This window comes from Actinoalloteichus fjordicus (assembly GCF_001941625.1).
Taxonomy (GTDB): Bacteria; Actinomycetota; Actinomycetes; order Mycobacteriales; family Pseudonocardiaceae; genus Actinoalloteichus_A; species Actinoalloteichus_A fjordicus.
The window spans coordinates 3,917,794-3,975,464 of record NZ_CP016076.1 but is presented as its reverse complement, the minus strand read 5'-3'; the positions used below and the strand labels follow the sequence as shown (position 1 = coordinate 3,975,464).

Sequence of the window (57,671 nt, the reverse complement as noted above, 5' to 3'; positions counted from 1 at the left end):
TGCTCCGGCATCGCCTCGCCGAAGAGGCCGGTGAAGTACAGCCCGAAGAGCGAGCCGATGAACACCACGGAGGCCGTCACGGGATGCAGCAGCAGCCGGGCTGCCCTGGAATGGGACAGCGACACCAGCCATTCCCTCGGCCCCGGCGGGCGTCCCTCGCCTGCGGCGGGCAGGGCGCGCAGCGCGAGCGTGATCGGTCCGCCCAGCACCAGCAGCACCGGAGCCAGCATGTTCAGCGTCATGTGCGTGGCCATGTGGATGCTGAAGGCGCCGGGGGCGAACCGACCGAGCCCGGACGACGTCGCGACCAGGACGACCAGACAGCCGCCGATCCAGGCCACGGTGCGCCCGACCGGCCAGCGGTCGCCTCGGCGTCGCAGCCTGCGCGCCCCGAACAGGTAGAGCACCAGCGCGGCCAGCGCCCCGACGCCGACCACCAGGTTGAGCCGCCAGCCCAGCACCATGCTCGCGAGGTCGGGTGCGGCGGTCAGCTCGTAGCCGATCAGCGTCTCCATGATCGACGCGGGATCGGAGAAGAACGCGGGCAACACGAGTCGGCTCAGCGCGGCGGACACCCCGGCGGCCAGTCCCAGCACGACCACCTCGATCAGGAGCAGCCGGGCCACCGGTCGTCGGTCGTCGGCCAAGGAGGGCCGAAGCCACCGCCGTCGCAGGACGACCACGATCGCGGCGAGTCCGACCAGGACGAGGGCCTTGACGATGATCAGCAGTCCGTAGCCGGTGCTGAGCAGGCCGGCAGGCCGGGCCCCGATCAGGCCGCTGATCACTCCCGAGCCGCCGAGGATGACGAGGCAGCCGAGGGAGAGGCGGTGGTAACGCCGGATCGCCAGGTCCTGACGGGCTCCGCCGCGACGCACATGCAGCAGCAACGCGACCAGCGTGCCCAGCCAGAGTGCCGCCGCCACCGCGTGCCACAGCATCGCGTTGGTCGCCACGTCGTGCCAGACACCCACGGCGGCATGCCCGACGACGACCGGTGCGAGCACGCCGAACGCGGCGACCACGAGCAGCAGCACGCTCGGGCGCCAGGACAGCGTCCAGCGCGCACCCACGGCCACGAAGACCGCGCAGAACAGCACGAACACCCACGCCTTCGGCTCCTCGAGCGCGTCGACGAGGCCCCACAGGACGGCAGGCTCCGCCATCCTGGCCACCGGTCGACCGGCGACGTCAGCCGCGCTGAACGGGACGAGCAACACCGCCGCCCCCGCCCAGCAGACCGCCGCACGACCCGCCGTCCGCAGCGCGGCATAGCCGTCGGCGGTCACGGTGCCCGTCGGCGCGGACGGCGTGCAGAAGGCGGCGAACACCAACGAACCGAGGCAGACCGCGCCCGCGAGCCGGGCCGACAGCCGTAGCAGCGTCGCGCCCAGCGAGGTGATCAGGCCGGGGTCCTCGTCACCGAGCGGCGCGTGCACGTCACCGGCGAGAGCCACGGTCACCGCGACGACGGCCACGGCGATCACCACCGAAAGCGTCAGGCCGCCACGGATCAGGCGGCGGGTTCCCAGATCTGGTCTGTCACGTCTCTGCACGCTCCAGAGGTCGGCCCGTCCGCCCGGATGGTTCCCTGCCCTGCCGAGGGATTGCACCGGGCAGGCAGGCAGCCGTCGCCCCCCGCGGCCGAGGGCCAGGTCAGCCGCCTGCCCGTGCCGGGGAGAACGGCTCGGCCGACCAGGCGGCGGAGACCCTTCTCACGCCCGGCGTCGTCGACGCGGCCTCCGCTTCAGTCGTCCACAGTCGGCGGGAACTTCGATCCGCACCGGCCCGACCGATTCAAGGACGTCTCGCGACCGCTGTCGCGAGGTGCGGCGACGGCAGAGGAGGAGACGACCGTGGTGACTCGGCGAAGGCTGATCGCCGTGGCGGCGGCGGCGGTGCTGGCGGCCTCGGCGGGCTGTGCGAACACGGTTTCGGAGACCCCGCCTGTGGGTGCTGCGGCGCAGCAGAGCCCGGCGGGCTACCCCGTGGTGATCGAGAACTGCGGCGAGGAGTACACCTTCCCCGCACCGCCCGAACGCACCGTCGTGATGAACGGCGGCTCGGTCGCCGAGGTCTCCTCGATGCTGGCGCTGGGGCTGGGCGATCGGATCGTGGCCAACGCGCAGGACTACGGGGCCTCGGAGGTCGACGGTCGGCAGCAGGAGATCGAGGCGCTGTCGACCGGCGGCCTCGCACTGAACGAGTCGGGCGACATCCCGCGCGAGGCGATGCTCGCCCTGCGGCCGGACTTCGTGCTCGCCACCTACGACGGTGGCTTCTCCGCCGACCTGGGGCATGCGACCAGGGACGAACTGCGGCGGCTCGGCGCGAACAGCTATGTCCCGGCCCGAAGCTGCGGCCCGACGGGCACGGTCGACGGCGAACCGGTCATTGAGGACGGCTACGAGCTGATCACCGACCTCGGCACGATCTTCGACGTCCCGGAGCGGGCCGAGGAGGTCATCGCGCAGTCGCGCGCGGCGATCGCGGAGATCGAGGCCCAGGTGGCGGGGGCGGCGGAGAAGAACGTCCTCGTCTTGTTCGTCGGCATGAGCATGGGCTCGGGCGGACTCGGCGACGTCGGAGCCACCGGAATCTGGAACGACGTCCTGGCTCGGGCGGGCGCGGTGAACGCCTTCGGCGACGCCTCCGAGGGCATGTTCGCCGACGTGAGCCGGGAACATGCCGCTCAGGCCGCCGTCGACGGCGTGGTCATCGTGAGCTACCGGCACCCCGACCCGGAGTCGGAGGCACGCAGGCTGTTCGACGAGTTCCCCCAGTGGGCGGCCGCGCGCGACGAGGACTTCGTGGTGCTGTCGGACTCGATCTACCTGGGTCCGAGCAACGCCGAGGCCGTCGAGGCGATCGCGCGCATGGCGCATCCCGAAAGGTTCTGAGATGGCCGAGCGCCGAGGCACGGCGCCGTTCGGTCGGGTTCCGCTGGTTCCACTGGCCGCGGGCCTGCTGATCGTCCTCGCCGTCACGATGCTCGTGGCGATCGGCATCGGTTCCGTCCACATCGGACTTGCGGACACCTGGCGCGTGATCGTCGACCGCCTCACGGGTCGACCGCCCGCCGACGTCGTCGACGACCAGATCCTGTGGGGCTACCGGGTGCCGAGGGTCTTGTTGGCCGCGCTGTGCGGGGCGGGCCTGTCGGTGGCGGGCGTCGTCCTGCAGGCCGTCGTCGCCAACCCGTTGGCCGATCCCTACCTCCTGGGCATCTCCTCGGGTGCCTCAGTGGGCGCGGTCCTGGTGATGACGATCGGGACCGGCGTGTTCGCCGGACTCGCGGGCCTCGGCGTCACCGGCGCCGCCTTCCTCGGCGCGCTGCTCGCGGTGGTCCTGGTCTTCGCGCTCGGCCAGCGCGGCGGCAGGCTGGTGCCGACCCGACTGGTGCTCTCGGGCGTCGCGGTCGGCTACCTGCTGGCCGCCGTCACCAGTTTCGTCCAGTTGCAGGCGAATCCGAACGAGCTGCGCCGGGTGATGTTCTGGATGCTGGGCAGCGTCGCGGGCGCGCAGTGGGAGCAGCTGCCCCTCACCGCCGCCATCGTCCTGGCGAGCACCGGGCTGCTCGTCCTCTACGGCAGGCGACTCAACGCGCTGGTCACCGGCGAGGAGTCGGCCACCGCGCTGGGCGTGGACGTGTGGCGACTGCGCATCGGCCTGCTGATCACCGCATCGCTGATCACCGCCTCGCTGATCTCGGTCGCAGGCGGCATCGGCTTCGTCGGCCTGATGATCCCGCACCTGGTGCGGCTGGCCTTCGGCGTCGATCACCGACGCCTCCTGCCGCTGTCGGCCTTGATCGGCGCGTCCTATCTGGTGCTGGTCGACCTGCTCTCCCGCGTCGTCGATCCGCCCAACGAACTGCCGCTGGGCATCGTCACCGCCGTCTTCGGCGCGCCGTTCTTCGTCTGGCTGATTCGGCGTGGCCGAGGATGGGATGCCGCATGAGACTGCAGCTGACCGGGGTGGACCTCTCCATCGGCGACGATCGGATCGTCCACCAGGCCGGTTTCGACGTGGTTTCGGGCTCCTTCGTCGGGCTGGTGGGCCCGAACGGCAGCGGCAAGACGACCCTGCTGCGCTCGGTCTACCGCTCGCTGCGGCCCGACGCGGGCGTCGTCCGCGTCGGCGACGACGACGTCTGGCGGCTGGCTCCGCGCCAGGCGGCCCGCCGTACGGCTGCGGTGCTGCAGAGCGACTCCTCCCCGGCCGGGCTGACCGTCGCCGAGGTCGTCGCGCTCGGGCGGACTCCGCATCACGGCCTCCTCGAACGTCCTGGCTCCCGGGATCGGGAGGTCGTCCTGGACGCCATGACCAGGACGGCGACGGCCGACTTCGCCGATCGGGCGTTCGGGACGCTGTCCGGCGGCGAGCGTCAACGCGTGCTGGTCGCCAGGGCGCTCGTCCAGGAGCCTCGGCTGCTGATCCTCGACGAGCCGACCAACCACCTGGACATCCGCGCCCGCTTCGAACTGCTGGCCCTGGTGCGCACGACGGGGGTCACCACCCTGGCGGTGCTGCACGAGCTGGAGATGGCGGCGCGGACCTGTGACGAGCTGGTGGTCCTCGACCGGGGTCGGATCGTGGCGGTCGGCCCCGTCCTCGACGTGCTCACCCCCGCCATGCTCCGCTCGGTCTTCGGCGTCAACGCCGAGGCGCAGCGCCATTCCGACGGGGTGGTGCGCATTCACTATGCCGCCCAGCCGCTCGCGGGTGCCCGAGACGCTGCGGAGCAGGCGGCAGACCCGTCCGCCCGCCGAGCCGGTCCGCCCGGCTGATTCGTCGCAGGCGTGCCCGGCCGGTCGCGGCGTGCCGAGCCGACCCGGTGAGGACAGGCGGGGGAGGGCGGCGGTCTCGTCCAGTCCCGGCGTGCCGGGCGGGATGCCGGGGACCAGAAGACGGCAGGGGGCACCGTTTCTCTCGTCCGACGTGTGCGACGGGTGTCGTCAGCCGGTCTCGTGGGCCTGCCCACGGGCCTGGAGCAGGTCGTCCCTGGCCCGTGCCACCCGCGAGCGGATGGTGCCGACCTCGCAGTCGCAGACCTTCGCGGCCTCCGCATAGGACAGCCCCAGTATCTGGGTGAGCACGATCGCGGAACGCCGGGACTCGTCGAGCGAGTCCAGGAGCACGTTGAGTTCCACGATGTCCTCGAAGCCTGCCGAGCGCCTGCGCCGACGTGCGGCATCGCTTTCGGCGGCCTGCTGCCAGTCGACCTCGTGGGAGACCCGTGGGCGGGCGGCGCGTGACCTGATCCGGTCCACCACCACGCGGCGGGCGATCGAGATCAGCCAGGTGCGGGAGGAGGATCGCGCGGCGAAGCTCGGCAGCGAGGTGAACGCCCGCAGGTAGGTCTCCTGGGTCAGGTCGTCGGCGCTGCCGGGACCGTCGAGGTGGGCGAGGAACCGCCAGACGTCGGCCTGTGTCGCGCGGACCCATGCCTCCAGGGCTGCTCGGTCGCCTCGACCGGCGGAGAGTGCGAGCGCGGTGATCTGTTCTTCGCTCAGTCGATCACCCTTGCGAGTCACGGGCCTCACAGTAGCCGAGGTGCGCGCGAGCGGGTTCACCTGAGCCGACGACAATCAGCGCCATGAACTGTGCGAAGTACCGGGAGGCTCTGTCGGCACACCTCGACGGCGAGGCCGACGTCCTGCCGGAGTCGGAGGTCGCCGGGCACGTCCACAGTTGTTCCTCCTGCCAGGCCTGGGAGCGCGCCGTGACGGAGATGCGTCGCTCGATGCACGTCCGAGCCGCGCCCGCCGTCCCCGATCTCACCGCCCGGATCATGACGATCGCGCCGCCTGCGGCCCCTCGGCTGCCGGTGCGTCGCATCCTCCTCGGCCTCGTCGCGATCGCCCAGATCGTGCTCGGGGCCGTCCAGCTGATCGGCGGCGGCGACCACGGGCACGTCGCACACGAGTCGGGTCTCATGGCGGGACACCTGATCAACGAGAGTGCCGCGTGGAATCTCGCGCTCGGGATCGGCCTGCTCTGGGCTGCGGTGCGGACGCGGGCGGCGGCCGGTCAGCTGCCGATGCTCGGCGGGTTCGCCGTGGTGCTGGCGCTGGTCTCGATCGGCGACCTCATGGCGGGTCTGGCCACCCCGGAGCGGGTGCTCTCGCACGGCCTGGTGTTCGTCGGGGTCATCCTGTTGATCGTCGTCTACCGAGGACACCGTGGGGCGGGACTGCCGGGCCCGGCGGGCACCGGAGACTCGGACGCGGGGGGCCTGCCGGTCTCGCTGCCGGACGCGGTCGGCCTGGTGCGCGGTGTGGACGGGCCGTCGCGAGCCCAGGCCCGCGCAGGCTTGGCGGCCGAACTCGACCGCGCCGCGTGACCCGCGTGCGGCAGCGCGGACTGATCGGCGGAGTCAGATCGGGATCGTAGAGTCCGGGCCATGAACCCGATCGTCGTGCTGGACGCGCCGTCCAACCTCGGTCTGCGCATGCCTGCTCCCGGTGTCCTGCCCGGCTGTTACAAGCTCGCGGGCGTGCTCCGCGATCACGGGCTGCTCGGGCGGATCGGCGCGGGCGACGCGGGCTACGTGGTCCCGCCGAGGTATGACGTCTCGGACTGGTCGCCGGGCGACGGACTCTTCAACGGCGCCGCGATCGCCGAGTACACCGCACGCCTGGCCGAGCGCATCGCACGGCAGCTGGATCGAGGAGAGTTCCCGTTCGTGCTCGGCGGCGACTGCAGCATCCTGTTGGCGCCGATGCTCGCCCTGCGCCGTCGCGGCCGGTACGGGCTCGCGTACTTCGACGGCAGCGCGGACTTCCTCCGACTGGCGCAGGCGGGCCGGTCCGGCGCGGCGGCGGGCGAGACGCTCGCCCTGGCCACCGGCCGGGGCCGGGCCGACGTCACCGACATCGACGGGCTCGGACCCTACGTCCGGGACGGCGACGTCGTCGTGCTCGGCAACCGGGACGACGACGAGGACGTGCCGAACCTGGCCGAGGCCGGGATCGCCTGCTGGACGGCACCGCAGATCCAGGCAGCGGGGCCCGCTGCGGTGGCCGCGCGAACCCTGGAGCGGTTCGACGGTCTGGACGGATTCTGGGTGCACCTCGACGTCGACGTGCTCGACATCGAGGTGCTTCCCGCGGTGGACGCTCCCGACCCCGGCGGCCTGCAGTACGGCGAACTGCTCGACCTGCTGCGCCCGATGCTCGCCGACGAGCGCTGCGTGGGCCTCCACGTGACGATCTACGACCCGGACCTCGACCAGGACGGCCGCTACGGCGCCGAACTCACGGACGCGATCGTCATGGCCTTCGCGGACAGACCGGTCTAGGGGGACCGGGGCGGCGCGCGGTCGCGCGATGCTCAGGGTGGTGAGCACGGACCCTCGATGCCGACCAGCCGGGACGTTCCGCAGTTCCGGCTCCTGATCGAGTCGGTGACTCAGTGGCAGGGGAGCGGGTGTGTGGCGGAGACTCTCACCCGGCGGCGCCCCGCCGCAGGAGTTCGACGCCGCCGCCCTCCCGGCGTGCACCGACGCCGAGTAACAGCGCGTTCGAGGCGGTGTTGCGCTCGTCGACCTCGCAGGTCACCTCGTGATGTCCTCGGCGGTGCAGCACCCCGAACGCCTCGGCGAGCAGGTGACGTGCCACCCCGCGCCGGCGGTGGTCGGCGGCGGTGCCGATCAGGCCCAGTCGAGGTCTCGGCTGCCGGTTCCATACCCGGGTCAGGCCGAGATAGGCGTCGGTGACGCGATCCACCGCGATCAGGTACAGCGCCGGGTCGAACTCGGGATCGGCGAAGGTGTCCGAGGCGAAGCTCACCGGGTCGTTCCGCCAGCCGCCCGCGCCGGGAACCTCCCCGCGCAGCTCGTCGTCGAGCACTCGCCACCGGTCGGGGTCGGCCGCCATGACCGACCGGAGCTCGACATCGCCGAGCCCGACGCCCAGCCCGGTCACCGCCGGATCGGTCGGCACCGCGTACCGGTGCTCGCTGCGGTGCACCACGAAACCGCGCTCGGTCAGTGCGGTGAGCGCGGCGGCGTCGGCCTCGTCCACCTCCACGTACAGATCGGTGTCCAGCGCGCGGAGCGCGGTCTCGACCAGCGGGCCGTACTCGTCGGTCGCCGCGCCGAGGAAGAACAGGTGTCGGCGCCCGTCCGGTCTGCGCAGCGCCCGCAGTCCGCCCCCTCGGCCGTCGTCAGTCAGGACTGCCCAGCCGTTGTCGACATCACCCTGCACCATCACGGGAAGTGACCCTATGGGTCGCCTCGGTGGTGTGGGCAACCGATTTCCCGCGAACCGGCCCCGGGCCGGGGCGGCACGAGGTGCCTGCCGGGCATTCCTTCGACGCTCTCCCTGGGGCGGATTGTCGGGCGGGCGCAATCGTGACCGCGCGCACTCCGGACGACGCCGCCCCGTGCGGTGGACGTCGCGTGGCTCGACAGAATCACCGACTGGGATCGGGTTCCGGCCGGTAAGACTCGCCTCGAGCGCAAACCGTACTCGTCGGTTCCGGCCCTGTCGACCAGGTTATCGCCAGCCGATCGGTTATCGCGGCAGGTGATGTCGCGACGGAGCCACCGGTCCGCCGAACGTGACTTTAATACGCGTCTCGGGATTCTTTCGTCCATCGTGAAACTGCGATTCCCGGCTGGTGGGACAGCCGGTGAGGTGCGGTATACGTCGCGGCAGGCGGAGTCGTCGTTGATCGTCCCGAGGCCTCGTCTTCGCAGTTCGTGGGTGGTAGTCCCCGGTGGTAGTCCCGGTGGTGCCTGCGCCGCGCAGCCGTCCCTTCGGTTGCGAACCCGGTCTTATGCCCGATTTTTCGGTCGCTCGCCAACTTGTTGCGCGTGCGCGCTGTCTGTGACTCATCGACTTCTTTGTGCGCCGATCCTGTTTTCGGGCAACTGTCGCTGCCTCGAATTGTTAGGCCGAATGCACCCTTGTCGAATGAGTGCCGGTTGATAACCTGAAGCCGACTCGACCGCCGACCGTTTGAATCGCCATTGCGCCCTGCCACCGGACACCGTCTCACGCGGTGCACTCCGGCCGCACTCCGTATGCGATCAGCGGCGATCTCGGCCAGGTCGGGGAATGGCGCGTCTTGGGGGGCGCGCCCGTCGTCTTGGGGGCGTGCGGATGAATGCTGCTGTTCTACTGCTGAGCCGTCGTGGGTTCCACGGCGGGAACTGCCAGGCGGTCGGCACGAGGCGGGGCGCCGCTGCCCGGGGGACGGCCGCAGGCCCGCCCCTGCGGCCGAGCACCTCGACAGCCGCCGACGGCGAGGCACGCGGCCCGGGGGAGGACGTCGGTGCCCGCCACGGGCGATCCGCGGCAGGCGCGCACCGCGGGCCGGACGCGGCCTGCGGACAGGACGAGGCTCCTCGGTCCGACGAGGTCGGCGACCCGACGGCTCGCCTCGTCGACGAACGGACGACGGGCGGGGTCTGCTGATGCCGAAGCGGACCGATCTCCGACACGTACTGGTGATCGGCTCTGGGCCGATCGTCATCGGTCAGGCCTGTGAGTTCGACTATTCCGGTACTCAGGCGTGTCGGGTGTTGCGGGAGGAGGGCCTGCGGGTCAGCCTGGTGAACTCGAATCCGGCGACGATCATGACTGATCCGGAGTTCGCGGATGCGACGTATATCGAGCCGATCACGCCGGAGTTCGTGGAGAAGGTGATCGCTGCGGAGCGGCCGGACGCGATCCTGGCCACGCTGGGCGGGCAGACCGCGTTGAACACCGCTCTCGCGCTGCACGAACGCGGGGTGCTGGCGAAGTACGACGTCGAGCTGATCGGCGCTGACATCGAGGCCATTCAGCGCGGCGAAGACCGACAGGTCTTCAAGTGCCTGGTGCGCGGCATCGGCGCGGAGGTCCCGCGCAGCGCGGTGTGCCGCACCATGGCCGAGGTCCGCGCCACCGTCGCCGAGCTGGGCCTGCCGGTGGTGATCCGGCCGTCGTTCACCATGGGCGGCCTGGGCTCCGGCCTGGCCCGCACCCCCGAGGAGCTGGAGCGGCTGGCCGAGGGCGGACTCGCGGAGTCCCCGGTCACCGAGGTGCTGATCGAGGAGAGCGTGCTCGGCTGGAAGGAGTACGAGCTGGAGCTGATGCGGGACCGCAAGGACAACGTCGTCGTGGTGTGCTCCATCGAGAACATCGACCCGATGGGCGTGCACACCGGCGACTCGGTGACCGTCGCGCCCGCGATGACCCTGACCGACCGCGAGTACCAGCACATGCGCGACGTCGGCATCGCGGTGATCCGCGAGGTGGGCGTGGACACCGGCGGCTGCAACATCCAGTTCGCCGTGAACCCGGCGACCGGGCGGATGGTCGTCATCGAGATGAACCCGCGCGTCTCGCGCTCCTCGGCGCTGGCGTCGAAGGCGACCGGCTTCCCCATCGCCAAGATCGCCGCGCGACTCGCGATCGGCTACACCCTGGACGAGATCCGCAACGACATCACCGGCGAGACCCCGGCCAGCTTCGAGCCGACCCTGGACTACGTCGCGGTGAAGGTGCCCCGGTTCGCCTTCGAGAAGTTCCCCGGCGCCGATCCCACCCTGACCACGACCATGAAGTCGGTCGGCGAGGCGATGGCCATCGGCCGCAGCTTCATCGAGGCGCTGGGCAAGGCGTTGCGCTCCATGGAGACCAGGGCCGCGGGCTTCTGGACCGTGCCCGACGACCCGGCCGTCGACCCGGACACCGCGCTGAAGTCCGTCCTGGACGCCCTGCGCACCGGCCACGACGGGCGCCTGTACACGGTGGACCGGGCGCTGCGTCTGGGCGCGACGATCCAGCAGGTGCATGCGGCGTCCGGCATCGACCCGTGGTTCGTCGAGCAGATCGCCTGCCTGGTCGACCTCGGCCGGGAGATCCGGGACGCGCCGATGCTGGACGAACCCCTGCTGCGCGCGGCGAAGCGGGCGGGCCTGTCCGATCGACAGATCGCGGTGCTGCGCCCCGAATCGGCTGGCGAGGACGGCGTGCGCGCCCTGCGGCACGCGCTGGGCGTGCGGCCGGTCTTCAAGACCGTCGACACCTGCGCGGCCGAGTTCGCCGCCACGACGCCGTACCACTACTCGGCCTACGAGTTCGACCCCGACGCGGAGACCGAGGTCGCCGAGCAGCGGGATCGACCCAAGGTCGTCATCCTGGGCTCCGGACCGAACCGGATCGGGCAGGGGATCGAGTTCGACTACTCGTGCGTGCACGCGGCGACGGCGCTGCGCGAGGCTCCCGACTTCGGGCACGGGTACGAGACGGTGATGGTCAACTGCAATCCGGAGACCGTGTCCACCGACTACGACACCGCCGACCGGCTGTACTTCGAACCGCTGACCTTCGAAGACGTGCTGGAGGTGTGCCACGCCGAGCAGCGCTCCGGCACCGTCGTCGGCGTGATCGTGCAGCTCGGCGGGCAGACGCCGCTGGGCCTGGCGCAGCGGCTCGCGGACGCGGGGGTGCCGATCGTGGGGACTCCGCCGCACGCCATCCACCTCGCCGAGGACCGGGGCGCCTTCGGTCGGGTGCTCGCCGACGCGGGTCTTCCCGCGCCGAGGTACGGCACCGCCACGTCGTTCGCCCAGGCCAAGGCCGTCGCCGACGAGATCGGCTACCCGGTGCTGGTGCGCCCCTCCTACGTGCTGGGCGGTCGCGGCATGGAGATCGTCTACGACGACCAGGCGCTGGCGGGCTACATCGTCCGCGCCACCGAGGTCAGTCCGGAGCACCCGGTGCTGGTCGACCGGTTCCTGGACGACGCGATCGAGATCGACGTGGACGCCCTGTTCGACGGCGAGGAGATCTTCGTCGGCGGCGTGATGGAGCACATCGAGGAGGCAGGCGTGCACTCCGGCGACTCGGCGTGCGTGCTGCCCCCGATCACCCTGAGCGGGGCCGACGTCGACGCCGTGCGGTTTTCCACCCGCGCCATCGCCGCAGGCATCGGGGTGCGCGGCCTGCTCAACGTCCAGTACGCGCTCAAGGACGGCGTGCTCTACGTGCTGGAGGCCAACCCGAGGGCGTCGCGCACCGTGCCGTTCGTGTCCAAGGCGACCGCCGTCCCGCTGGCCAGGGCGGCGGCGCGGATCATGCTCGGCGCGAGCATCGTCGACCTGCGCTCGGAGGGCGTCCTCCCCGCCGTCGGCGACGGGACACGACCGTCACCGCAGGCCCTCGTCGCGGTCAAGGAGGCGGTGCTCCCGTTCCCTCGGTTCCGCACCGCCGACGGCGGGGGCGTCGACTCGCTGCTGGGGCCGGAGATGAAGTCCACCGGCGAGGTCATGGGCACCGACGTGTCCTTCGGTCTGGCCTACGCCAAGGCGCAGCTGGCTGCGGGAGTGGCGCTGCCGTCGTCGGGTCCGGCCTACGTCTCGTTGACCCGTCGGCAGGTGGCGGCGGCCCTTCCCGCGCTGGCCACGCTGCGGCGGCACGGTGTCGAGCTGGTGGCCGACCACGCGACCGCCGAGCTGTTGGCCGCCGAGGACGTGCCGGTGCGGGCGCTCCCGGCCGGGCTGTCCGATGACGACCTGGCCAGGCTGCTGGTGGACGAGGTCGAGCTGGTGGTGACGCTGGACCGGACCCCGTCGGCGCGCGTGGCGAGGTCGACCGCCGCCGCCCGTTCGACGGCCGTGGTGACGACCGTGCCCGGCCTGTCGGCGCTCGCGGCGGCGTTGACCGCGTCGTCTGCGGAGCCGCCGGAGTCGTTCTCCGGCTTCACGATCGTGCCCTTGCAGAGGATGCACGTCGGCCGAGTCCGCCCTGCCGCTCCCGGCGTCGCGGGCGGACGCCTGGAGTACGAACTCGCGACGCTCGAACGACAGCGGCAGTGGTCAGCCCCGGTGCCGAGCACCTGATCTCGACGGGGCGGCAGGTTTCTCCGTTTCTTCCGATATTCCGACGTGAACTCGCATTGGAGGATCGCGTTGATCACGGATCGTGTCTATGACCTGGTGCGGGACGACGTCTTCTTACGTGTCACCGGGCTGGGGGATCTCACCCGCTTCTACCTGAAACTGGAGGGCCTCAACGCAGCAGGATCGATCAAACTGAAGACCGCCCGCAGCATTCTCACCGGCGCGGAACTGTCCGGTGTGGACATGTCACAGGTCCGGATCATCGAGTCGACGTCGGGGAACCTCGGGGTGGCGCTCGCGGTGATCTGCGCGGCGAAGGGCTACCGCCTCACCTGCGTCACGGACGCGAACGCCAACGCCTCGGCCGCCGCGATCATGCGGACCCTGGGGGCCGAGGTGGTCGTCATCCGGGAGCGCGACGAGAACGGCGGCTTCCTGGGCAGCCGGATCTCCTACATCAGGCGACGGCTTCAAAAGGAGCCGGACCTGTTCTGGGTCAACCAGTACGCCAATCCCGACAACTCGCTCGCCCACGAGCAGAGCACCGCCCCGGCCGTGCTCGACGAGTTCCACAAGGTGGACCGGCTGTACGTCGGCGTCGGCACCGGCGGGACGCTCATGGGGATCACGGACTACTTCCGGACGCACAGCCCGCAGACCCGGATCGTCGCCGTCGACTCGGTGGGCTCGGTGAACTTCAGCTCCGAGCCGGGGCCCCGCCACATTCCGGGCCTGGGCACGAGCAGGCGGCCGGAGCTGCTGGCGCCGGACGCACCGGACGAGGTGGTGCTGGTGCACGAGGACGACACGGTGCGCGAGTGCCGCTGGCTGGCCAGGACGACCGGCCTGCTCGCGGGCGGCTCGACCGGCACGGTCCTCGCCGCGATCCGCCGCCAGGCCGCCGACATCGACCCGGACGAGACGGTCGTGGCGATAGCCCCCGACCTCGGCGAGCGATACCTGAACTCCGTCTACGACGACGACTGGGTGATCGAGCACGGCCTGGGCCGGGCACTGGCCCCCGAACGGCCGCTCGAGGAGGGACAGCGTGATGTTCTCGTTTGAGGTGGTGCCCGGCAGGGTCGTCAAGGAGGTCCTGGACGCCTCGCTCCCGCGCGTGGTCGACCTGGTCCAGGACGCCTACCTGCGGCACGACGCCGGGCGAACGATCAACCCGGACAGCTACTTCCTGCGGTTCCCGGCGAAGCCGGACGCCAGGATCATCGCGTTGCCCGCCTTCGCCGACCTGGCCGCCGCCCCCGTCGCGGGCATCAAGTGGATCGCCAGCTTCCCGTCGAACGTGCGGCGGGACGTGCCGCGTGCCTCGGCGGTGCTGATCCTCAACGACTACGAGACCGGCTACCCGACGGCGCTGCTGGAGGCGGCGTCGATCAGCGCCGCGCGGACGGCGGCGTCGGCGGCGGTGGCGGCGCGGGCGCTCGCGGCACACCTGCCGGGCAACGGAGAGGTCTCGATCATCGGGGCCGGGGTGATCGCGCGGACGATCCTGCGCTACCTGACGGCGGTCGGCCACCGAGTGGACCGGCTGCGGGTGTTCGATCTGCACCCGGAGTCGGCCGACAACCTCGTGCGGCTGGCGAGGGACGAGCTGGGACTGATCGCGGAGCGGGTGGCCACGGCCGCGGAGGTGCTGACGGCGCAGACCGTGGTGACCGCGACGACGGCCGGGGCCCCGCACCTCGCGCGCCCCTTGGAGCCGGGGCAGATCGCGCTGAACATCTCGCTGCGTGACTTCGCCCCGTCGGTGGTCCTCGGCGCGCAGAACTACCTCGACGACGTCGAGCACTGCATGAAGGCCGACACCTCGCCGCACCTGGCCGAGCAGGAGACGGGCAACCGCGACTTCGTCACGGGCACGATCGCCGACCTGGTGCTCGGCCGGGCGCTGCCCGATCCGGGCCGGGGCGTGCTGGTGTCGCCGTTCGGCCTGGGCGTCCTGGACCTCGCGGTCGGGCAGCACGTGCTCTCGGTCGCCCGTGAACAGGGGCTGGCGCTCGAGGTGCCGGACTTCTTCGGCGAGACGCAGCGGTGGTGACGGCCATGCGCATCGCGGTCATCGGGGCAGGCCCGCGCGGCCTGTCGGTGCTGGAACGGGTCGTCAGCCACACCAGGCTGCCCGGTCCGGCGACGGAGCTGCTGCTCATCGAGCCGGGCGAGCCGGGGGTGGGCGTGCACGACGTCAAGCAGCCGGACTACCTGCTGCTCAACACCATCGCCGCCCAGCTCACGATCTTCTCCGACGAGCACATGACGCCGGGCGCACCGGTCACCACCGGGCCGAGCCTGCACGAATGGTGCCTGACCCGGCACGGGCCGGTGCGGTTCGACGACTACCTGCCGCGCAGGCTGCTCGGCGAGTACCTCCAGTGGGCGGTGCGCGACCTGCTGGCGCGGGTGCCGCCCCGGCTGACGGTGCGGCACCTCCCGGCGGTCGCCCGCGACGTGCGGCAGGCGGGGTCCGGCGCGGTGGTGACGTTGGCGGACGGCACCACGCACGAGGTGGACCTGGCCGTCGTGACCACCGGGCACGGCCTGGCCGCCGCCGAGCCCGCTGCGGGCGGTGCCCTCGTGGCGACGCCCTACCCGCTGCCCGCGCGGGTCGAGGGCATCGCCGAGGGCGCGACGGTCGCGCTGCGGGGCTCCGGCCTGACGGCCATGGACGTGATCGCCGGGCTCACGGTGGGGCGAGGCGGTGTCTTCGGCCAGGACGGCTACACCCCCTCGGGCCGGGAGCCGCACATCGTGCTGGCCAACCGGACGGGCCTCCTGCCGTGCGCCCGGCCGCGCGCGAGTCGGGGGCGCCTCCCGGCACCCGCAACGCACCTCACCCCGGCCGCGATCACGAGACTGCGGGAGCGGGTGCCCGGCGGCCTGCTGGACTTCCGCCGCGACGTGGAACCGCTGATCCGGCGCGAGGCCCTCGCCCGGCTGGCGGCGCCGGGCCCGCCGACCTACGCGGAGATCGCGGCGGTCGACCGGGCGTTGTCGCCGGTGCCCGGCACCTGGGCGACCTATGCGGAGTACCGCGACGCGACGCTGGCGCTGGCCCGCGCCGACCTGGCCGAGGCGGAGCGGGGCCTCGGCGTCAGCCCGGTCAAGGAGGCACTGGAGGTGCTCCGCGACCACCGGGAGAGCCTCCGGGTCGTCGTCGACCCGCCGGGCCTGACCGAGGAGTCGCACCGGTACTTCCTGGACGAGTACGTGCCCCTGGTCAACCGCGTGGTGATCGGCCCGCAGAAGGAACGCCTCCACGAACTGCTGGCGTTGACGGCGGCCGGCATCGTCACCCTGGGGCCCGGGCCGGGGGCCGTGGTTGCGCGGGCGGGCGACCGGTGGGCGCTGACGTCCACCGGGCTGGGCGAACCGCGCCGCGTCGAGGTCGACGCCGTCGTGCGGGCCAACCTGACCTGGCCTGCGCCCGACGACGAGAAGGACCCCGTCGGTTCGGCGCTGCGGACGTGGGTCGCGGCGGGCGACGACCGATCGCGGCGTCTGACCCTGGACCGGGACGGATACGTGATCCGGCGGGACGGCGAGCCGTGCACCGCGATCGCCGTGTTCGGGCCGCCCGCAGAAGGCGCCAGCTACTACAACCACTACGTGCCGTCTCCCGGCAGGTGGTCTCGGGCCCTCACCGATCTCGACCGCGTGCTGGTCCCGGTGCTCAGCGCGAAGGAGGCGGCGATGCGCGCGGCTCCCTGACGCCCGTGGCCACGCGGCCGATCGGGACGACCACCAGCACCGCCCTCCGCATACGAACAAGAAGGTGACGACGCGATCATGCTGATTCTCTCGCTCAAAGAGGGGCACGACGGAGGAATCACGGCCATCGAGGACGGCAGACTGCTGTTCGCCCTGGAGGCCGAGAAGGACAACTACCCGCGCTACGACCGGCTGACCGGGGAGGTCATGGCGCGCGCGGCCGGACTGCTCGACCGGGTGCCCGACGTCGTGGCCCTGGGTGGCTGGGTCAAGGGCTTCCACTCCGTGGAGCCGCCGTCCAGGACCGGCTACTTCGGCGTCGGCGACGGGTCGACCTCGGACGAGGAGGGCACCTTCTTCGGGAAGAAGGTGCGCTACTTCTCCTCCACCCACGAGCGATCGCACATCTACACCTCGCTGGGCATGGCCCCGCGAGCCACCGGGCAGGCCTACTACTCGCTGGTGTGGGAGGGGAACATCGGCGACTTCTACCGCATCGACGAGCAGGGCAGGCCGACGCACCTCAAGCACGTGCTCGCCGACCCCGGCAACAAGTACGCCTACCTGTTCGCCCTGGCCGACCCGAGCTTTCCCGTGGGCACCGGTCTGTTCCGCTACAACGACGCGGGCAAGCAGATGGCGTTGACCGCCTTCGCCGAGCAGGGCCCGACGACCGCCGAAGAGAAGGAGACCATCGACTTCATCCTGCGACAGCAGCAGATCATCCTGAATCTGTCCAAGGACGAGATGTCCTGGTCGCACGTCTACGACAAGGGCGTCGAGTCGCAGGAGTACCGCAACATCGCGGCCAAGCACTCGCAGGCGATCTTCGACATGTTCTACGACTACGCCTCGGAGCACATGAAGGAGGGCCTGCCGCTGCTGATCTCCGGCGGCTGCGGCCTGAACTGCGACTGGAACGCCCAGTGGCGGGAGAGCGGCCTGTTCGAGTCGGTGTTCGTTCCGCCGTGCCCGAACGACAGCGGCTCCGCGCTGGGCACCGGCATCGACGCCCAGTGGTACTACACCGGTGACGCGACCATCGAGTGGTCGGTCTACTCGGGTGAGGAGTTCGTCGAGGACGTCCAGCCGGACCTGGCGAAGTACGAGGTGCGCCCCCTGGTGCCCGCCGAGGTCGCCCGCTACGTCGAACAGGGCAACATCATCGGCTGGGCCGCGGGCCGGTACGAGATGGGCCCGCGTGCGCTGGGCAACCGGTCGATCCTCGCGGCGCCGTTCACCGAGGAGACGACGGCGCGGCTCAACGCGATCAAGCGTCGGGAGGGGTATCGCCCCATCGCCCCCATCGCGCTGGAGTCCGACGCGCACCGGTGGTTCGCGGGCTCGGTCGTCGACCCGTACATGCTCTTCTTCAACCGGGTGACCAGCGATCGGCTCAAGGCCGTCACGCACGTGGACGGCAGCGCCCGCACGCAGACGGTCACCCGAGAGCGCAACGGTCGCATCGTCGACGTGTTGGAGGCGTTCCGCGACATCACCGGTTTCAGCGTCCTGTGCAACACCTCGCTGAACAACAACGGACGCGGATTCATCAATCGCACCAGCGACCTGCTCGCCTACGGCGAGAAGCACGGCTTGGACGGCTACGTCGTCAACGACGTGTTCGTGACGCCGCGCAGGGCGTGAAGGCATCCGTTCGGATCTCGGATCGACGGTGGACTTCGACAGATCACGGCTGTTCGGCGATCGCTTGTCGGCCGCGCCGCGTCCGGTCTGCGGACGCGGCGCGCGATGCGTGCCGTCTGACACTTCGCAAGGGGAGAAGCACCCGACATGACCACGTCCACGCACTCCGTCACCCAGGCACCGCTGTCCTTCGGTCAGGAACAACTGTGGTTCCTCGACCAGCTCACCCCGGGCCTGACGACCTACAACATCCTGCTCGCGGCCCGGCTGCGCGGACCGCTGGACGTGCCGGTGCTGCAGAGATGCCTGAGCATCGTGGTCGAGCGGCACGAGGCGTTACGGGTCACCATCCGCTCCTCGGAGGGCACGCCGTACCAGGTCCTCACCGCGCCGTCGGAGGTGGCGCTGGAGGTCGAGGCGCATCCCGGCCTGGCCGACGACGGGCGTGAGCGGGCGATCGAGGCCGCGCTGGAGGAGATGTCCACCACGCCGTTCGATCTGGAGAACGGACCGCTGTACCGCTACCGCGTCCTCGCGTTCGCCGAGGACGACCACGTGCTGCTGCAGAACGTGCATCACATCATCACCGACGGCTGGTCGTCCGGAATCGTCAACGCCGAGCTGGCCGAGGCGTATCGGGCGCTCACCGAGGGGCGCGAGCCCGCGTTCGACGGGCCGGGCTCGCGGTTCACCGAGTCCGCGCGGGCACAGCGCGAACACATGCACGGCGAGACGCTGGACGAGGAGCTGGCGTTCTGGGCGGAGCGGCTGGGGGACCTCCCGACCCTGGAGTTCCCCACCGACCGGCCACGCCCGCCCGCACCGACCAGGCGGGCGCACTCGATCACCCGGCACCTGCCGGACGAACTGCTGATCGCGGCCCGCAGGCTGGCCGAGGAGCACGGCGTCTCGCTCTACATGGTGCTGGTCTCCGCGCTGAACGTGGTGCTCAGCCGCTACACGGGCCAGGAGGACGTCCCCGTCGGCGTGCCGATGCTGGGCCGGGTCGACCCCGAGGAGGAGACGGTCGTCGGCCTGTTCGTCAACATGGTGGTGCTGCGCTCCGACCTGTCGGGCGACCCGACCTTCGCCGAGCTGCTCGCTCGCACCATGGAGGCGAACTTCGACCTCTACGAGCATCAGGAGGTGCCGTTCCACCTGGTGGTGGACCGGGTGCAGCCGGTAAGGGTGCCCGGCCGCAACCCGCTGTTCCAGGTCTCCATGCAGCTGCTCGGCGACGCGAACTCCGGCGGTGCGCTGGACCTGCCCGGCATCGAGGCCGAGCCGATCTCGCTGGCCTCGACCGGCTCCCGGTTCGACATGGCGATCGACTTCGTGGAGTCCGGCGACTCGCTGCGCGCGGTCGTGGAGTATTCCACCGACCTGTTCGACCAGTGGCGGATCGAGGCGCTGCTCGACCACATCGGGTCGGTCGTGACGGCGGCGTCCGGCGACTCGTCGCAGCCGCTGTCCAGGCTGCCCGTGGTGACCCCGGCGGAGCGGGTCGAGCTGATGGAGTGGGGGCGCGGCGAGGCGGCCGAGTACTCCGAGCTGCCGCTGCACGTGGCCTTCGCCGAGGTCGCGCGGGCCACGCCGGACGCGGTGGCGGTGGTGTGCCGAGGCGCGGAGCTGACCTACGGGGAGCTGGACCGGCGCGGCGACCTGCTCGCCCGGCATCTGCGGACGCTGGGCGTGACGCACGGCCAGGTGGTGGCGATCGTCATCGACCGCGACCTGGACGCCTACGTGGCGATGCTCGGCGTGCTGAAGGCGGGCGGCGCGTTCGCCATGATGGACCCGAAGGTGCCTGCAGGCCGCCTCGACTTCATGATCCGCGACACCGCCGCGCCGGTCGTGATCAGCCGCGCCGCCCTCGCCGACCGGCTGCCCGAGGCCGACGGGTGGGCGACGGTCCTGATCGACGCCGACTGGGCGGCCGTCGAGCACACCCCGGCCGACGAGCCGCTGCCGGACGCCACCACTCGGGAGTCGCTGGCCTACGTGCTCTACACCTCCGGCTCCACCGGCACCCCCAAGGGCGTCATGATCGCCCACCGGGCGGTGTCCTTCTTCTGCGAGGCCTACCGGCGAACGTTCGACCTCGGCCCGCAGGACCGGCTGCTCCAGCTGCCTGCACTGAACTTCGACATGTCGCAGGGCGAGATCTGGACGGCGTTCCTCGTCGGGGCGCGGATCGTCGCCGTCTCGCCCGACGACGCCCAGTCGCCGGAGGCGTTGACGGCGCTCCTGCGTGACCAGCGGGTCACCTACGCGGGCCTGCCGCCCGCGATGCAGTCGGTGATGGAACCCGAGCCGTATCCGGACCTGAAGTACGTCATGGGCGGTGCGGAGGTGCTGCCGCCGGAACTGGTCAACAAGTGGAACCTGCCCGGCCGCAAGTACCTCAACCTGTACGGCCCCACCGAGTGCGCGATCGGCCAGACGGAGTACCACGTCGAGCAGATCGAGTGGACGACGCCGCCGCCGATCGGCCGCCCGCAGCTCAACCGGCAGGTCTACGTCGTCGACCGGTTCGACAACCTCGTGCCCAAGGGCGTGAACGGCGAACTGCTCATCGGCGGCGCCGAGGGCGGTCTCTCGCGTGGCTACCTCAACCAGCCTGCGATGACCGCCGAGAAGTTCGTCACCGACCCCTTCGACCCCGACAGCACGGTCTACCGCAGCGGGGACCTGGTGCGGTGGAGCGAGCACGGCCAGATCGAGTTCCTCGGCCGCATCGACAACCAGGTGAAGCTGCGCGGCCTGCGCGTCGAGCTCGGCGAGATCGAGACCGCGTTGCAGGGCCATCCCGGCGTGCTGCGCGCCGTGGTGCTCATGCGCCCGGACCGACGCGGCGAGAACCGGCTGGTCGGCTACCACACGTCGGTGGCCGAGCCGCCGTCGTCCTCGGCACTGCGCGACCACCTCGCGGAGTCGCTGCCGGACTACATGGTGCCCACCGCCTGGGTGGCGCTGGACCGCTTCCCGATGAACAACGACGGGTGGAAGATCAATCGCAACGCGCTGCCGGACCCGGTCGACGAGGACGGCGACCGCGAACTGGCCGAGCCGCAGACCGACACCGAGATCGAGGTGGCGAAGCGGTTCGCCGAAGTGCTGGGCGTCGAGCGCATCGGCCGCAACGACAGCATCTTCGACATCGGCGGCAACTCGTTGCAGGCCCTGCGCCTGGTGAGCCGGATCAACAAGACCTTCAAGATCCGGATCACCGTGCGGTTGCTGTACGGCAACGCCACCGTCGGCGCGATCTCGCAGACCATCGACGACCTGGTGCGGGCGCGGACGAATGGCTGACCTGGAACGGCTCGTGCCGCTGCGCACCGGGGGCGAGAAGCCGCCGGTGTTCTGCGTGCACGCGGTGTCGGGCTCGGCATACGCCTACGCGGGCCTCGCCCGGCTGCTCGACGACGACCGGCCCGTGCACGGCTTCGAAGCTCCGGGGTTCGACAACGACCGCACTCCGGTGCGGTCGTTGTCCGCGCTCGCCGACGAGTACACCGACGTCCTCCGCGAATTCCACCCCGGCGGGCCGTACCTGCTGCTCGGCTGGTCCCTCGGCGGCCTGGTGGCGTTCGAGATGGCGAAACGGCTCACCGCCGCAGGCGACGTCGTGGACCAGCTGGTGCTGGTGGACGCGGGCATCCCGGAGGTGACGGACCTCCCGCCAGAGCAGGAGATCCTGCGCCGGTTCGTCCTGGACATGGCGGGCACGTCCGCCGAGTCGCCGCCGGGCCTGGACGAGCTGGCCGCGACCTGGGCCGCCGACGTCGACCCCGACACGGCGTTCGAGCAGGTCGAGGACGCGGGCATCCTCCCGGAGGAACTCGACGCCTATCTGCTCGGCGAGCAGTACGCGGTGTTCCGCGCGCATCTGGCGGGGTTCTACTCGATCGAGGTCACCGGCAGCCATGCCGGGCCCTCGATACACGTCCTGGCGGAGCACTCGCCCGCCGAGGACATGCGGTGGGGCAGGTTCCTGCCGGACCTCGTCGAGCACACCGTCCCCGGCAGCACCCACCACTCCATCTGGACCGGCGACAGCCTTCTCGAGCTGAGCAGGCTCGTTCGCAAGCGCCTCGGCGACTAGGAGACCAGCACCGTGTCCATCATCGACCCCGACCAGGCCGAGACGCCGCCTACCCGGCAGAAGAGCCTCTGGCGCAACCCGGACTTCATGAAGTTCTGGGTGGGCGAGACGGTCTCCCTGCTCGGCACCCAGGTGACCATCCTCGCCCTGCCGCTGACCGCGATCTACTCGCTCGACGCCACCGACAGCCAGGTCGGCTACCTGCGGTTCGTGCAGCTCGCGCCCTACCTTGTGTTGGCGCTGCTGCTCGGCATCTGGGTCGACCGGGTGCGCAGGCGACGGGTGATGCTGTGGTCGAACCTGGCCAGGATGGTGCTGATCGCCCTCGTCCCGTTACTCTGGGTGACTGATCTGCTGTCCGTGCCGGTACTGCTGGTGATCGCCTGTCTCATCGGCGTGGCGTCGGTCTTGTTCGACCTGAGCTGGATGTCGTACGTGCCGACGCTGGTGAAGAGTCCGGAGCACTACGTCGAGGCCAGCTCCAAGATGGGCATCAGCTCGTCCACGGCAGACGTCGCCGGGCCCGGCATCGCAGGCGTGGTCGTGGCGTGGCTGACCCCGCCGATCGCGCTGCTCGCGCAGACCGGCACCTACCTGCTGTCGATCGTCTCGCTGATGCTCATCGGCGCCAAGGAGCCCAAGCCCGTGGCGGTGCCGGAGCGGCGCGCGTCCCGCGAGCTGAAGGACGGCCTGGTCTGGGTGTTCGGCAAGCCGCTGCTGCGGTGGCTCGCCCTCATCGGGTTCTGCTGCAACTTCTCGATGATCACCACGTGGACGATGTTCCTGCTCTACGGCACGCGCACGATCGGCCTCGACTCCACCACGCTCGGCCTGATCTTCGGCACGGCCTCGGTCGGCGGTCTGATCGGGGCGGTCGTGTCGCGACGGGTCGTCGCGCGCTTCCCGATCGGGCCGACGTACTTCGTGGCACAGAGCGGCCTGCTGCTCGGGCCGCTGCTGATCGTGCTGGCCGCCGGGCCCCGACCGGTGATGATCGCGATGTTCATCGCCTCGTTCTTCACCACCTACCTCGGGCTGGGCATCGCGGGGGTGATCATCGTGGCGCTGCGGCAGACCCTGACGCCGCAGTCGATGATGGGCCGCATGACGGCCTGCTTCCGCACCCTGCTGTTCGGCGGCGGCGCGCTCGGCGGCCTGGTCGCAGGACTGCTCGCCGAGGCCGTCGGTGCCCGCAACGCCCTGATCGTGGCCGCGATCGGGTCGGCCGCCGTCGTGATCGGGCTGATCCTCTCGCCGGTCAGCAGGCTCCGGACGATGCCTGCGGCGGTGGTGGAGCCCGCCCCGGCCGCGTGACGACACGTCCTCCCCGGGCGGACACGGCGGCGGGCGGTGCATTCCTCTCGATGCCCGGCCGCCCGCCGTCGCGGCCCGCCGCTCGCGAGGAGCGTGCCGTGATCCGGGTGACTGCCGGGCGGTACCACGACTGCGGGCCTCGGCCTGCCCGCGACACGGCCGGGTTCCGCTTCGTCTCCGCTCGGCCGCGCGGCGAGACGAGCGGCGGTGCACGCGTCGATCAGGAGCCGGACGATCCTGCACCTGCGGCGCCTCGACCACTGCGCCGAGACATCGCCGGGTACCGACCGGACCTGGTCGGCGCAGCCGCGAACCGGCAGACCGGCCACGCGATCACGCAAGAGGCGAGGTGTATCCGTGCAGTCGACGGGGAGATCGCCCGGGATGGTCCCGGCCGGCGTCGCCGGGCACGCACGCGTCGATGCAGGCGATCACGGCCGGGTGCTCGTCACGCCTGTCGGATAGTGCTCCTCGGTGCCGGCGGTGCCCGGCGGGCGGAGGAGCCCCGGGACACGATGCCCGGTCGTACCGAAGGCGCCGATCTCGGCGGCCCTGGACGGCCGGTGGCGGAACTCGTCGAGCAGGTCCTGCCGTGAGGCACCGGGCACGGAACGACACAGACCTGAAATTGATTCGAGAATACGACGACGACGACGGCCGTCATTCGATGCTGGAACGGGCGCGTCGATCAACAGGCCGCGATCGTGGCGACGCCGTCGTCTTCGGCTGCCCTGCCGTCCCGCCTTTCTTCTCCTTTCGGTCCGGTGAGAATTTGTGGCGGCGGGGTGTCGTCGGCTGGTGCGGAAGAACTCGATGGCCCAAGGCCGTTCGATCTGATCGACGGGCCCTCCCGGCGTTCGGGCCGATCCATTGTTCCGAACTGCCGGGAGTCCTGCGTCGGGTGCGGATCACGTCGCGATCACGCGGTCGGAATTCGTCTCGTAGCAGGTCAACCGTGTGATCGAGTGCGGTTCGCTGCCCGTCGTGCTCAGCCGAAATTGTGCTTGTTGAGGCACTCGACGTAGGCGTAGGTATCGGGCGTGAGATGGTCGCAGGGGCCTGCGGCAGCTGCCGGGACGGTGGTGGCGAAGGCGGCTGCGGCGGCGAGGGCGAGAGCACCGAGAAGGCGAGACATTCCGCTCCGATCGATAATAGCCGCCGGGGTGCGGCCGTTTCGGTGGACGATTATGCGGATCGGCTCAGCCCATCGTCAAGATCATTCATCCGAATCGCTGACAGTTGCACTGATCGAGCGACGAAAGGTGATCGGGTGCGGAGGTCATCGCCGCCGGATTGGCTTGTCCGTTGACGACAGGGCCGGGCGCGGTGAGTTCGAATCTCACCGCGCCCGATCCCCGAACGCCGTCGCCGACCACGGAGCTGCTCGGTCACGCCGATCTCGAGGCTCAGCTCAGACCCGATCGCTGCCTGCATCTGCGACGACGTGCTCTGGCAGGCCGGTCGCCGTCGCCACCGCCCAGCCCGCCGATCACGGCTGGGTCTGGAAGGCGAACTCGAAGTCGTCCGCCATCTGGCCCTGGACGCAGCCGACCCCGGCCGTCGCACCGTCGTCGATGGTGCAGGACCAGCCGTCGGAGAGTTCGACGTTGCCGAGGGCGGCCTCCGCCTTCTCCTCGTCGGGCAGCTGGATGAACTCGTCGATCACGTTGAACGCCTCGGTGCAGCCGACCACGCCGCCCGCCGAGGGCAGGGCGATCAGGTTGTGCGTGGTGCCCGCGTCGAGTTCGATCTCGCCGCAGTCGACCGGTTCCAAGCCGTCCTCGCCCGGACCGGTGGGATCGGCCGCTCCACTGGCGTCGGTCGGGCTGCCGTCGTCGGACGGGGTGCTGTCCTCGGTCAGGCCGCCGCTCGCCGGAGCCTCGGCGGCGGTGTCGTCCGCAGGCACCGCATCCTGATCGGACTCGGTCTGTCCACACGCGGCCAGGAACAGGCCGCCGGCTGCCAGCATCGCGGGCACAAGCACGCTACGTCGATTCATTGCGGTCCTCCTGTCGGTCATGGTCCTTCATGAGTTGAGACGCATGCTTGACCGCCGAGGTTGCCACGACCGTCATATCTGGTTGGAAATTTTCCGCCACAGATCGTTCGTCTCGGCCTCCGTCGTCCGGACGGCCGCGACCCGTCGGCGCACTCCGGGCTGTCGGGGTCCGGTTCGGCTGCGGCTCGGGCATCGGGCGGCGTTGCGCGGTCGGGCTTGCATGAAAATTCAGGATCGTGCATAATTCGTCCTCGTGTCTAAGGTCCTCACCTCCCTGCCCGCCGGCGAGCGCGTCGGCATCGCCTTCTCCGGTGGTCTCGACACCTCGGTCGCAGTCGCGTGGATGCGCGACAAGGGCGCGGTTCCCTGCACCTACACCGCCGACATCGGTCAGTACGACGAGCCCGACATCGGCTCCGTACCGGGCCGGGCGCTGGCCTACGGCGCCGAGATCGCCCGCCTGGTCGACTGCCGCGCCGCACTGGTCGAGGAGGGGCTGGCCGCGCTCACCTGCGGTGCGTTCCACATCCGTTCGGGAGGGCGTGCGTACTTCAACACCACGCCGCTCGGCCGCGCCGTGACCGGAACGCTGCTCGTCAGGGCGATGCTGGAGGACGACGTCCAGATCTGGGGCGACGGCTCGACCTTCAAGGGCAACGACATCGAGCGCTTCTACCGCTACGGGCTGCTCGCGAACCCGAATCTGCGCATCTACAAGCCGTGGCTCGACGCGGACTTCGTCACCGAGCTCGGCGGTCGCAAGGAGATGTCGGAGTGGCTGCTCGCCCATGAGCTGCCCTACCGGGACAGCACGGAGAAGGCGTACTCGACCGACGCCAACATCTGGGGCGCCACCCACGAGGCCAAGACGCTGGAGCATCTCGACACCGGCATCGAGACCGTCAACCCGATCATGGGCGTCCGCTTCTGGGACCCGGACGTCGAGGTCGAGACGGAGGACGTGACGATCGGCTTCGACCAGGGCAGGCCCGTCTCGATCAACGGCAAGGAGTTCGCCACCCCGGTCGACCTGGTGCTGGAGGCGAACGCGATCGGCGGCAGGCACGGCATGGGCATGTCCGACCAGATCGAGAACCGGGTGATCGAGGCCAAGAGCCGCGGCATCTACGAGGCGCCGGGGATGGCGCTGCTGCACGCGGCGTACGAGCGGCTGGTCAACGCCATCCACAATGAGGACACGCTCGCCCACTACCACAACGAGGGCAGGCGCCTCGGCAGGCTGATGTACGAGGGCCGCTGGCTCGACCCGCAGGCGTTGATGGTGCGCGAATCGCTGCAGCGCTGGGTCGGCACCGCCGTCATCGGCGAGGTGACGCTGCGGCTTCGGCGCGGTGAGGACTACTCGATCCTCGACACGACGGGCCCGTCCTTCAGCTACCACCCGGACAAGCTGTCGATGGAACGCACCGAGGACTCGGCGTTCGGCCCGGTGGACCGGATCGGCCAGCTCACCATGCGCAACCTCGACATCGCCGACTCCCGCGCCCGACTCGAGCAGTACGCCGTCCTCGGTCTGGTCGGCACCACCCAGCCCGCGCTCACCGGCGCCGCGCAGGCCGCCGCCACGGGGCTGATCGGCGCGATGCCGCAGGGCGGGGCCCAGGCCATCGCCTCCCGAGGCACCGTCTCCGGCGACGACGAGATCCTGGACCGGGCCGCGATGGAGTTCGGCACCGACTGAGCGGTGGGTCGAGCGGAGGGCCGGTGCTCACTGCCGGCACGACGTGCGCCGCCCGCGAGCGAGTACCTTCCGAAGCCACTGCGGCTCGACTGTCCGGGCGGTCCGGTGCACACCGACAGGCGTGCACCGGACTGTCGTGGTCGCGGGAGCCGACGACACGCGTCGACTCCCGTTGCACGCGCGGGAAGGCGGCCACGGTTTCGATGCCGACCTCTCGCCGCAGGCAGCGGTGATCGTCCGGCTGGTCTCCGGCGAGGGCTGTGGCGGTGTGCTCGGGCTGGGTAGGGAACGGCAGCGCGAGTCGACATCTCCACAGTGCCTGCCTGTGCAACGGCGCTGCCGCTCATCGAGTCCATGGTCAGACGGGGTGATGCCGATGACCAATCCTCACCGATCTCCCGCCCCCTGCTGCGGATCGGTCGCGATGAACGCCTCCACCTCGGCGCGGCGGGCGGCGCTCCAGGTCTCCTGCGTCGCCAGCACGCCCACGATGCCGATCGAGGCGACGAACAGGTAGAAGCTCGCCGGGCCGCCCCAACCGAACTCGTTCTCCAACAGCACGGCGACGAAGGGGGCGAAGCCCGCGATCGACGCCGCCACCTGATAGCCGATCGACGCTCCCGAGGTCCGGGTGTTCGCCCGGAACAGCTCGGCGAACCACGCACCCTGGGTGCCGGTGAGCAGGGCATGGATGACACCGATGCCGATGCCCATCGCCAGCAGCAGGGACACCTGCGTGGCGGCGTTGGCCAACAGGAACATCGGGATGCCGAACCCGATCGCCAGCAGGCAGGCCGTGAGGTACACGCGGCGTCTGCCGACGCGGTCGGTGAGCCAGCCCGCGAAGACCGTGACTCCCACGGCCAGCAGACTCGCCGCCACCAGCGCGGTGAGCGCGGCGGGTCGGTCGCCCGCGTCCCGGCCGGTGACATAGGCGAGCAGATAGGTGGCCGTCAGGTAGTAGGCGCAGGACTCGACGACCCGCAGGGCGATGATCCGCAGGATGTTGCGCCAGTCGTTCCTGATCACCGAGGTCAACGGGTTCTTCACCAGCGTTCCCTGGTCGCGGCTCTCCTCGAACTCCGGCGACTCGGACAGCTTCAGCCGGACGACGAGCCCTACGACGATGAGCACGCTGCTCGCCAGGAACGGCACGCGCCAGGCCCAGTCGCCGTCCAGGGCCACCGAGGCGAGGAAGGCGATGTTGGCCAGCGCGATGCCGAGCGGGTTGCCCGCCTGGGGAATCGAGGCGAACAGGCCTCGTCGTCGCCACGGCGCGTGCTCGAAGGCCATCGTCACGGCGCCGCCCCACTCGGCGCCGAAGGCGAGTCCCTGGATGATCCGGATGAGCAGCAACAGGATCGGCGCCAAGATGCCGACCTGCTGGTAGGTGGGCAGGAAGCCGATCAGCATCGTGGCGACGCCCATCACCAGCAGGGCCGCGACGAGGACGGGCTTGCGGCCGAAGCGGTCGCCGAGATAGCCGCCGAGTGCCCCGCCGATCGGGCGCATCAAGAAGCCGACGCCGAGGGTCGCGAACGACAACAGAGTGCCTACGACCGGGTCGAACTCGGGGAAGAAGACGTCGTCGAAGTAGAGCGCGGCGGCGGTGCCGTAGGCGATGAAGTCGTAGTTCTCCACGCAGGTCCCGGCCGCCGAGGCCAGTGCCGTCTTGAGCTTTCCGGGTGTCCCGTGTGCCGCGCGGCGTCTGCTGTCGGCGTCCGCTGTCATGGGCCTGACTCCTTCGCTCTGCTGGATCGGCGGTGCTGACCGAAGGAGCTCAGTCGGATGCGGTCAGCTCCCGTGCCGACCGCAGCTCCAGCTCGCGCAGCTTCGCGACCCGTCGAATCGTGTCGGCGTCGTCGTCGAAGCGGGCGCCGAGGAAGGACTCCAGCACCTCGGCGGCGGTCGCCGGGCCGATCAGCCACGCGCCCATGGCGATCGCGTTGGCGTCGTCGTGCTCCACGCTCTGGTGCGCCGAGTAGACGTCGTGTCCGAGTGCGCAGCGGATGCCCGAGATCTTGTTCGCCGCCATCACGGCGCCGACGCCCGTGCCGCACACCAGCACGGCTCGGTCCGCCTCGCCTCGACGGACCGCGTCGCAGGTCGCGAAGGTGATGTCCGGGAAGTCCACCGGCGCGTCGTCCTCGGTGCCGTGATCGGCGACCTCGTGGCCGAGACGACGCAGCACCGAGGCGACGTGATTCTTGAGCGGGTAGCCAGCGTGGTCGTTGCCCAGCGCGATCCTCATGGTCGGTCCTTCCCGTCGGCGCAGCGTGTTCGGACCCGGCGGTGTTCGGGCCCGTCGTCTTCAGGGCTGTCGTCTTCAGAGCTGCCAGAGTGCCGGGGCATCGGTCGTCTATCGGCGCGGATTCAGCGACGACGGTCGGCACACGCAGGCCGGTGCGACACCGTGGGGCCGCTCTGTGCCGGTTCGCCCTCGCGGACCGCGATCGGAGTCGGACCGTCGCCGTCGGACCACCGGTCGGATTCCGACAGCTCCAGGACATTTTCGTGCCAGGTCACGGGCGCCGTTGCGCTCGGCAGTGGTCCGTCGGCACGACGGGGCAGCATCGCGCGATGATTGTCGGCCGCGGTCAGTGGGTAGGCAGGAAGACAGTCCGCGTGTGAGGAGGAAGAAGCACATGGCGAAGATTCTCTGCGTCCTCTACGACGACCCGGCAGACGGCTTTCCGCCGCGATATGCGCGGGACGACATCCCGACGATCGATCGTTATCCCGACGGTCAGTCGACGCCCACGCCCGAGGGCCTCGACTTCCGCCCTGGCGAACTGGTCGGCAGCGTCTCGGGGGGTCTCGGGCTCCGGAACTTCCTCGAACGGGCCGGACACGAGTTCGTCGTCACCTCCGACAAGGAAGGTCCCGACTCGGTGTTCGAGCGGGAGTTGCCCGACGCCGACGTGGTGATCTCGCAGCCGTTCTGGCCCGCCTACCTCACCTCGGACCTGATCGCGAAGGCGCCCCGCTTGAGGCTCGCGATCACCGCCGGGATCGGCTCGGACCACGTCGATCTGAAGGCCGCCGTCGAGAACAAGGTCACGGTGGCGGAGGCGACGTACTCGAACAGCATCAGCGTCGCCGAGCACGCCGTCATGCAGATCCTGGCCCTGGTCCGGGATTACCTGCCCGCGCATCGCCTGGTCACCGACGATCGGGGCTGGCACATCGCCGACGCCGCGCAGCGTTCCTACGACCTCGAGGGCATGGCGGTCGGGGTGATGGCGGCGGGCCGCATCGGCGTCGCCGTCCTGCGCCGACTCGCGCCGTTCGACGTCACGCTGCACTACACGGACAAGAATCGGCTGCCCATCGAGCTGGAGGAGGAACTGAACCTGGTCTTTCACGAGGACGTCCGCTCGCTGGCGTCCGCCGTCGACGTGCTGTCGATCCATGCGCCGCTGCATCCCGAGACGAAGGGGCTCTTCGACGATGAGCTGATCGGGTCGATGAAGCGAGGCTCCTACCTCGTCAACACCGCGCGCGCCGCCATCTGCGACCGAGACGCCGTGGTCCGGGCCGTGGAGAGCGGTCGCCTCGCGGGCTACGCGGGCGACGTGTGGTACCCGCAGCCGCCGCCTGCCGACCACCCCTGGCGGAACATGCCGCATCAGGGCATGACCCCGCACGTCTCGGGAACGACGTTGTCGGCACAGGCGCGATATGCCGCCGCCACGCGGGAGATCCTGGAGAACTGGCTGGCGGGAACGCCGATCCGTGACGAGTATCTGATCGTCGACCAGGGGCACCTGGCCGGGTCGGGATCTCGGTCGTACACGACGTGACCTGAGGTCCTGCTCACGGTGGGCGTCGCAGCGCAGGCGGTCGCGCCTGCGAGACGTCGTGGTCTGGCCGAGGGCGGCGGCCGGACCACCGGTCGCGGGCCTTCGCGGTCAGGTGCGCGACCTGGTGTTCGCCGCCGGGTGGCTGGGCCGAGCGAGAGCCCGCCTGTTCGGCGGGCGCGGGTCGTGCTGACGGCCCGGTCCTGGACCGGCGACAGCGCCGACCGAATCATCGGGCAGCTCCCGTTCTCTTCGTCCTGAGCAGGCCTTCCACGGGGGTCGAGGCCTTCGCGCTCAGTACCCTCCCCGGCATGAGCCGCGCCCGCCAGGTCCTCATGTTCACCGCAGACCTCGTGATCCTGACCATCCGAGACGGAGCACTGTGTCTGCTCGTCGTGGAGCGGGGCAACGAGCCGTTCCTCGGGCGTTTCGCGTTGCCGGGGGGATTCCTGCGTGGTGACGAGAGTATCGAGCAGACTGCGGCGCGAGAGCTGTCGGAGGAGACTGGAGTCGACGCCGCGACGCTGTATCTCCAGCAGGTCGGCGTCTACTCCAGGCCGGATCGCGATCCGCGTCGTCCGAGGGTGGTCACGTGCGCTCACCTGGCCATCGCTCCGGACCTTCCACTCCCGTCCGCAGGATCGGATGCCCGAACGGCACGGTGGCTGCCGATCGCCGAGGTCCGCACACTCGCTGACGGCCTTGCCTTCGACCACGATGAGATCCTCCGAGACGCGCTGGAACTGGCTCGTGCGGAGCTGCAGTTCCGCACCATCGCCACCGCCTTCTGCCCTCCAGAGTTCACGATCAGTGATCTTCGGGAGGTGTACGAGCGCGTGTGGGGGGTCGAATTGGACAGATCCAACTTCCACCGCAAGGTCACCGAGGCAGAAGGTTTCGTCATCGCGACGGGCCGTAGACGTGCCACCGTCAACGGAAGGCCTGCCGCCTTGTTCCGGGCGGGCGATGCGGCAACCCTGACGCCGCCGATGATGAGGCCCCGGCCGGCGGCCTCGTGAGTCGGCGGAGCTGCCAGGCCGACGAGTTGCTTCTGGGGGCGCCCGCCAGCGCGCAGACGCCGAGACCAGATGGACACCGAACCGGATCACCCCTTGTGGTCAACGAGACCATAAGAGGATGCTCCGGTTGGAGGGGCTGGTCAAGTACTTGATGTCAATCTGACAATAACCTAGCGTGATCACCATGAACACTCATTGTCGACCGAAGTCGAAGGCCGCGCGGTGGACGGCGGACGTGGTGTTGTTCACCAAGGAGACCGGCGTGCTGTCGGTGCTCGTCGTGGAGCGCGCCAAGGAGCCGTATCGGGCGGCGCTCGCGCTGCCGGGCGGATTCGTCGAACCGGGCGAGCGCCCGGTGGACGCCGCCGCCCGCGAGCTCTGCGAAGAGACCGGGGTTCTACTGGCCGCAGATCGTCTGCAGCGGTTCGGCTGCTATGGGCGACCCGGTCGGGACCCTCGAGGCCCCGTCGTCAGCGTGGCTCATCACGGCTACCTTCCCGGCGCGCCGCCGGTCGTCGGGGGCGACGACGCGAGCCGGGCGGCGTGGGTCGGCCTGCCCGAACTGTTCGCGATCGAGGAACTCGCCTTCGACCACCGGGACATCATCGGTGACGCCGTCTTCAGGAGGTTTGGATGGCGGATGCCGGTCTCGGTGGACAAGGGCGCAACATCGCCGGGTGGAGGAGATGGGCGGAACCCCGCCGGAAGAGGGCTGCCGGGCGACCTCCGTGTCGCACCGTCTGTCGTCCCGTCGGAACCAGGAAATCCGTCACACCGGTGACCTTCCGATGGAAGTTCCGCGGGTCGAGATGCTCATCCCACACGATCTCGTACACCTGGCGGAGGTCGGTGACCGTGAACTCAGGGTCACAGAAGGTTGCCGCGAGAGTCGTGTACTCAAGCTTGCTGCGCGCCCGTTCGACCGCCGCATCGATGATCTGGCGGTGGTCGAAGGCCAGCTGGGTGTCTCCTTTCAGGATGGTGGACGTCGGAACCCAGGACGCGGCACGAGCATCGCCGCCTGCCTGCGGTGTCGCCGTCCCGACGACGAAAGCGAGGTAGCAGACCGTGACGACACGTTGCCGTGGATCGCGATCCGGTTCGCCATACGTGCCGAGCTGTTCCCAGTGAAGCCGGGATGCGTCCAGACCGGTCTCCTCCGCCAGTTCGCGCGCCGCTGCGGCGTCGAGGCTCTCCCCGGCATCGTGGAGGAATCCGCCGGGCAGGGCGGGCAGACCTCGATACGGCTCGACACCGCGTTCGACGAGCATGATCTGGAACATGCCGTCCATGACGGTGAACACCGCGAGGTCCACGGCGATCGCGATCGAGGGGATCGTCCATGGGGCCTCGGGCATGACGTCGCTTTCGGATGCTGCGGCGGGCGGGAATCGGCGTGTCCGGAGCGGCTCGCCGCAGACGCATGCTATCTCGTGTCGGCCTACGGCGCGGCTCGTTAGCGTCAGATTGACGAGAAGGAACCGGCTCGGCTAGCCTCCTCCCGCGCTGATCTTCGTCACAGCAGGCACATCGGCCCCATCGGACGGGGCCGATCGCTGTGGACACAGATCGTTCGGGCCGTCTCGCGGACTCGCCCCCGCACCCTTGTGCACAACGAGCGGACCTCGGCTGAGAGGTCCTCATGGGAGACGAGCGATGATCGTGATCCTGACCGCGTTGCCGGTCGAACAGCAGGCAGTCCTCGAACATCTGGTGGATGTCGAGGTGCACCCACACCGAGCAGGGACCCTCTTCGACGTCGGCTCACCGGCCGGGCGGTCGGCCACGCGGGTCGCGCTCGGCGTGACCGGTCCGGGAACCCTCGGCGCGGCCGCCCTCACCGAACGCGCGATCACGGAGTTCTCCCCGAGGGCGGTGATGTTCGTCGGCGTCGCAGGCGGACTCCGCTCCTGGCTGGAGATCGGTGATGTCGTGGTGGGCACCAAGATTCACGCCTATCACGGGGGGCGCAGCGAGGATCACGCCTTCCTGGTGCGTCCACGGTCATGGGACGCCTCACACGAACTCGAGCAGGTGGCTCGTCGGCTGCCCAGGAGCGACGCCTGGTATGGCGGCCTCGCAGGTCCGGGCGAGGGAGTCGCGCCGAGCGTCCACTTCGAGCCGATCGCTGCCGGAGACGTCGTACTGAACTCGGGAACCTCGCCGGTGGCGACCAGGATTCGCGAGAACTTCAACGACGCGGTGGCGATCGAGATGGAGAGCTCGGGCTTCGCCATCGCCGGACATCTCAGCGGCAGCGTGCCCATGGTGACCATCAGGTCCATCAGCGATCACGCAGACGGGACCAAGGAACTGACCGACGGCCGGGGCTCGCAACGCATCGCCGCGCGCAACGCGGCGGCGTTCGCCGTCGCCCTCGCCGCAGCGATCGACGAGGCGGCCGGAGCACGCAACGACCAGCAATCGGAAGCCGAACCCGGCAATGCCGATGCCGGCGGCGAAGCGGTTCGTGTCTCCAATGTCGCGCAGGGCAACGCACGAGTCGGCCAGCAGTTCGGAGTCAACCACGGGGGCGTCACGCTGACTTGGGGAGCGGACTCCAGGTGAACACTGCGGAATTCAGCGCGACGATGTCAGACCGGCGTGGTGGTGGCAGCCGCAACGAGGCGCGCGACGGGGCGACGGTAGGTCAACAGATCGGAGCGCTCTACGGCAACGCAGTCCACAACGAGAACGTCTACAACCTCGATCCCGGCGACATCCCCGAACGCAGGCACGAGGTCGCCCGAAACTTCCTCGCGGGAGGAACGCCTCGACCTGCCGAGCGCATCCTCGGCGAACTCCTCAGCACGGGGGAGGGGACCACTCAGCGGGCCTATCACTACTTCCTCGCCGTGGTCAGTGATCGGTCGTTCCACGACATCAAGACGGAGCACGTCGATTCGATCAGCGACGCTCGAAAGATGCTCGCCTTGCTGCGACACGACGAGTGGAGCGCCGCCTTTGAGGTGGTCTGGGAATTCCTGACGTTCGCACGGATGCGGATGCAGGGTGAGGCCGACGACAGTTCCCAGGTGGTCGCCTCGTTCAAGACTCTGCCGGACGCCCGACAGGAGGAGATCCATCTGCATCTGCAGATGATCCTCGGCACCGCCGAACAGGCCAGTCTCGACGCCGCTCGTGCCCAGCGGATCACCATCGAACGATTTCGGCCAGGTAGGCGGGCCCGAGCGTGGAAGTTCTTCGAGCCGGACCCGGCGACACCACGTCTGAGCGTGCCACCGGCGTCCGTCCCGGAGCCGGGGACCTGGCCGAGGATGATCATCGGGCTGCTGCTGACGGGGTTCGGTCTCTGGCAGGCGATGGCGGGTTCGACGATGGCCGGTTTCCTGGTGTTCCTGCCACTGGTGGCAGTCGGCGGTCATCTTGCTGTGAAACACGGCATCACCCGTCGGGCCTGGCAGGCCTGGAAACAACGACGGCGGAGCGAGGTCATGCCGGGAGCTCCGCTCGCGGCCGTCTCACCTGGACACTGGGTTCCCACCGCCTTCGTCAAGGAGATTTACCAACTCGTGGATCAGCGCTTCACCGACGCCCGTCCGCATCAGGCGGGCGACTGGCCCCGGTACGTCGGCGGCATCCGTGACCACCTCAAACGACGACTGGTGGCTCAGTACGGCAATGCCCGCCTGGAACCTGCGAAAGTAGACTGGTTGATCAGCTGGCATGCGCGACGTGTTGCGTCGGGCTGGCGGACGCAAGAGCTGTTCTGTTTCCCCGTGCCGTGCGAGCCGAGGTCTACTCGGCTGTGCACCGTGGGCGTCGTACTGGCGTCAGCCGCAGTGACGGTTCTGGCACTGAGCGGCGCGTACCTCGCCGTGGTGCTCCTCGGACTCGGAGGCGGTCTCGCGGTCGAGAGGATCACGCACCTCATGGGGCTTCGGCGGGCCGACGAGCTGCTTCTGCAGGATGCGCGAGATCTCCTCGAGCAGGAGACCGCGGCCTACGAGGAGCGTCGTCGCGAACTCGCCGATCGTCCGACGGATGCAGAGATGGCCCGGTGGCTTGCCTTGGACAAGATCTACCTGCGGAATGACGCGATGCGGCGCGCGAAGCTGGGCGAACACGACGTCGTCACCCATGTCGTGATGACGGAGGGCGCCGACGGCGCCCGTGCGCGAGTGGTGAAAGGGCCGCCGCGTTTCGCGCGGTACTCCGTACAGATATTTCTTCTCACCAGAAGCGGTGTGCGAGAGGCGCGCGTCGATCTGGACTTCCTCACCGGAGAGGCGCGCGACGAGCGCCGCAACCTGTTCAATTACAACTCGCTGGCCTCGGCCTCGGTGACGGAGAAGGGGGCCAGGGCCGCGGAGGTCGTCGGCGAGGATTTCCGCCTGGTGGAGTCGTTGCGGAGCCGCACGTTCCGGCTCACGCTGCTCAGTGGCGACGCCATCACTGTCGTCGCCGAGAACTTCCGTCAGCAGAAGGACGACGTCGTCGAGAACGACTCGGAGCTGTTCTCGGCAGCCCTGCAGACCTCGGGAATCGACGCGGCGCTTCCGATTCTCGAGGCGGTGGCGGCAGAGGGATCGGAATGGATCCTCCGAGACGAAGAGCGCCGTGCGCGGTGGTCGCGTGACTGGACGGCCTAGTCTCGGCACGGAACAGGCCAGGCGGGGACGACTTCTGCGATCGAGACACGTCGGGGCGGCGGGGGACTCGCCGACCTTCGGCAGGCCACCGCGTGTCGAGCCCGGGCCTGGAGACGACTGCGGACGGCGGCACGCCGACTGATCAGAACCGGAGGCGGGCGGATCTCTTCGGTTTGGCGGCGCATCGCCGGCCGGAGACCGCCCGTCGTCCCCTGCCCTGGAGAATCGACGTCAGCACCGGAAGGCCTGTGTCGTGGGTGGCTGGCCACAGGCCGGGTCGATCCTGCCGAGCCGTTCGCGAGTCGGGCGGGCCGAGCCCGGGGGAGTGGGGACGGCTGCCGATACCTTCATCACCCGGAACCGCCGTCGCCACCTTCGGACACCGGGCCTGCGGCGGCAGCGAAGGCTGCCGATCGGGTGCGGAGTCGCCTCCCGAATTCTTCGATGACATCGATGGAATTCTTCGTCGAACGACGATCGATCGCGACACGATCACTTCTTGGGTGCATTATTCGGCAGTCGTCCCGTTGGTGTATTGCGCATCGACGTGACGTGAGGATATGTTGTCATCGGTCTGGGATCTGTCGGTTCCCGAGAGGTTCCACAGGGAGTGCGTCGCCGTGATCACCGTCAATGCCGACGTGAGGAGTCCCGATGCGATCGATCCTTTCGCCGAGGAGGAACGACCGCTTCCCGCCGATCAGGAGTCACCGGTACGGTCCACCTCGCCGCGCATCGACATCGTGAATCGACGCGGTGGCCGCCACCAAGATCCTGCTCGTTCCGGGCGGGCGGCGACGTTCTCGTACGGTGACCGACGACGACGGCACACCCGCCGGACGGTGTGGATTCGCCTGCTGTGTTCGTCGTCGGTGACGACGTCCTCGTCGAGTTCTCCGGAGTGACTCCTCGGCTCTTCTGCGGGCGCTGTCGTCGAGACTCGACGAATTCGCCGTGATAATCCTCGCCGAGCTGCGGAATATGCCGGTTCAGCGACCTGATCTGGGAATCCTTTGTCGCGCCGACGCAATTCCGTCGGACGTGCGAGGTGTGTCGCGCACTGCCGTCGGAGCGGCCGTCGATCGTGTGATCAGCCCGTGCGGACCGCTAAGGACCGCTCGTCTCAGGTGGCGTGCGACGAGAGGAGCGACGAACCGCCCCGTCCGCAGTGGTCCCCGCCTGCCCCACCAGACCTGACCTCATTCGACTCACCGGCCTGCCCCGGCCCGATTCGCCGAGGTCACCCGCTGCCGGATCGCGAGCCGAGACGACGTCGCATTCCTGTCACGAAAGGATGCTCATGTCCGTATCCCGACGCCTCGCGGCCGCCCTGTCGCGGTCGGTCGCCACGGCGTCCGCGTTGCTCTTCGCGTCTGCACTGCTCACCGCCGCCGGCGCTCCCGCCGCCGCTTCTGCTGCGTCCGAGGCACAGGAAGGCTGCTCGGTCGACTATGCGACCGCGGCACAGTGGCCCGGCGGCTTCACCACGAACGTGACGATCAGGAACCTCGGTTCCGAGGTGAACGGCTGGTCGTTGACCTGGTCGTTCACCGCCGGACAGGGGGTCGATCATGCCTGGAACGCTGCAGTGACGCAGAACGGCTCCCAGGTCGTCGCGCGCGATGCCGGCCACAACGCGCGCATCCCGGCGGGCGGCTCGGTGTCATTCGGCTTCAACGGCACGACCTCCGGGACGACGACACCGCCGCCGACGATCTTCAGTCTCAACGGCACGAACTGTACGGGCGGCACCACGCCGCAGCCGCCGGACGGCAGCCTGCCGAACTCCTTCCAATGGTCGTCCACCGGGCCGATCATCAGCCCCAAACCCGATTCGGGCCACCCGGCGGTGTCGGTCAAGGACCCGTCCGTCGTCTATCACGACGGACGGTGGCATGTGTTCGCGACGGTGTACACCGACGGATACAACATGGTGTACACCAGTTTCAGTGACTGGTCCCAGGCGTCGTCGGCACCACACCACTACCTGGACCAGTCCGGGATCGGCCCCGGTTACCGAGCGGCGCCGCAGGTGTTCTACTTCGCCCCGCAGGGTCTGTGGTACCTCGTCTACCAGACGGGCGCGGGCGGCTCCTACTCCACGACGACGGACATCACCAGGCCGGAGACCTGGTCCGCGCCGAGGAACTTCTACTCCGCGATGCCCGAGATCATCCGGGACAACATCGGCGACGGCTACTGGGTCGACTTCTGGACGGTGTGCGACGCGGCGATGTGCTACCTGTTCTCCTCGGACGACAACGGTCACCTATACCGGTCCGAGACCACGGTCGCGAACTTCCCCGCCGGATTCACCAACACCGTGATCGCGATGGAGGACGCCGACCGCAACCGGCTGTTCGAGGCGGCGAACGTCTACCGGATTCAGGGCGATCAGGGCTACCTCCTGGTGCACGAGGCGATCGGCTCGGACGGTCGACGGTGGTTCCGGTCCTGGACCGCTCCGGCGATCACCGGACCGTGGACGGCCCTCGCCGACAGCGAGTCCCGCCCGTTCGCTCGGGCCAACAACGTGACGTTCCCAGGCGGACAGTGGAGCAGGGACATCAGTCACGGCGAGATGCTGCGTTCCGGCGTCGACCAGACGATGGAGATCAGCCCCTGCGATCTGCGCTACCTGTATCAGGGCCTGGACCCCGGGGCGGGCGGCGACTACAACCGCCTGCCGTGGCGGCTGGGACTGTTGACCCAGACGAACTCTCCCTGCTGATCCACCGGATCGGGGAGACCAGCCGACGCCGTCTCTCGCGTCCGTCGCCGCCGCCGAGCAGGCCGCTGCGACGGACCGAGGGGCGGCGCCTCGGGCTCAGGCGCCGGGCGCCGTCCCGGCGCACCGTCGATCCCTCGCCCCGAGCGTCCGCGGCGAGGTCGCCGACGAGCCGGGAGGGGGCAGGCGGCGTCGCGCCGAGGGGCAGGCCGATTGCCCGCCGAGCGGGCGATCGAGCCGCCGATCCCGTGACGCGCCCGGGTCCGGCCTGGTCACGGGAGCACAGGCCCGCAAGTTAAGGAAGTATTTCGCTGCGTTTTCACCCCTTTACAGCAGCGCTTTTCTCAGTAGTGTGTCACCCACTACATGGGGCTGGCCGGCGAAAGGACCCACGCATGGACCGTTCGACGAGAGCTGATCGAGGGGTGAGCATCCCCGAGCCCGCCCCGGGCACGGGCCCCCTCGCCGCCGTGCGACCCACGCCCGACCGCGTGCCCGTGACTCCCGCCGACCGCGTCGTCCTGCGTGGCGGGCTGCTCGCCGACTGGCAGGAGCGCAACCGGGCGGCGACCATCCCGCACACCATCGCGCAGTTGCGCGAGGCGGGCACCCTCGGCAATCTGCGCACCGTCGCCGAGGGGACCGGAGCGGAGTACGTCGGGCGCTACCCGTTCCTGGACACCGACGTCTACAAGACCCTGGAGGGCCTCGCCTACGAGATCGGCCGCGACGAGGTCGGCGAGGAGGTGACGGCGTTCTGGGACGAGGCCGTCGACCTCATCGAACGGGCGCAGCGGGCCGACGGGTATCTCAACTCCTTCGTGCAGAACGAGCACACCGCGCGCGAACCCTGGGAGGACCTCGCCTGGGGGCACGAGCTGTACAACCTCGGGCACCTCGTGCAGGCCGCCGTGGCCGCGAGCAGACAGGCGGGCGACGATCGGTTACTGCGGGTAGCCGTCCGGTTCGCTGATCTGGCCGTCACCCGGTTCGCGAACACGGGCGACGCGTGCGGACATCCCGAGGTGGAGATGGCCCTCGTCGAGCTGACCCGGCACACCGGGGACCGACGGTATCTCGACCTCGCCGCGTCCTTCGTGGACCGGCGCGGGCACGAATCCGTTCCGGCGACCTTCTTCTCGCCCGACTACTTCCAGGATGACGCGCCCTTCCGGGAGCTGACCGGGCTGCGCGGCCACGCCGTGCGGATGGTCTACCTCGCCGCGGGCGCCACCGACGTGGCGATCGAGCGGGGCGACGCCGCGCTGCTCGACGCGTCCCGACGGTTGTGGGACGACATGCTCGACACCAGGCTGTACCTCACGGGCGGGCTCGGCGCTCGACACTCCGACGAGGCGGTCGGCGACCGGTACGAGTTGCCCTCCGAACGCTCCTACTCGGAGACCTGCGCGGCGATCGGCACGATGCAGTGGGCCTGGCGCCTGCTGCTGGCCACCGGGGACGCGCGGTACGGCGACGTGTTCGAGCGGATCTTGTACAACGCCTACGCGGTGGCGCTCTCCCAGCGGGGCACCGCCTTCTCCTACGACAATCCGCTGCAGCGTCGTCCCGAACACCGGCAGGGCGGCGGCGCCCCGGCCGGATCGCCGCCGCGCCGCGAGTGGTTCGGGTGCGCGTGCTGCCCGCCGAACGTCATCCGCTGGATGGCCGAGCTGCCGGACCACTTGGCCGTCGCCACCCAGACCGGCGTCGGGGTGATCGTCTACGCCGACGCCGACGTCGACACCGAGCGGATCGCAGTGAGCATCCGGACCGCCTACCCGGACGACGGGCGAGTCACCCTGACGGTCGGCCGCGCCGAACCGGGTGCGGAACTCGCCCTGCGGATTCCCGCCTGGGCCGACGGCGCGACCGCCCGGGTCGCAGGCGAGGAGGTGCCGGTCGAGGCCGTCGACGGCTGGCTTCGGCTGCGTCATGACTGGGTACCCGGCACCGTCGTCGAACTCGACCTGCCCATGCCGGTGCGCCTCCACGGCGCGCACCCGGCGGTCGACGCGCTCCGAGGCTCGATCGCCGTCGCCAGAGGACCCGTCGTCTACTGCGCCGAGCAGCAGGACCAGCAGGTTCCGCTCGACGACATCGTCCTGAGCCCCGCCGACCTCGGCTCCGCCCGCGTCCGCGTCGACCGGCTCGGTTCTGATCCCGACACCGACGTCCTCCGCATCGCAGTGGACGTCCGAACGCGACCGTCGACGTCCGCCGAGCTGTACCCGGTGCTCGGGACGGCCGACGAGCCGGAACCGGCGGGAGAGCCGACCACCGTCGACCTCGTGCCGTACCGGCTGTGGGCCAACCGGGGACCCGGCGCCATGCGGGTCTGGCTCCGAGCCGGGTGATGCCCACCGCGGCACCCCCTCTTCCGCACCACCTGATCTCGCAGCACCCGCTCTCTTCAGGGCACTCAAGTACCCCCCGACGCATCCGGGAGTGAAGGAATCATGGCCACACATCGCAGAGCACGCGCCGCGATCGGAATCTGTACGGTCGCCGCGCTGACACTCACCGCATGCGGCGGGTCCGGAGACGACGCCGACGACGTCGTCACCACCGACGGCGGCTTCGCCCTCAACACCGGGGAGACCGAGCAGGGCGGCATCGTGACCGTGCTGGGCACCGTCGACCTCTCCCACCTCGATCCGGCGATGGGCAACGACGGCAATGTCAACAACGTCTACGAGCTGATCTATCGCCAGCTCACCGACTTCGTCTACGACGAGGAGACCGGCGAGCTGGAGATCGTGGGCGACCTGGCCGTCGGCCCGGGGGAGTCCAACGAGGACGCCACCGAGTGGACGTACACGCTCAAGGACGGACTGCGGTACGAGGACGGCCGCGAGATCACCTCGGCCGACGTGAAGTACGGCATCGAACGGTCCCTGGACCCCGCGTTGGCGATCGGCTCGGACTTCCACGAGATCATCGACGGAGCCAGGGAGTACGCAGGCGTCTACGCGGCGCCGGAGGGCCTGGACTCCATCCAGACGCCGGACGACAAGACGATCGTGTTCACCCTTCAGGGGCCGCTGGCCGGTTTCGACGCCGTCGCCGCCACCCAGCCCTTCACGCCGTTCCCGGTGGGCGAGGTGACGGTGGACCAGCTGGATGAGCAGCCCATCTCGTCCGGTCCGTACCGGGTGGAGGAGTACACGCGGGGCGAACGCCTCACGCTCGTCCGCAACGAGGAGTGGGACCCGGCGACCGACGAGACCCGCGCCGCGTCGCCGGACGGCTACGAGTTCCTCTTCGGGATCGACGGCAACACGGTCGACCAGCGGATGGTCTCCGGGCAGGGCGCTGACGCGAACGCGATGGCGTCGAGCACCAACGGCCTGCAGCCTGCCTCCCTCGCCCAGGTCATGTCCGATCCGGCGTTCCAGCAGCGCACCGTCCGCTCGCTGCCCACCTGCACCATGTACATGTCGATGAACAACAGCCACGAGGCGTTGTCCGACGTCCGGGTGCGGCAGGCCATCAACCACGCGGTCGACAAGGAGAGCGTCGTCACCGCCACCGGCGGCCCGGCGATGGCCGAACCGGCGCACACGATGCTCACGCCGTCGGTGCCAGAACGGCAGGAGTTCGACCTCTACCCGACGGATCAGGACCTGGCGATCGAACTCCTGGCGGAGGCGGGCATCGCCGAGGGCGAGCTGACGCTGACCCTCGACGTCCGGGCGCTGCCGAAGTGGCAGGCCCAGGCGGAGTCCGTGCAGCAGTCCCTCGGGGCGGTGGGCATCAACGTCGAGCTGAACGTCATCGATGCGGCGACCTTCTACGAGGTCATCGCCACCCCCGCCCAGCAGAACGAGCTGGCCATCACGGGCTGGTGCTCGTCGTGGATGTCGGGTTACCCGCTGCTGACTCCGCTGTTCGACGGCGACAACGTCACCGACACCGGCAACACCAACATCAGCCAGTTCGACGAGTCGGTGATCAACGACCGGTTCGACGAGATCGAGGCGATCGCGGACGTCGACGAGCAGAACGTCGCCTACGGCGAGCTGGACCGGGAGATCATGGAGTTCGCCCCCGTCGTGCCGCTGGTGCGGGAGACGCCGCTGCAGATGGTCGGCGAGAACATCGGCAACGCCTTCGCCAGCTCCGCCCGCAGCGGGTACGTCGACTACTCGTCCGTCGGCTTGAAGAACCCGCAGGGGTGACGTCGCCATGGCGATGACCACACAGGCACTCACGCGGCAGGCGGTGCGCAGACGCGGGGGAAGTCGATGGCGGCGGCCCGCCGTCATCGCCTCCTTCATCTTCCTCGGCATCGTCGTCCTCATGGCGGTCTTCGCGCCGCTGCTGACGATGATCAGCGGCTCGGGCCCGTACGAGTTCCATGAGGACAAGATCGATCCCATCCGAGGGGGCCTGCCCATCGGCCCCTTCGGGGGGATGAGCGCCGAACACTGGTTCGGCGTCGAGCCGCTCAACGGCCGGGACATCTTCGCCCGCATCGTCTACGGCGCGCAGGTGTCGTTGACGATCGCGGTGAGCGCGGCAGCCGTCACCACGGTGCTCGGCGTCGTGTTCGGCGTGCTCGCCGGGTTCTTCGGCGGCATCGTCGACCAGATCGTGTCGAGGGTCATGGACTTCCTGATGGCCTTCCCGGCGCTGATCTTCATGATCGCGATCCTCTCGGCGCTGCCGCAGGGCAACCGGCCCATGCTGCTGGTGGTCGTGCTGGCGTTGTTCGGCTGGCCCGCGACGGCGCGCGTCGTGCGGGGGCAGACGATGTCGATCGCCCAGCGCGAGTTCGTCGAGGCGGCGCGGGCCTCGGGGGCGAGCCGGATCGCCATCGTGTTCAAGGAGGTCCTGCCGAACCTGGTGGGGACGATCACGGTGATGGCGACGCTGTCGGTGCCGACGTTCATCGCCACCGAGGCGGGGCTGTCGTTCCTCGGTGTCGGCGTGCGGCCGCCGACGGCGTCCTGGGGGCAGATGATCTCCTCGGCTGTCCCCTGGTACGCCTCCGACCCCATGTTCTTCATGATCCCCGGCCTGTTCCTCACCCTGACCGTGCTCTCGTTCATGGTGATCGGTGACACGCTCCAGGCGACTCTGCAGAGGAGGACGCAGCACTGATGCCCCTCTACATCGCCCGACGGCTCATGAGCGCCGTGCTCGTCCTGCTCGCCGTCGTCTTCTTCACCTTCGTCGTGTTCTTCGTCCTCACACCCGACCCCGCGCTGAGCATCTGCGGGCAGACGTGCACCCCCGAACGCATCGAGGACATCCGCACCAGGCTCGGGCTGGAGGATCCGTTCTGGGTCCAGTTCTGGGTGTTCCTGGCCGGGATCTTCGTCGGCCGCACCTACGGCGAGGGCCCCACCGCGATCGTCTGCGAGGCGCCGTGTCTGGGGTACAGCTTCCAGACCCGCCAGTCGGTCATGACCATGATCGGCGACCGCATCGACGTCACCGTCACCATCGCGGTGGGCGCGGCGCTGCTGTGGCTGCTCGTCGGCGTCGGCGCGGGCCTGATCGCCGCCGTCAAGGCGGGGACGTGGTGGGATCGCGGGGCCACCGGCCTCGCGCTCGGCGGGATCGCCCTGCCGAACTACTTCGTCGCGCTCATCCTGCAGTGGCTGCTCGTCGTCCAGCTCGAGGTGCTGCCGTTCCCGACGGTCGTCGCCTTCGGCGAGGATCCGCTGCGGTGGTTCCAGACCTACCTCATGCCGTGGATCGTGCTCTCCATCATGTACGCCGCCATGTACACGCGGATGACCCGGGCGAACGTGATCGAGACCCTGTCGGAGAACTACGTCCGCACGGCGCGCGCCAAGGGCCTGCCCAAGGGACAGCTGTTGACGCGCCACGCGTTGCGGCCGTCGTTGACACCGGTGGCCACCCTGTTCGGGATGGACTTCGCGGCGTTGCTGGGCGGGGCGCTCATCACGGAGACGGTGTTCGGCCTCAACGGCGTCGGCAAGCTCGCCTACGACGCCATCGGCACCAACGACCAGCCCGTGATCATGGGCGTCACCCTCCTCGCGGGTGCCGCGGTGGTGCTGATGAACATCGTCGTCGACCTCCTCTATCCCCTGCTGGACCCGCGTGTCAGGAAGGGAACCCGATGAACGCCGCACCGACCGGCCAGGACGACGAGCTGCTGCGCGTCACCGGACTGCGCGTCGCCTTCGGTCCCGATCCCGAGGACGCGGTCGTTGACGACCTGTCGTTCTCCCTCCGCTCGGGGCGCACCCTCGGCGTCGTCGGCGAGTCCGGCTCCGGCAAGTCCATGACCTCGTTGGCGATCATGGGACTGCTTCCGCCCGAGGCGCGCACCTCGGGCTCCGTCCGCTTCGGCGATCAGGAGCTGCTGGAACGCTCCGCCAGGGAGATGCGGGCGATCAGGGGCGAGCGGATCGCGATGATCTTCCAAGACCCGTTGTCCTCGCTCAATCCCTACTACACCGTCGGCTTCCAGATCGCCGAGGCCTTCCGCGCTCATCGGCGGGCCACCTCGGCACAGGCGAAGAAGATCGCGATCGAGGCGATGGAACGGGTGAGCATCAAGGAGCCGCAGCGGCGGTTCGACCACTATCCCCACCAGTTCTCCGGCGGGATGCGCCAACGGATCATGATCGCGATGGCGCTGGTCTGCGAGCCCGAGATCATCATCGCCGATGAGCCGACCACCGCGCTGGACGTGACGGTGCAGGCGCAGATCCTGACGCTGCTCACCGAACTACAGCGCGACACCGGGGTCGGGATGCTCTTCATCACCCACGATCTCGCCGTGGTGAGCGAGGTCGCGCACGACGTGCTCGTGCTGCGCAACGGCCGCCAGATGGAGGCGGGCACCGCCGAGCAGGTGTTCTCCCGGCCCGGCCACGCCTACACCCGGCAGCTGCTCGACGCGACGCCGCGTATCGACGAGGTCGAGGAGGCCGGGGCATGAACACGCCGATCCTCGCGGGGCGCAACCTCGTCCGCGAGTACGCGACCGGGGGCCGACGCGGCCCGGCCTTCCGGGCGGTCGACGACGTCACCCTCGAAGTCGGCGCGTCGGAGACACTGGCCGTCGTCGGCGAGTCGGGCAGCGGGAAGTCCTCGACGGCCCGGCTGCTGGCCCGCCTCGACGAACCGACCTCGGGGACGATCGAACTGGACGGCGAGGACGTGACCTCGGCGCCCCCGGCCCGGCTGCGGACCTTCCGCCGCACGGTGCAGGTGGTGTTCCAGGACCCCTACTCCTCGCTGAATCCGCGACACGACGTCGAGAAGATCATCACGGCGCCGCTGCGCTATCAGGGCCTCTCACCGCGCAAGGGCGGAACGCAGATCTGCAAGGAGCTGATGGAGCGGGTCGGGCTGAACCCCGACCACTCGACCAGGTATCCGCATCAGTTCTCCGGTGGTCAGGCACAGCGCATCGGGATCGCCCGTGCGCTGGCGGTCAATCCGAAGGTGGTGATCTGCGACGAGGCGGTCTCCGCGTTGGACGTGTCGGTGCAGGCGCAGGTGATCGACCTGCTGCGGGACCTGCAACGCGACCTCGGGCTCAGCTACGTCTTCATCGCCCACGACCTCGCGGTCGTGCGGCGGCTCGCCGACCGCGTCGCGGTGATGAGCGGCGGGCGAGTGGTCGAGCAGGGCAGTCGTGATCAGGTCTTCGACGCGCCGCGCGAGGAGTACACGCGGGCGCTGCTGGCGGCCGTGCCGAGGATCAACCCCGAGTGGGAGAGACGGAGAAGAGAGTGGACGCCACCAGAAGGGCAGGACTGACATGACGGCGGCCGAGACGTTCCGGACGATCAGCGAACAGGAGTGGGAGTGGCGGCTCGGCGAGCTGGGCCGTCAGCACTACGGCTCCGCGCTCGGCGTCGACGCCTTCCTGCCGGACGAGAGCCCCGAGGCGCACGAGCGTCGTGCCGGGCACTGGCGTGACGTGCTCGCCCGGGTACGCGCCCTCGACACGGACGCACTCGACGCGTCGACGCGGGTGGACCTCGCGGTGTACGTGCAGCAGGTGGAGACGCTCGTCTCGGGTGTCGAGCACCGACAGTTCGAGCGGCCCGCCAACGCCGACACGGCGTTCTGGACGACGCACGCCGATCGGGCGAACGGCACGCTGCGCGACGCCGGGGAGGCCGAGGCGTTCGTGACGCAGCTCGCCGACCTGCCCCGCTGGTTCGCCCAGCACATCCAGAACATGCGCGCCGGGCTGGCCCGAGGCTTCGGGCCCGCCCGGGTGTCGATGGCGGGCCGGGCCGACCCGGTGCGGTCCGTCGCGGCGGCGGCCTCGGCGGAGCAGACCCGCTACGCCGCACCCTTCTTATCGGCCCGCGAGGCCGGGATCGTCGACGAGGCGCTGCTCGCCCGCGCCCTCGAGGTGATCGGTTCGTCGGTGATCCCCGCGCACGTCGAGCTGCTGCGGTTCCTCGAGGAGGAGTACTTCCCCGGCCTGCCCGAGGAGATCGCGGCGACGGCGGGCCCCGGCGGCCTGGACTATTACCTGGCCCAGCTCGCCGAGTACAACACGACGAAGCTGAGCCCGGAGGAGATCTTCGCGCTCGGGGAGAAGAGCGTGGCCGCCATCCGCGAGGAGATGGTCGCGGTCGCCGAGGAGGCGGGCTTCGACGGCGACGTGCCTCGGATGCTGGAGTTCATGCGCACCGATCCCCGGTTCTACGCCACCACCGCGGAGGACCTGCTCAAGGAGGCCGCCTGGCACGCCAAGCGCTTCGACGGGGTCGTCCACGAGTACTTCGGTCGCGTGCCACTGCGGCGCTTCGGCATCATCGAGCCGCCGCCGGAACTCGCGCCCTACTACACGTTCGGGCGCGGCGGGATCGACCGCTACACGCTGAACACCTACAACCTGCCCGCCCGGCCCCTGTACTCGCTCTGCGCGCTCACCCTGCACGAGGCCGCGCCGGGGCACTGCTTCCAGATCGCGCTGGCCAGCGAGCTGGCGGATCTGCCCGCCTTCCGGCGCCACGTCTACATCTCCGCCTACGGGGAGGGCTGGGCGCTCTACACCGAGCGGCTGGGCGTCGAGATGGGGATGTACCGCGATCCCTTTGAGACGATGGGCATGCTGAGCTTCCAGATGTGGCGGGCGGTGCGGCTGGTCGTCGATCCCGGCATGCACGCGTTCGGCTGGAGCCGCGAGCGGGCACAGGACTACCTGCGGAGCAACACCGCCATCGCCGAGCACGAGATCGTCACCGAGATCGACCGGTACATCGCGTGGCCGGGCCAGGCCACCGCCTATTTCATCGGGCAGTCGACGGTGATGCGACTGCGTCGCCTCGCCGAGGACACGCTGGGGTCGGACTTCGACATCCGTTGGTTCCACGACGCCGTGCTCGGGCTCGGCAGCGTGCCGCTGGCCGTGCTGGCGGACGAGATCGAACGGGCGATCCGAGTCAGGGCCGCCGACCACGAGGGAGAGGAACGCGCGTGACGAACGCGAGGAGCACGGCGACCGGGACGATCACGGTCGTCGACGCCCGGATCTTCGACGGCGAACGCATCCTGGAGGATGCGACCGAGATCGCGGTGGTCGACGGCGTCATCGCCGAGGTGGGCCGGGATCTTCCCCGCACCGGCGAGGTCTTCGACGCGGGCGGCCGGACGGTCACCCCCGGACTCATCGACGCCCACTTCCACGCCTACGGGACCAGCATCGACGTCATGACGATCGAGTCGTCGCCGCTGAGCTACGTCTCGCTGGTCGGCGCCGACCGCCTGCACCGAGCGCTGGATCGGGGCTTCACCACCGTGCGCGACGTCGCAGGGGGAGACGCAGGCCTGGCCAAGGCGATCGACGCCGGCTACGTGCGGGCGCCGAGGTACCTCTACACGGGACCCGCGCTGAGCCAGACCGGCGGACACGGCGACCCCCGGCAGGGCGACCTCGACCACTGCGCCGCGCACGCCCATCTCTCCGAGGTGGTGGACGGTCCGGACTCCGTGCGGCGGGCCGTGCGGGAGCGGTTCCGCACCGGGGCGCACGCGATCAAGATCATGGCCTCCGGCGGCGTCGTCTCGCCGACGGACCCGATCCAGTTCCTTCAGTACCACGCGGACGAGGTGCGCGCGGCCACCGACGAGGCGGCCCGGCGCGGCAGCTACGTCGCCGCGCACGCCTACCCGCCCGAGGCGATCATCCACGCGGTCGAGAACGGCGTGCGCACCATCGAGCACGGCAACCTGATGGACGAACGCGCCGCGGCGATCTCGGCCGAACACGGTGCCTACCTGATCCCGACCCTGGTCGCCTACGACGCGATGGAACGCCGAGGAGTGTCGATCGGCCTCTCGGCGACCGGGCAGGCCAAGAACCGACAGGTGCTCGCCGCAGGCAAGGAGGCGATCCGGATCGCGCGCGACGCCGGGGTGCCCGTGGGCTTCGGCTCCGACCTGATGGGCGAGCTGGAGGATGACCAGCTCCTCGGCCTCCGGCTCCAGATCGACGTCGACGGCGTCCTGGAGACCCTGCGGGCCGCCACGGCCGTGAACGCTCGCGCCATTCAACGCTCCGACCTCGGGATGATCGCCCAGGGCCGGTCGGGTGATCTCGTCGTCTTCGGCGGCGACCCGCTCACCGACGCGTCGCTGCTGTGGGACGAGGCCAAGCCGCGCGCGGTGATCCAGCGCGGAGTTCTACGCTGAGCGACCGACCATCACCATCAGGCCTGCAGGTCGACGGCGTGAGCGAAAGAGGATGAGGAACCTGTCCGGCTCGAAGATCCAGCGGCAGCTGAGCCTGCGTGCTCAGGTCGAGGAGGCGCTGTCCTCGGCCATCGTGTCGGGGGAGCTCGCCCCCGGCTCCCTCCTGACGGTGCCGACGTTGGCGGCGCAGTACGAGATGTCGGCGACGCCGGTGCGGGAGGCCATGCTCGATCTGGAGAAGCGCGGCTTCGTGACTCCGGTGCGCAACAAGGGGTTCCGGGTCACGACGGTGAGCGAGGAGATCCTCGATCAACTCCTCGACGTCCGGCAGCGGCTCGAGCCCTCGGCGATGCGGGACCTGGCCGCCAGCGGCATCCCGGTCGACATGGCCCGATTCAGGGCACTCGCCGACGCCATCGTCACCGGCGCCACGACGAGTGATCTGCACGCCTATCTCCAGGCGGACCGGGAGTTCCATCTGGCGCTCACGGAACTGCTGGCCAATCCGCTGTTGACGCAGATCATCGCCGATCTGCGGTCGCGGACCCGGCTGGTCGGGCTGGTGACGATGCTCGAATCACGCCAGCTCGACCAGTCGGCCTCCGAGCATCATCTGCTGCTCGACCGGATCGAGGCGGGCGACGCGGAGGGTGCCAAGGCCCTGATGCACCAGCATCTCGGCCACATCAGCGGTTGGTGGGCCGGTCGTTCGGAGACGACCGCGTCCTGAGGCGGCGCGGCGGGCGACGTCGGGACGCGGGCGGCTTGTGGCGTTCGGCGAGCCGGGGTCGGCGAGCTGCGAGGTTCGGCGATTCGTGAGGCAGAGCACTCTCATTCGGCCGCGATATGTGACATATTACTAGCGGAAGGAGGGTGGATGACCGAGATCATCGTGATCGGCGCGGGCATCGTCGGTGCCGCCTGCGCCCGGACACTGGCCCGGCGCGGCCACCGGGTCCTCGTCGTCGACCGAGGCCCGACGATGACCGGCACGAGCGCCTCCTGCGAGGGCAACCTCCTCGTCTCCGACAAGGGGCCCGGTGCCGAACTGGAGCTGGCCCTCGCGGCGAACGCCTGCTGGCCGGACGTCGTCGCCGAACTCGCCGACGAACTCGGCGAGTCCTTCCCCGCCGTCGAGTTCGAGAAGAAGGGCGGACTCGTCGTGGCCACGACGGAGGCCGGCGCCCAGCCCCTGATCGACTTCGCCGCCGAGCAGCGTGCCGCCGGAGTGGACGCCCGCGTCGTGACCGCCCAGGAGGCCCACGAGCTCGAACCGGATCTCACCCCCGACCTCACCGCCGCCGTGTACTACCCGCAGGACTGCCAGGTCCAGCCCGTCGCGGCAGGCGAGGCGCTGCTGGCCTCCGCGCGCCGGGCAGGCGCCGAGGTGCGCACCGGCGTCGAGGTCCTGGGCGGCATCGTCCGCGACGACCGGCTCGTCGGCATCACCACCACCCGCGGCGACCTCACCGCAGACGCCGTCGTCCTCGCGGCGGGCCCCTGGTCCGGCGAGGTGTCGGAGCGGATCGGGGCACCGGTGCTGGTCCGCCCCCGGCGGGGGATGGTCCTGGTCACCACCCGGATGCCGCACCGGATCTTCCACAAGGTCTACGACGGCGACTACGTCGGTGCGACCCAGTCCGCCGACGCCGCCCTGCAGACCTCCAGCGTCGTCGAGTCCACTGCGGCCGGGACCGTCCTCATCGGATCGAGCCGCGAGCAGGTCGGCTTCGACCCGAGCATCCGCGTCGAGGTGCTCCGCGAGATCGCCCGCAAGGCCGTCGCCCTGTTCCCCTTCCTCGCCGCCGCCCCGGTGATGCGGGCCTACGGCGGGTTCCGGCCCTACCTCGACGATCACCTGCCGCTCATCGGGCAGGACCCCCGGCTGCGCGGCCTCTGGCACGCCGGCGGGCACGAGGGCGCGGGCATCGGGCTGTCCGTCGTCACCGCCCAGCTGCTGGCCGCCGACCTGCTCGGCGGGCCCGCTCCCGTGGACCCGACGCCGTTCCGTCCGAGCGGACGCCCGCTCGCCGTTCCCGACCCGAAGGCAGGCGCCGCATGAGCCCGCGACCAGAAGGCAGGCGCCGGACGGGCCCGAACATGGTTCCGTCGTCCGTCGACGTCGTCGGACGCGCCGACGAGGTCGACATCGTCATCGAGGTGGACGGCGAGCCCGTCCCCGGCGTGCGCGGCCAGACGCTCGCGGGCGTGCTGCTCGCCGCGGGCCGGGACTCCTGGCGCACGACCAGCCGATCTCGCAGGCCCAGGGGGGTGTTCTGTGGGATCGGCGTGTGCTTCGACTGCGTCGTCACGGTCAACGGCGAGCGCGACGTGCGCGCCTGTCAGCGCCGCGCCTGCCACGGCGACACCGTGACCCTGCAGGCGGACGAGCTGCCGGGGGCCGGGTCATGACCGTCGTGATCATCGGCGCCGGACCTGCCGGTCTCACCGCCGCCCGCGCCGCCCGCGACGCGGGAGCCGCCGTCGTGCTCCTCGACGCCGCCGACCTCGGCGGCCAGTACTGGCGCCACCTGCCTGCGGACCGACCGGCGCGACATCAGCGGCGGCTGCACCACGGCTGGTCGCGGTTCACCGCGCTGCGCGATCGTCTCACCACCGACGCGGGCTGCGAGATCATCACCGGGGCGCAGGTCTGGGCGATCGATCGGCCGGACGGGCGGCCGCGGGTGCACGTCCTGGCCGGGCCGCCGGACGGGCGGGCCAGGACACCGCGCACGCTGCTGCCCGACGCCCTCGTCCTCGCTACCGGCGCCCACGACCGGACCCTCCCGTTCCCCGGCTGGGACCTGCCGGGCGTCTACTCCGCCGGGGCGGCGCAGGCACTCGCGAAGGGGGAGCGGGTCGCGGTCGGCGGGCGCGTCCTGGTGGCGGGCGCCGGACCGTTCCTCCTGCCGGTCGCCGCCGCCCTGACCCACACCGACGCCCGCGTCGTCGGCATCCACGAGGCGGCCCGCCTGCCCGCCCTCGTCCGGAACTGGACCGCCCGGCCGTGGGAGCTGTTCTCCGCCCTGGGCAAAGGCGGCGAGCTGGGCGGTTACCTGCTCAGCCAGCTGAGACACCGCATCCCGTACGTCACCGGCTCCGCCGTGGTCGCCGCCCACGGCGGCGAGCGGGTCGAGTCGGTCACCGTCGCGCGACTGGACTCGACGTGGGCGCCGCTGCCGGGCACCGAGCGGCGCATCGAGGTGGACGCCGTCTGCGTCAGCCACGGCTTCACCCCGAGGCTCGAACTGGCCATCGCGGCAGGCTGCCGGATCGGGCCCGACCGCTTCGTCGTCACGGATCAGGACGGCCGCACCAGCGTTGAGGACGTCTTCGCCGCAGGGGAGATCACCGGCATCGGCGGTGCGCAGGCGGCCGAGACCGAGGGGGCGCTGGCCGGACTGGCCGCCGCGGGCGCCGCCGACGAACGACGGACCGCCCGGCTCCGCCGCAGGCGCGTGAGCACCACCCGCTTCGCGGCACGGATCGAAGGAGCGCACGGCATCCGACCGGGCTGGACCGCCTGGCTGGACGGCGACACCGTGCTGTGCCGGTGCGAAGAGGTCACCCACGGCGAACTCGTCGACACCGTCACGGCGACCCGGTCCAGGGGACTGCGCTCCACCAAGCTCACCAGCCGCGCAGGGCTCGGCATCTGCCAGGCCCGGATGTGCGGCAGGAACGTCGAGGAGATCCTCGGGCAGACCACGCCCGACGGAGTCATCGCCGACGCCTCCACCGACCGGCGGCCCATTGCGGCGCCGATCAGTCTCGCGGAACTGGCGGCGCTCCCGGCCGCCCCGACTGCACAGGAAGGACACACCCCATGACCGGCACGAAGTTCGACCTCGGCGGCGTCATCGTCGCCACCACGCTTCCCTTCAAGGAGGACCCGAACGCTCCTGCGGGCCTCGCCGTCGACTTCGACCGCTTCGCCGCGCACTGCGACTGGCTGATGAACAACGGCTGCCGAGGCGTCGGCCCGAACGGATCCCTCGGCGAGTACTCCTCCCTCACCGACGAGGAGCGCCGCAAGGTGATCCAGGTCGCGGTGGAGACCGTCGGCGATCGGGGTCTCGTCGTCGCGGGCGTGCACGGCGTGGGCTGGCACCAGGCCAAGCACTGGGCCGAACTCGCCGCCGAGGACGGTGCGGCGGGCGTGTTACTGCTCCCGCCGACGATCTTCCGCGCGAACGAGGGCGAGATCATCGAGCACTACGAGAAGGTGAACGAGGTGGGCCTGCCGATCATGGCCTACAACAATCCCTTCGACACGAAGGTCGACCTCACGCCCGATCTGCTCGCCAAGATCGACGGACTCGACAACCTCGTCGCCGTCAAGGAGTTCTCCGGGGACGTGCGCCGCGTCCTGGAGATCCTCGACAAGACGAGCCTGCAGGTCATCGCGGGGGCGGACGACCTGCTGTTCGAGTCGCTGGTGGCGGGGGCGACCGGCTGGTTCGCGGGCTACCCGAACGCCTTCCCACGAGAGGCCGTCGAGCTGTACCGGCTGGTCATGGCGGGCAAGGTCTTCGAGGCCCGCGACCTGTACCGCAACATGGTCCCGGTGTTCGCCTGGGACTCCAAGACCGAGTTCGTCCAGGCCATCAAGCTGTCGATCGACGTGATCGGCGAGAGCTACGGCGGCGCGACCCGTCCGCCGCGCGGTCCGCTGTCCGAGACGGCGGCGGCGGCCGTCCGGCGGGACACCGAACGGGCCCTGGCCTACACGAAGAACCGCTGAGCCGCAGGCGATCGGGAGGGCGACAAGCCGTGCGATCCATCAGGACCGTCAGCGCGGTCGACTCACACACCGAGGGGATGCCGACGCGCGTCGTCACCGGCGGCGTCGGTGTCATCCCCGGTGCCACCATGAACGAGCGTCGGCTGCACGCGATCGAGCACCTCGACGAGCTGCGCACGTTCCTCGTGACCGAGCCTCGGGGCCATGCCGCGATGAGCGGGGCGATCCTGCAGCCGAGCACCCGGCCGGACTGCGACTGGGGCGTGCTGTTCATCGAGGTCTCCGGCTTCCTGCCGATGTGCGGCCACGGGACGATCGGGGTCGCCTCGGTGCTCGTCGAGACCGGGATGGTCGAGGTGCACGAACCGGAGACCGTCATCCGGCTGGACACCCCGGCCGGGGTGGTCGTCGCCAGGGTGGCCGTCGCCGACGGCCACGCCGAGTCGGTGACGATCGAGAACGTCCCGAGCTTCGTGGACCGCCTGGACAAGGTCGTGGCCGTGCCCGGACTCGGGGACGTGCCCTACAGCCTGGCCTTCGGCGGCAACTACTACGCCATGGTCGAACTCGACGACGTGGGCCTGCCCTTCGACCGGTCGCGAGCCGATGACGTCCTGCGGGCCGGACTGGACATCATGGCCGCCATCAACGCCACGGCACCGCCGCGACACCCGAGCATCGACGGGGTGGACCACTGCCATCACGTCGAATTCCTCGCCCCGGGCTCCGACGCGCGGCTGTCGCGGCACGCGATGGCCATCCACCCCGGCTGGTTCGACCGCTCGCCGTGCGGCACGGGCACCAGCGCCCGCATGGCCGAGCTGTGGGCTCGGGGCGAGCTGCCGTTGGACACGGACTTCGTGAACGAGTCGTTCATCGGCAGCCGCTTCGTGGGCAGGCTCGTGCGGGAGACCGACGTGGCAGGCATTCCCGCCGTGATCCCGACGATCACCGGGCGGGCCTGGGTGACGGGAATGGGGCAGTACCTGCTGGACCCGACGGACCCGTTCCCGGCGGGGTTCTCGTTCTGAGTCGGTGACGGGAGGCTGTCGGGCGGACACCCGCCCCGGCGACGACGCCGGGGCGGGTCGCACCGAAGGCGCCCGCCGACGCACCGATCCGAATTCGGCGATCAGCTCGACGGCACGGCCGAGGCGACCGGTGACTCAGGCTCGAGATGCGGGGCGGCCGCGTATCCCGGGCCGACGGCAGCGCCGCCGGACCATAGTGGACGGCCGGCTGCCGGTCCAGATCCAGCGGCCCCTTTCCCGTCCCGCTATCACTGCGCGCACTGTTCGATGGCCTTCACTCGATCGGCGGTAGAGCAGGCTTCGGCGGGAAGATACTTTCGTCGTCATGTACCTCGGGTCGGCGAATTGTGGTCGTCGTTGGCGAACCGGCATCGTCTCGTCGAGCACTGCCTCTCCTGATTCGAATCCGACACCGGATGGTCGTCGGGAGGAATCGACCGAGATTCCCGTGGTCGAGTCCTGATCGGTATTCTTTCGCGCACTGAAGAAGGCTGAGTACGAAGCCTTCCCGGTGGGGCGTCTCTCTTTTCCGTGATGTGGACGGCCTTCGCCCGAACCTGTCGACGGCGACGGGAGCCGACCCGGGTCCCGCATGAGGTCGACCGGACTGATCCAGCTGGTCACGACCCCTTCTCGTGGACGGCGTGACCCGGCGTGCTCCTGTTCGCCTGTTCGCGATCGCCGGTGCGGGCGGCAACAAAAGTCAACAGGTGAGAAGTCACGTGACGAATGGATGGCTCCAGTGACGGTACCGCAGGAATCCGGACAGGTGACCGTAGTCGCAGGGGAGGAGCACTCGGCACTGATCGACGAGAAGCGGGTCCGCTCTCGACGGAATGCCCTCGTGCTTGCGGACACCCTCTCGATCGACGAGTGGAAGCAGGTCGGGCAGCGGATCGCCGCGGTGTCGGAGTCCTCGGTCTGGTGGCTCGGTGATTGGCTGCTCTTCGGCCAGGCGAGATATCCGGATCGCTACCACCGGGCGATCAACGAGACCCGACTGGATTACCGGACGTTACGCAATTACGCCTGGGTTGCGGGCAAGTTCCCGCCTGCTCGGCGCTACCTCGGCCTGAGCTTCCAGCACCATGCCGAGGTGGCGGCGCTGCCCCCGGAGGAGCAGGAGCGCTGGCTGTCCCGCGCGCAGCGCCACTCCTGGTCGAGGAATCAGTTGCGGAATCGAGCCCGTGCCGCGCGGAATGCCGAGCGTGAGGTGACGAGACCCCAGACGATGCATGTGGAGATGCGCATCGACGGTCGTCGACACGAGGCCTGGGAGGCGGCGGCCAGTCGCTCTCGACGCAACCTGGTGGACTGGATGACCAGCGTGCTCGACCAGGTGGCCGGAGCGGGTGAGGTCGCGGACTCGACCCCGGTGGACATCGTGGTTCCCCGGCAGGACACCGACACGCTGTCGCGCCGCGACGGGTGAGCCGTCGGACCGGGCTCGCCCCGGCGGCGAACCCCGGACGTCGCCCCGGACGCGGCATCGCGCGGCATAGCCTGCGCACACCGGCTTCGTCACGTGTTCGGCGAATCAGGTCCCGCACCGGCTGGTCGGCGGCCACCGAGGACGACCAGCCCCGGATCGACGCGGTCACCGCGTCGATCTCGGGTGTGAGTCGACGGTCCGGCCGAGGGACTCGGTCCGGCGGCGGATCGCGGCCACGACCGCCGAGGCGGCCGGCCGATGCGACTCGATCACGAAGCTCGGGTCACGTCCACTGGTGCGGCGGCCTATGCACAGTCGGCGCG

At 70.0% G+C, this 57,671-nt stretch carries 42 protein-coding genes, 1 tRNA gene and 1 pseudogene (1 of these 44 running past the window's edge); 36 read left to right on the top strand and 8 right to left on the bottom strand.

Annotated features, from left to right (window positions below; all coding sequences use genetic code 11):
- Nucleotides 1-1,487, bottom strand: the 5' portion of a protein-coding gene (locus tag UA74_RS17240) for a bifunctional copper resistance protein CopD/cytochrome c oxidase assembly protein (protein WP_232237298.1). 445 nt of this gene lie to the left of the window's left edge; only the first 1,487 of its 1,932 coding nucleotides appear in the window; it begins with the start codon at nucleotides 1,485-1,487; the stop codon falls past the left edge of the window.
- Between the two features lie 369 nt (nucleotides 1,488-1,856).
- Between UA74_RS17240 and UA74_RS17235 the strand changes: the two genes are divergently transcribed.
- Genes UA74_RS17235 through UA74_RS17225 form a run of 3 tightly spaced genes read left to right on the top strand, consistent with a single transcriptional unit; the run spans nucleotide 1,857 to nucleotide 4,790 of the window.
- Nucleotides 1,857-2,900, top strand: coding sequence for an ABC transporter substrate-binding protein (locus UA74_RS17235; protein ID WP_198042754.1), 1,044 nt, complete (start codon nucleotides 1,857-1,859; stop codon nucleotides 2,898-2,900).
- 1 nt (nucleotide 2,901) lies between these two features.
- Nucleotides 2,902-3,960, top strand: a complete 1,059-nt coding sequence (locus UA74_RS17230; protein ID WP_198042753.1) for a FecCD family ABC transporter permease — start codon at nucleotides 2,902-2,904, stop codon at nucleotides 3,958-3,960.
- Entirely contained in the window at nucleotides 3,957-4,790 is an 834-nt protein-coding gene (locus UA74_RS17225; RefSeq protein ID WP_075764901.1) for an ABC transporter ATP-binding protein, read from the top strand. Before UA74_RS17230 ends, UA74_RS17225 begins: the two co-directional genes overlap by 4 nt.
- A 168-nt stretch (nucleotides 4,791-4,958) precedes the next feature.
- Here the strand turns inward: UA74_RS17225 and UA74_RS17220 are convergent, their stop codons facing one another.
- A complete protein-coding gene (locus UA74_RS17220; protein ID WP_075743921.1) occupies nucleotides 4,959-5,537 on the bottom strand; it encodes a sigma-70 family RNA polymerase sigma factor in 579 nt (192 codons plus the stop codon).
- Nucleotides 5,538-5,599: 62 nt separating this feature from the next.
- On the opposite strand from UA74_RS17220, the gene UA74_RS17215 reads away from it, so the two are divergent.
- Together UA74_RS17215 and UA74_RS17210 are read left to right on the top strand one after the other, a co-directional pair.
- The gene (locus tag UA74_RS17215; protein ID WP_157434266.1) at nucleotides 5,600-6,346 is read left to right on the top strand and encodes a zf-HC2 domain-containing protein; all 747 of its coding nucleotides are present in this window, start codon (nucleotides 5,600-5,602) and stop codon (nucleotides 6,344-6,346) included.
- A 60-nt stretch (nucleotides 6,347-6,406) separates the two neighbouring features.
- Nucleotides 6,407-7,303 carry an arginase family protein gene (locus UA74_RS17210; protein WP_075741186.1) on the top strand — a complete coding sequence of 299 codons (897 nt, stop codon included), beginning with the start codon at nucleotides 6,407-6,409 and terminating at the stop codon, nucleotides 7,301-7,303.
- A gap of 145 nt (nucleotides 7,304-7,448) precedes the next feature.
- On the opposite strand, the gene UA74_RS17205 is transcribed toward UA74_RS17210, so the two are convergent.
- Nucleotides 7,449-8,213 carry a GNAT family N-acetyltransferase gene (locus UA74_RS17205; RefSeq protein WP_075741185.1) on the bottom strand — a complete coding sequence of 255 codons (765 nt, stop codon included), beginning with the start codon at nucleotides 8,211-8,213 and terminating at the stop codon, nucleotides 7,449-7,451.
- Nucleotides 8,214-9,424: 1,211 nt separating this feature from the next.
- Between UA74_RS17205 and carB the strand changes: the two genes are divergently transcribed.
- From carB to UA74_RS17160, 8 genes are all read left to right on the top strand, one after another.
- Entirely contained in the window at nucleotides 9,425-12,838 is a 3,414-nt protein-coding gene (gene carB / locus UA74_RS17195) for a carbamoyl-phosphate synthase large subunit (RefSeq protein ID WP_083683282.1), read from the top strand.
- 69 nt (nucleotides 12,839-12,907) lie between these two features.
- Nucleotides 12,908-13,903, top strand: coding sequence for a 2,3-diaminopropionate biosynthesis protein SbnA (gene sbnA / locus UA74_RS17190; protein ID WP_075766197.1), 996 nt, complete (start codon nucleotides 12,908-12,910; stop codon nucleotides 13,901-13,903).
- Nucleotides 13,890-14,894 (top strand): 2,3-diaminopropionate biosynthesis protein SbnB, encoded by a 1,005-nt coding sequence (gene sbnB / locus UA74_RS17185; RefSeq protein ID WP_075764899.1) that lies wholly within the window; start codon nucleotides 13,890-13,892, stop codon nucleotides 14,892-14,894. Before sbnA ends, sbnB begins: the two co-directional genes overlap by 14 nt.
- Before the next feature lie 5 nt (nucleotides 14,895-14,899).
- Entirely contained in the window at nucleotides 14,900-16,561 is a 1,662-nt protein-coding gene (locus tag UA74_RS17180; protein ID WP_075743920.1) for an FAD/NAD(P)-binding protein, read from the top strand.
- A 78-nt stretch (nucleotides 16,562-16,639) separates the two neighbouring features.
- A complete protein-coding gene (locus tag UA74_RS17175; RefSeq protein ID WP_075741181.1) occupies nucleotides 16,640-18,208 on the top strand; it encodes a carbamoyltransferase C-terminal domain-containing protein in 1,569 nt (522 codons plus the stop codon).
- Between the two features lie 147 nt (nucleotides 18,209-18,355).
- A complete protein-coding gene (locus UA74_RS17170; RefSeq protein WP_075764897.1) occupies nucleotides 18,356-21,523 on the top strand; it encodes a non-ribosomal peptide synthetase in 3,168 nt (1,055 codons plus the stop codon).
- The gene (locus UA74_RS17165; protein WP_075764895.1) at nucleotides 21,516-22,316 is read left to right on the top strand and encodes a thioesterase domain-containing protein; all 801 of its coding nucleotides are present in this window, start codon (nucleotides 21,516-21,518) and stop codon (nucleotides 22,314-22,316) included. Before UA74_RS17170 ends, UA74_RS17165 begins: the two co-directional genes overlap by 8 nt.
- 12 nt (nucleotides 22,317-22,328) lie before the next feature.
- Nucleotides 22,329-23,630 carry an MFS transporter gene (locus UA74_RS17160; protein WP_075764893.1) on the top strand — a complete coding sequence of 434 codons (1,302 nt, stop codon included), beginning with the start codon at nucleotides 22,329-22,331 and terminating at the stop codon, nucleotides 23,628-23,630.
- A gap of 988 nt (nucleotides 23,631-24,618) precedes the next feature.
- Here the strand turns inward: UA74_RS17160 and UA74_RS32020 are convergent.
- Nucleotides 24,619-24,765, bottom strand: a complete 147-nt coding sequence (locus UA74_RS32020) for a hypothetical protein (protein ID WP_157434265.1) — start codon at nucleotides 24,763-24,765, stop codon at nucleotides 24,619-24,621.
- Between the two features lie 133 nt (nucleotides 24,766-24,898).
- Here UA74_RS32020 and UA74_RS32015 point away from each other — a divergent pair.
- Nucleotides 24,899-24,981, top strand: a tRNA-OTHER gene (locus UA74_RS32015).
- Nucleotides 24,982-25,119: 138 nt separating this feature from the next.
- Here the strand turns inward: UA74_RS32015 and UA74_RS17155 are convergent.
- Nucleotides 25,120-25,629, bottom strand: a complete 510-nt coding sequence (locus tag UA74_RS17155) for a hypothetical protein (RefSeq protein ID WP_157434264.1) — start codon at nucleotides 25,627-25,629, stop codon at nucleotides 25,120-25,122.
- 253 nt (nucleotides 25,630-25,882) lie between these two features.
- Here UA74_RS17155 and argG point away from each other — a divergent pair, with 253 nt between their 5' ends.
- Nucleotides 25,883-27,331, top strand: a complete 1,449-nt coding sequence (gene argG / locus UA74_RS17150; protein ID WP_075741177.1) for an argininosuccinate synthase — start codon at nucleotides 25,883-25,885, stop codon at nucleotides 27,329-27,331.
- Nucleotides 27,332-27,718: 387 nt separating this feature from the next.
- On the opposite strand, the gene UA74_RS17145 is transcribed toward argG, so the two are convergent.
- A complete protein-coding gene (locus UA74_RS17145) occupies nucleotides 27,719-29,062 on the bottom strand; it encodes an MFS transporter (RefSeq protein ID WP_075764889.1) in 1,344 nt (447 codons plus the stop codon).
- Between the two features lie 49 nt (nucleotides 29,063-29,111).
- A complete protein-coding gene (locus UA74_RS17140; RefSeq protein ID WP_075764887.1) occupies nucleotides 29,112-29,582 on the bottom strand; it encodes an RpiB/LacA/LacB family sugar-phosphate isomerase in 471 nt (156 codons plus the stop codon).
- A gap of 394 nt (nucleotides 29,583-29,976) precedes the next feature.
- On the opposite strand from UA74_RS17140, the gene UA74_RS17135 reads away from it, so the two are divergent.
- From UA74_RS17135 to UA74_RS33680, 3 genes and pseudogenes are all read left to right on the top strand, one after another.
- On the top strand, nucleotides 29,977-31,134 hold the full coding sequence (locus tag UA74_RS17135; protein WP_075741173.1) for an NAD-dependent formate dehydrogenase: 1,158 nt from the start codon (nucleotides 29,977-29,979) through the stop codon (nucleotides 31,132-31,134).
- Nucleotides 31,135-31,442: 308 nt separating this feature from the next.
- The gene (locus UA74_RS17130) at nucleotides 31,443-32,150 is read left to right on the top strand and encodes an NUDIX hydrolase (protein WP_075741172.1); all 708 of its coding nucleotides are present in this window, start codon (nucleotides 31,443-31,445) and stop codon (nucleotides 32,148-32,150) included.
- A gap of 184 nt (nucleotides 32,151-32,334) precedes the next feature.
- Nucleotides 32,335-32,745: pseudogene (locus tag UA74_RS33680) on the top strand (NUDIX domain-containing protein); the annotation flags it as partial.
- Nucleotides 32,746-32,770: 25 nt separating this feature from the next.
- On the opposite strand, the gene UA74_RS17120 reads toward UA74_RS33680, so the two are convergent.
- Nucleotides 32,771-33,508, bottom strand: a complete 738-nt coding sequence (locus UA74_RS17120) for an NUDIX hydrolase (protein ID WP_075741170.1) — start codon at nucleotides 33,506-33,508, stop codon at nucleotides 32,771-32,773.
- A gap of 298 nt (nucleotides 33,509-33,806) precedes the next feature.
- On the opposite strand from UA74_RS17120, the gene UA74_RS17115 reads away from it, so the two are divergent.
- From UA74_RS17115 to UA74_RS17025, 18 genes are all read left to right on the top strand, one after another.
- The gene (locus UA74_RS17115) at nucleotides 33,807-34,718 is read left to right on the top strand and encodes a 5'-methylthioadenosine/S-adenosylhomocysteine nucleosidase family protein (RefSeq protein ID WP_075741169.1); all 912 of its coding nucleotides are present in this window, start codon (nucleotides 33,807-33,809) and stop codon (nucleotides 34,716-34,718) included.
- Entirely contained in the window at nucleotides 34,715-36,763 is a 2,049-nt protein-coding gene (locus UA74_RS17110; protein ID WP_075741168.1) for a hypothetical protein, read from the top strand. Before UA74_RS17115 ends, UA74_RS17110 begins: the two co-directional genes overlap by 4 nt.
- A 1,300-nt stretch (nucleotides 36,764-38,063) precedes the next feature.
- On the top strand, nucleotides 38,064-39,494 hold the full coding sequence (locus tag UA74_RS17100; protein ID WP_075743918.1) for a non-reducing end alpha-L-arabinofuranosidase family hydrolase: 1,431 nt from the start codon (nucleotides 38,064-38,066) through the stop codon (nucleotides 39,492-39,494).
- A gap of 392 nt (nucleotides 39,495-39,886) precedes the next feature.
- Nucleotides 39,887-41,848 carry a glycoside hydrolase family 127 protein gene (locus UA74_RS17095; protein ID WP_157434263.1) on the top strand — a complete coding sequence of 654 codons (1,962 nt, stop codon included), beginning with the start codon at nucleotides 39,887-39,889 and terminating at the stop codon, nucleotides 41,846-41,848.
- Between the two features lie 102 nt (nucleotides 41,849-41,950).
- A complete protein-coding gene (locus UA74_RS17090) occupies nucleotides 41,951-43,672 on the top strand; it encodes an ABC transporter substrate-binding protein (protein WP_075741166.1) in 1,722 nt (573 codons plus the stop codon).
- Between the two features lie 7 nt (nucleotides 43,673-43,679).
- On the top strand, nucleotides 43,680-44,597 hold the full coding sequence (locus tag UA74_RS17085; protein ID WP_198042752.1) for an ABC transporter permease: 918 nt from the start codon (nucleotides 43,680-43,682) through the stop codon (nucleotides 44,595-44,597).
- Entirely contained in the window at nucleotides 44,597-45,592 is a 996-nt protein-coding gene (locus tag UA74_RS17080; RefSeq protein ID WP_075741165.1) for an ABC transporter permease, read from the top strand. The genes UA74_RS17085 and UA74_RS17080 overlap by 1 nt, the downstream gene beginning before the upstream one ends.
- Nucleotides 45,589-46,416: an ABC transporter ATP-binding protein gene (locus UA74_RS17075; protein ID WP_075741164.1), complete on the top strand. Its 828-nt coding sequence runs from the start codon at nucleotides 45,589-45,591 to the stop codon at nucleotides 46,414-46,416. Before UA74_RS17080 ends, UA74_RS17075 begins: the two co-directional genes overlap by 4 nt.
- Nucleotides 46,413-47,243 (top strand): ATP-binding cassette domain-containing protein, encoded by an 831-nt coding sequence (locus UA74_RS17070; protein ID WP_075741163.1) that lies wholly within the window; start codon nucleotides 46,413-46,415, stop codon nucleotides 47,241-47,243. Before UA74_RS17075 ends, UA74_RS17070 begins: the two co-directional genes overlap by 4 nt.
- Before the next feature lies 1 nt (nucleotide 47,244).
- Entirely contained in the window at nucleotides 47,245-48,927 is a 1,683-nt protein-coding gene (locus UA74_RS17065; protein WP_075741162.1) for a DUF885 domain-containing protein, read from the top strand.
- Nucleotides 48,924-50,138 (top strand): metal-dependent hydrolase family protein, encoded by a 1,215-nt coding sequence (locus tag UA74_RS17060; protein WP_075741161.1) that lies wholly within the window; start codon nucleotides 48,924-48,926, stop codon nucleotides 50,136-50,138. Before UA74_RS17065 ends, UA74_RS17060 begins: the two co-directional genes overlap by 4 nt.
- A 52-nt stretch (nucleotides 50,139-50,190) precedes the next feature.
- On the top strand, nucleotides 50,191-50,868 hold the full coding sequence (locus tag UA74_RS17055; protein WP_075741160.1) for a GntR family transcriptional regulator: 678 nt from the start codon (nucleotides 50,191-50,193) through the stop codon (nucleotides 50,866-50,868).
- 147 nt (nucleotides 50,869-51,015) lie between these two features.
- On the top strand, nucleotides 51,016-52,200 hold the full coding sequence (locus tag UA74_RS17050; RefSeq protein WP_075764884.1) for an NAD(P)/FAD-dependent oxidoreductase: 1,185 nt from the start codon (nucleotides 51,016-51,018) through the stop codon (nucleotides 52,198-52,200).
- A 38-nt stretch (nucleotides 52,201-52,238) separates the two neighbouring features.
- Entirely contained in the window at nucleotides 52,239-52,550 is a 312-nt protein-coding gene (locus tag UA74_RS32010; RefSeq protein ID WP_075741158.1) for a (2Fe-2S)-binding protein, read from the top strand.
- Nucleotides 52,547-53,971 carry an FAD-dependent oxidoreductase gene (locus UA74_RS17040; RefSeq protein WP_075764882.1) on the top strand — a complete coding sequence of 475 codons (1,425 nt, stop codon included), beginning with the start codon at nucleotides 52,547-52,549 and terminating at the stop codon, nucleotides 53,969-53,971. The genes UA74_RS32010 and UA74_RS17040 overlap by 4 nt, the downstream gene beginning before the upstream one ends.
- Nucleotides 53,968-54,885 (top strand): dihydrodipicolinate synthase family protein, encoded by a 918-nt coding sequence (locus UA74_RS17035; protein WP_075764880.1) that lies wholly within the window; start codon nucleotides 53,968-53,970, stop codon nucleotides 54,883-54,885. The genes UA74_RS17040 and UA74_RS17035 overlap by 4 nt, the downstream gene beginning before the upstream one ends.
- A gap of 29 nt (nucleotides 54,886-54,914) precedes the next feature.
- A complete protein-coding gene (locus UA74_RS17030; protein WP_075764878.1) occupies nucleotides 54,915-55,916 on the top strand; it encodes a proline racemase family protein in 1,002 nt (333 codons plus the stop codon).
- A 769-nt stretch (nucleotides 55,917-56,685) separates the two neighbouring features.
- Nucleotides 56,686-57,348, top strand: coding sequence for an LmbU family transcriptional regulator (locus UA74_RS17025; RefSeq protein ID WP_232237297.1), 663 nt, complete (start codon nucleotides 56,686-56,688; stop codon nucleotides 57,346-57,348).
- Nucleotides 57,349-57,671: the final 323 nt, after the last annotated feature.

What these genes read in the sequence shown, in the direction of transcription:
- UA74_RS17230 (WP_198042753.1), top strand. Translation starts at nt 2,902, where the DNA reads ATGGCCGAGCGCCGAGGCACGGCGCCGTTCGGTCGGGTTCCGCTGGTT.
- UA74_RS17225 (WP_075764901.1), top strand. Translation starts at nt 3,957, where the DNA reads ATGAGACTGCAGCTGACCGGGGTGGACCTCTCCATCGGCGACGATCGG.
- UA74_RS17215 (WP_157434266.1), top strand. Translation starts at nt 5,600, where the DNA reads ATGAACTGTGCGAAGTACCGGGAGGCTCTGTCGGCACACCTCGACGGC.
- UA74_RS17210 (WP_075741186.1), top strand. Translation starts at nt 6,407, where the DNA reads ATGAACCCGATCGTCGTGCTGGACGCGCCGTCCAACCTCGGTCTGCGC.
- UA74_RS17205 (WP_075741185.1), bottom strand. Translation starts at nt 8,213, where the DNA reads ATGGTGCAGGGTGATGTCGACAACGGCTGGGCAGTCCTGACTGACGAC.
- carB (WP_083683282.1), top strand. Translation starts at nt 9,425, where the DNA reads ATGCCGAAGCGGACCGATCTCCGACACGTACTGGTGATCGGCTCTGGG.
- sbnB (WP_075764899.1), top strand. Translation starts at nt 13,890, where the DNA reads ATGTTCTCGTTTGAGGTGGTGCCCGGCAGGGTCGTCAAGGAGGTCCTG.
- UA74_RS17180 (WP_075743920.1), top strand. Translation starts at nt 14,900, where the DNA reads ATGCGCATCGCGGTCATCGGGGCAGGCCCGCGCGGCCTGTCGGTGCTG.
- UA74_RS17175 (WP_075741181.1), top strand. Translation starts at nt 16,640, where the DNA reads ATGCTGATTCTCTCGCTCAAAGAGGGGCACGACGGAGGAATCACGGCC.
- UA74_RS17170 (WP_075764897.1), top strand. Translation starts at nt 18,356, where the DNA reads ATGACCACGTCCACGCACTCCGTCACCCAGGCACCGCTGTCCTTCGGT.
- UA74_RS17165 (WP_075764895.1), top strand. Translation starts at nt 21,516, where the DNA reads ATGGCTGACCTGGAACGGCTCGTGCCGCTGCGCACCGGGGGCGAGAAG.
- UA74_RS32020 (WP_157434265.1), bottom strand. Translation starts at nt 24,765, where the DNA reads ATGTCTCGCCTTCTCGGTGCTCTCGCCCTCGCCGCCGCAGCCGCCTTC.
- UA74_RS17155 (WP_157434264.1), bottom strand. Translation starts at nt 25,629, where the DNA reads ATGAATCGACGTAGCGTGCTTGTGCCCGCGATGCTGGCAGCCGGCGGC.
- UA74_RS17145 (WP_075764889.1), bottom strand. Translation starts at nt 29,062, where the DNA reads ATGACAGCGGACGCCGACAGCAGACGCCGCGCGGCACACGGGACACCC.
- UA74_RS17140 (WP_075764887.1), bottom strand. Translation starts at nt 29,582, where the DNA reads ATGAGGATCGCGCTGGGCAACGACCACGCTGGCTACCCGCTCAAGAAT.
- UA74_RS17135 (WP_075741173.1), top strand. Translation starts at nt 29,977, where the DNA reads ATGGCGAAGATTCTCTGCGTCCTCTACGACGACCCGGCAGACGGCTTT.
- UA74_RS17130 (WP_075741172.1), top strand. Translation starts at nt 31,443, where the DNA reads ATGAGCCGCGCCCGCCAGGTCCTCATGTTCACCGCAGACCTCGTGATC.
- UA74_RS17120 (WP_075741170.1), bottom strand. Translation starts at nt 33,508, where the DNA reads ATGCCCGAGGCCCCATGGACGATCCCCTCGATCGCGATCGCCGTGGAC.
- UA74_RS17115 (WP_075741169.1), top strand. Translation starts at nt 33,807, where the DNA reads ATGATCGTGATCCTGACCGCGTTGCCGGTCGAACAGCAGGCAGTCCTC.
- UA74_RS17100 (WP_075743918.1), top strand. Translation starts at nt 38,064, where the DNA reads ATGTCCGTATCCCGACGCCTCGCGGCCGCCCTGTCGCGGTCGGTCGCC.
- UA74_RS17095 (WP_157434263.1), top strand. Translation starts at nt 39,887, where the DNA reads ATGGACCGTTCGACGAGAGCTGATCGAGGGGTGAGCATCCCCGAGCCC.
- UA74_RS17090 (WP_075741166.1), top strand. Translation starts at nt 41,951, where the DNA reads ATGGCCACACATCGCAGAGCACGCGCCGCGATCGGAATCTGTACGGTC.
- UA74_RS17085 (WP_198042752.1), top strand. Translation starts at nt 43,680, where the DNA reads ATGGCGATGACCACACAGGCACTCACGCGGCAGGCGGTGCGCAGACGC.
- UA74_RS17080 (WP_075741165.1), top strand. Translation starts at nt 44,597, where the DNA reads ATGCCCCTCTACATCGCCCGACGGCTCATGAGCGCCGTGCTCGTCCTG.
- UA74_RS17075 (WP_075741164.1), top strand. Translation starts at nt 45,589, where the DNA reads ATGAACGCCGCACCGACCGGCCAGGACGACGAGCTGCTGCGCGTCACC.
- UA74_RS17070 (WP_075741163.1), top strand. Translation starts at nt 46,413, where the DNA reads ATGAACACGCCGATCCTCGCGGGGCGCAACCTCGTCCGCGAGTACGCG.
- UA74_RS17065 (WP_075741162.1), top strand. Translation starts at nt 47,245, where the DNA reads ATGACGGCGGCCGAGACGTTCCGGACGATCAGCGAACAGGAGTGGGAG.
- UA74_RS17055 (WP_075741160.1), top strand. Translation starts at nt 50,191, where the DNA reads ATGAGGAACCTGTCCGGCTCGAAGATCCAGCGGCAGCTGAGCCTGCGT.
- UA74_RS17050 (WP_075764884.1), top strand. Translation starts at nt 51,016, where the DNA reads ATGACCGAGATCATCGTGATCGGCGCGGGCATCGTCGGTGCCGCCTGC.
- UA74_RS32010 (WP_075741158.1), top strand. Translation starts at nt 52,239, where the DNA reads ATGGTTCCGTCGTCCGTCGACGTCGTCGGACGCGCCGACGAGGTCGAC.
- UA74_RS17040 (WP_075764882.1), top strand. Translation starts at nt 52,547, where the DNA reads ATGACCGTCGTGATCATCGGCGCCGGACCTGCCGGTCTCACCGCCGCC.
- UA74_RS17035 (WP_075764880.1), top strand. Translation starts at nt 53,968, where the DNA reads ATGACCGGCACGAAGTTCGACCTCGGCGGCGTCATCGTCGCCACCACG.